Source organism: Alkalihalobacillus bogoriensis ATCC BAA-922, from assembly GCF_000621445.1.
Classification (GTDB): Bacteria; Bacillota; Bacilli; order Bacillales; family Bacillaceae_F; genus Bacillus_AO; species Bacillus_AO bogoriense.
This window is the reverse complement of sequence record NZ_KK211278.1, coordinates 421,603-475,972: the sequence shown is the minus strand read 5'-3', so window position 1 is coordinate 475,972 and position 54,370 is coordinate 421,603. Positions and strand designations below refer to the sequence as shown.

Genomic DNA, 54,370 nt, shown 5'->3' with positions numbered 1-54,370 from the left:
ACTAGCTAATGCGCCGCGGGCCCATCCTGTAGTGATAGCCGGAGCCATCTTTTAAAATGGAATTATGCAATTCCATCTATTATCCGGTATTAGCACCGATTTCTCGATGTTATCCCAGTCTACAGGGCAGGTTGCCCACGTGTTACTCACCCGTCCGCCGCTAACATCAAAAGAGAACAAGTTCTCTCATGAAGTCCGCTCGACTTGCATGTATTAGGCACGCCGCCAGCGTTCGTCCTGAGCCAGGATCAAACTCTCCATAAAAGTGTTTGATATAGCTCAAAAATAATTCATTTCATTTCATTCGCTTGGCTTTTTTCTGTTCAGTTTTCAAAGAGCTATTTGCGGTGTCAGACACCGGCTGTCAAAAAGCGACAGAATAATATCATACCATCTTTTTAACACTCATGACAACAACTAATTTTTGGTAAATACCATCAACTCATCGTTTGAATTGTGTTAAAAGTGAGGTTCGCTTGTAGCGACAAAAACTATCTTACCATCATTTCTGTTCTTATTTCAATATCAAATTACTGGAAATAAACGAGAACGTTTGTAAAATGTTTTCCTTCATTATCGTGTGCCGTTTTTAGCGACAAGAAATAATATAACATGTTAAAATTACGATTACAACCTCTTTTACAAGTCCACTTTTTGGTATTTTTACAGTTATCAATGGTATGATATTTTTTCTCTTACGTTGTAATGATTCCCTCACACCTTTTTGTCCTAAACTTATTTTAGAAAAATAAAAAAATGCTCCAAATCAAACTTGGAGCATTCCACTTTATTACTTAAGAAAAGATATTATAGATTAATTTATTTTTTTGGACTGTGTCTTTTATAATTGTAAATGAACCTTGCACCATTTCGATAACTCGGTCGACATTCTCAGAATTCGCATGCAACACCGCCACCGTTTCACCAACAGTTACTGCATCTCCAATTTTCTTTTTAAGTGTAATCCCAACGGCCAAATCAATCGTTGACTCTTTTGTTGCTCGACCAGCCCCTAAAACCATAGCAGCTTTCCCAATTTTATCTGCCACAATTTCAGAAACATATCCTGATTCATCTGCATCAACTTCGATTTCAAATGGTGCAATTGGAAGCTTTTCAGGATCATCTACTACAGTTCCATCTCCACCTTGAGCGACAATGAATTGTTTTAATTTCTTTATTGCTTCTCCAGATATAATCGCTTCCTGTAATAACTGCCTTGCTTTTTCAACGGTTTCTGCTTTTTTTGCTAGAACGACCATTTGACTCCCTAATGTTAAACACAATTCTTTCAGATCTTCAGGGCCTTGTCCACGAAGGATTTCAATTGCTTCTTTTACTTCAAGGGCATTTCCGATTGTATAACCTAGAGGCTGGTTCATATCGGAAATAATCGCTGTTGTTTGCCTTCCGAGTTGATTTCCTATCTCGACCATGGCTTGAGCTAGCTCTATAGATTGATCTAACTCCTTCATAAATGCTCCTGTTCCAGTTTTAACATCAAGAACAATTGCATCAGCACCTGAAGCAATTTTTTTACTCATAATTGAACTTGCAATTAATGGGATTGAATTCACAGTTGCCGTAACATCACGAAGACTATAAAGCTTTTTATCCGCTGGTGCGAGGTTTCCAGTTTGACCAACAACCGCTATTTTATTTTTATTTACTAATTGGATAAACTGTTCATTTGTAATTTCAACATGAAAACCAGGGATCGATTCTAATTTATCAATTGTTCCACCTGTATGCCCTAATCCTCTTCCTGACATTTTAGCAACTGGTACCCCTACTGCAGCGACTAAAGGAGCTAATGCAATTGTTGTTTTATCACCAACGCCACCAGTGGAATGTTTATCAACTTTTATTCCTTCAATTTCACTAAGGTTTATCTTATCTCCCGATTCAGCCATGGCCAAAGTAAGATAAGATCTTTCTTCATTTGTCATGTTTTTGAAAAAAACAGCCATGGCAAAAGCAGCCATTTGATAATCTGGAATTTCACCGTTCGAATACTTTTGAATGACAAATTCAATTTCACTTTTATCTAACGGAAAACCATCCCGCTTCTTCTCGATAAGATCTACCATTCGCATCTGACACACACCCTCTACAATTCCACTGTTGCTACAATTTCTTTTACGAGTTTAATAAACGTTGGTTTTGTTTTATTCGCTACCGCTACAACCTCTTCATGAGTAATCCCTTCTAACTCTTCTCCTATTGCCATATCCGTTATACAAGACAATCCAATAACTTTCATATTACTATGACTAGCAACAATTACTTCAGGAACGGTTGACATCCCAACAACATCTCCGCCAATATTCCGGAGCATAATTAACTCGGCTGCTGTCATATAAGTAGGTCCCGTGATACCTGCATAAACACCTTTTTGCAGTTTAATACTTAATTTCTTAGCTGTTTCTTCTACAAACGCCCTCATTGATACTGTATACGCTTGACTCATATCAGGAAACCGCGGTCCTAAATTTTCATTATTCGGTCCAATTAAAGGATTTGCACCTGTCATATTAATATGATCTTCAATTAACATAAGGTCTCCTGGTGCGAACGATTTATTCATTCCACCACAAGCATTTGTAACAACAAGTAATTCGACCCCTAACTGTTTCATCACTCGAACAGGAAATGTCACTTCTTGCATCGTGTAGCCTTCATAATAATGAAAGCGACCTTGCATTGCGACAACTTGTTTCCCATGGAGTTGGCCTAAGACAAGTTGACCAGCATGACCTTCAACTGTTGAGACCGGAAAATTTGGAATTTCTTCATACGGTATTTTTACCGCATTTTCAATTTCATCAGCTAATTCTCCAAGACCCGATCCTAAGATTAAGCCGATTTTTGGTATACCTGTAATCTTATTTTTTATAAACCCTGCAGATTCATTAATTTTCGTCATTAATTCTTTCATATGTTATGTCCCCCTTACATCTCTTTGACAATCGCTTGAATTAGCGCAAGGAAATCTTCTTTCACTTGCTCTGTAGTTTCCATTACTTCATCATGACTTAATGGTTGATCTAAAATACCCGCAGCCATATTGGAAATACAAGATATACCTAACACTTCTATTCCAGCATGCCTAGCAACAATCACTTCTGGTACTGTCGACATCCCAACCGCATCCGCACCTAGTTTACGGAGCATTCGAATTTCAGCAGGTGTTTCATATGAGGGACCAGTATTTCCGACATACACACCTTCTTGTAATGAAATATGTAATTTGTCCGCTACTTGTTTTGCAAGAGTCCGCAATCGTGGGGAGTACGCATTCGACATATCAGGGAAACGAACACCAAATGATTCATCATTTCGTCCAATCAATGGATTTGTGCTCATATTATTAATATGGTCCTTAATTAGCATTAAATCTCCAGCAGAATACTTTTCGTTCACTCCTCCAGCAGCATTCGTTACAACGATCGTTTCAACCCCTAAAGATTTCATCACTCTGACTGGGAACGTTACCTTATCTAAGCTATATCCTTCATAAAAATGAAATCTTCCTTGCATCGCGACTACATGTTTGCCTTCTAATTGACCAAACACTAATTGTCCAGCATGGCCTTCAACAGTCGAAACAGGGAATTGTGGAATTGTTTCATATGGCACTGTAATCGGATTTTCAATTTTGTCCGCTAATACACCTAACCCAGACCCTAAAATAAAGCCAATATGAGGTGTAACTTCAATCTTTTTTTGTAAAAAAGATACTGCCTCTGAGATTGCTTTTTCGTTCATTACACTCACTCCTTATTATAATTCTTGTAAAAAACTTATACCGTATCTTGGCATTTTTACATTAAAGTTAGCTGATATCGTAGCTCCTATGTCTGCAAACGTAGAACGAACACCTAAACTTTTCCCCGGTTTACTCTCGGAGTGATACACCAGTAACGGTACATATTCTCTTGTATGGTCTGTTCCATGATGGACAGGATCATTGCCGTGATCGGCTGTTATGATAAGCAAATCGGATTCCTTCATATTATTTAGTACATCAGGAAGTTGAGTGTCAAATGTCTCTAACGCATCACCATACCCTTTCGGATCACGTCGATGACCAAATTTCGCATCGAAGTCAACTAAATTTAAAAAGCTGATACCGGTAAAATCTCGTTTCATCGTTTGAATCAATTTCTCCATCCCATCATCATTTGATGTCGTTCGAATGGACTCAGAAATTCCTTCCCCATCAAAAATATCGCTAATTTTTCCGATCGCTAGTGAGTCATACCCTGCATCCACCAAATCATTCATTACTGTTCTTTCAAATGGTTTTAGCGCATAATCATGACGGTTTGGTGTTCTTACCCATTTTCCTTGTTCACCTACAAATGGACGGGCAATAATCCTGCCAACCATACAAGGCGCTTCTCTTGTTAGTTCACGAGCCTTTTTGCATATGTCATATAACTCATCGAGTGGAATCACTTTTTCATGCGCGGCAATTTGCAACACTGAATCCGCTGATGTATAAACAATCAAACTACCCGAATCCACATGTTGATGTCCTAACTCATCGAGTATTTCCGTACCACTCGCCACTTTATTTCCGATAATACTCCGTCCAGAATACTCTTCCAGCTGTTTGATTAAATCTGGCGGAAATCCATTCGGAAATGTTTGAAAAGGTTCTTTTATGTACAAGCCCATAATTTCCCAATGACCAGTCATTGTATCTTTTCCGTGGGAAGCTTCAGCCATTTTTCCAAAATGAGCAAGAGGTGTCGCAACCTTTTCTACTCCTTGTATTTCTCGTATGTGACTTAATCCAAGTTTCGCCATTGTTGGCATATATAATCCATTTCGTTCCTCAGCAATATGACCTAACGTATTTGCCCCTTTATCGCCAAACTTATCAGCATCTGGTGCTTCTCCAATTCCTACAGAATCCATGACGATTACAAATATTCGCTTAAATTGAGTTGCCATCCAATCTTCTCCTTTATCCAATCTCCTTGCCTTTACTATACCCGAATATGAAAAGAAATAATAAGCAAGTAGCTCACAAAAAAATTACGCCCGCGGATGAAACTGGGCGTACACATCTTTTAAACGAGTTTTTGTGACATGAGTATAAATTTGAGTTGTAGAGATGTCAGCATGACCTAACATTTCTTGCACTGCTCTTAAGTCAGCTCCATTTTCAAGGAGATGCGTCGCAAAAGAATGGCGAAGTGTATGAGGCGTTAATTCTTTTTCAATTTTTGCTTTTTTCGCAAGTATTTTTAAAATTTTCCAAAACCCTTGTCGGGATAAAGGTTTCCCTGTATGATTCACAAATACTTTATGGTGAGAATTTTTCTTTAGCATCGTTGGACGGGAATGCTCCAAATAGTCATTCATACTTTTAGTCGCATGTGAACCAAGTGGGATAATGCGTTCTTTATTCCCTTTTCCAATACAACGAATAAACCCCATCGATATATGAACGTCCTTTAATTCTAGTTGACACAGCTCAGAAACGCGCATTCCGGTAGCGTATAACAACTCTAACATTGCTTTATTTCGAATAGAAAAGTCATCATTACCATTTGGAGCTTCTAAGAGCGCTTCAACTTCGCTATGCGAGAGAACCTTTGGTAGACGCTTTGTTGTTTTTGGAATTTCAATATGAACTGACGGATCTTGGTCAGCTGCTTTTTCTCTTAATAAAAATTGATGAAAAGCACGAATCGAAGCTATCGTTCTAGCAATCGTGGTATCAGCACGTCCTTTATCTTTTAAAAAATATAAGTAGTTTAAAATAATGGAACGATCAATATCATTGACGTGTGAAATTTGCTCAACCTCGTTTACGTACAAATGATATTGTGTTAAATCACGTTTATACGACTGAACCGTATTGTCTGACAATCCTCGTTCTACAATGACGTAATGGATAAAATCCGAAATCAGATCGTTCATAACCATCGCTCCTAGTATTTGAGCTATTCACCAAAATGATAGAAAAACATTAAACGCTCAACCCATTCAGGTAAAGGTTGGTGCTCGTCCATTTGAACCACTTTGACCGCTCGGCCTTTTGGTTCATCATATCGGTGATAACTCTCATATTCTTTACTTACCCATAGAATACCATAATAAAATATAAGTGTGCATCCCATAAATACGATAAACACTTTCACTGTATTACCAACTAATTGAAGCCACGACTTCATGAAGAGACCTCCTAATCAACATTTCCCGTACTATTATTTCTTTAGTACAAGATATGCCAAAAATGGTCTGAAATATACCTAGAACTATCGATTCTCTAGAATAAGCTTTCAATACTTCACTGCTATACTAGAATTTCTTATGTTTTCTTAATATGTAAATGCAAAAAGAACCTTTTCCTTATGAAAAAGTTCTTATTCTTCCTTCTCTTCTTCTTTTTGATTATCGTGGCAACGATAACAAATCCCATGAAACGTTAATCGGTGGTCTTTTATTTTAAAGTTCCAATCCCGCTCAACAATAACTTCGACATCACCAAGTAAATCTTCTTGGATTTCGTCAACAGCTCCACATTCAACACAAACAAGATGATGGTGGAAATGTTCCGCTCCTTCTTGTCGTAAATCATACCGTGCAACACCATCACCAAAATTTATTTTATCAACAACTTTTAATTCTGTTAATAATTCCAATGTTCGATAGACAGTCGCTAACCCAATTTCTGGTGCTTTTTCTTTGACAAGGAGGTATACGTCCTCGGCACTTAAATGATCTTCTTCATGCTCTAATAGAACTTGAACCGTCGCTTCTCGTTGCGGGGTAAGCTTATAGCTTTGTGAGTGCAACTGTTTTTTGATGCGCTCAATGCGGTTTTCCATTTTATATTGCCCCTCCCTCGACTTCCTCTCATTATTATAATCATTTTAAAAAAAGGTGTCAAAGGGATTATCTTATGATAATGATTATCAAAACAAAATAATTATTAAATAAGAAAAACGCGGAGCGTCTTTTCTTTCCAGCGAAGTGCGGAGCCCTGCCCGCTTTTGACAGTGAACCACAAGTGCTCTTCTTGGGGTGAAACGCGCAGGTGCGCAGCCTTCGCTCTTCTTGAATAAGCTTTCAAAGCTTCGCTGCTAGACCAAAAATTTTATGCTTTCTTATTTTTTAAATAAATTTATTAAATGAAACTTGATATTACAACTCTCATGACTACCGGAGAAACATAGGCCTCAATCGCAGATGCTACAGCTAATAGGCCCCCTACACATAAAATAAGCATCGAATATCTTAAAAATTGTGGAAAAATCGGCATATTGCTGCGTTTCACAAATTGATTACGAATCATCTTTAAACAAAAGGAGACTGATGCAACGGATACAATAATAAAAGCTGGCACAAGAATAAAGTTTTGTGGCATGACAGAAACAAAAGCTAGTAAAAATCCAGACATGCCCATTTGATTAACGAGAAACCCTACTGTAAAGCCAACAACAACACCTTTTAAAAATAATAAAATTAAAATAACCGGTAGCCCAATAATAGATAAACCTAAAATCCACATTAACCCAAAATATTTTGCATAGTGTGAAAATGTATGAGTAAACATCGTAGAAGCTTGAGCAATTTGTCCTTCTTCGACTTGTCCAAAAAATTGATTTAAGTACATATATAAATCATTTTTTTGCGTTAAGCTTAAACTATTAACAATAATGGCACCAAACACAATTCCAACAAGAAAAAGTACAATGGTAAAAAGATAAATCGAGCGATTTTCTTCGATATGATAACTTATGGCCTGTCCGATCCTATTTCTATTCATGATTGGATTACCTCCCTAACACGCTTATATTCCAATCTATGTTCTGAAACCAAAATCTATGACAGCAATTATTAGCAACTAGAGAAGAAAATAATAGAGGAAGCTAATGGTTATGCTTCCTCTCGTTTCACCTTTCCGTAACGGCCTGCGCCACCTTCTTCAACTACTAATTTTCCAAGTCTAGCTTGATCTATTAAAGTGGCAATATTATCTTTGACAACAGCTTGTAATTGGCTCTTCGATACGTGGTGTATAATATCCATATCTGTTCTAAAATGGTCACGAAGCGCTTGTAATGTTTTTGGCCCTAACTTCGGGATAAATTCTAACGGAATTTGATGGATATAAGGAGGGCGCTCTTTTCTATTTCCCTCCCCTCTTAATTCCTTTATCCTCTCAGAAACTCCTTTTATAAATTGACGATGTCCACAATGACAAACATCAGCACACTTTTGTTTATAGCATTTGGCACAGCTCGTCGTATAATATTTCCCTAGTTTTGGGTTTAACCCGTAATTTGCGATAATATGACAGCCTTTTTTTTCTTGCAAGACATTTTGAAGTTCAGCAAACGAAAAATCATTCATGGCCATCACTTGATATTCCCTTGCAATTTTTTCAAGAGAATGCGCATCAGAATTTGTTAAAAATGGAAATTCGGATAACTCATTAATTTGTTCTGCCATTGATGTATCTGAACTTAAACCTAATTCTACTGCATCTATTAAATCTAGGCGGAACACTTCTGACATTTTCTGTTTTACTCCTTTACCGTACACACTTTTAAAAGGAGTAAAAACATGCGCTGGAATAAATAATCCTTTTAGCGATTTAACTTTTTCTTGTAAAACAATTCCGTTCTCATAAATCCGTTGGGAGCTTAAATTTCGATTTTTCATTTTTGATGCAAGCCACTCACTAAATTGTTTCATTTTATGAATGGTAGGCAAATAAACAAGAACATGGATAGGTCCACTTGAATGCTCATCATATACTTCAATTTCTGACCCGAGAAGTACGACAAGATTATTGGAAAAAACAATGCCTCCATCTTCATGCTCTCTAGCAAACCCGTTTTGAATCGCCTCTTCTATTTCAGAAATGACCTCAGGTACATGACAGTCAATCACGCCAATCATATGCAAACCTTTTACTGAAGAAGCAAAGTCAACAATATTTTGTAATGTTAATGTTTTCGAACCTGTAATTTTTACAGCTTTTCCTGTTTTCGTTCGCCCGATATGAATATGTAAATCTACAAATGCTTTTTGCAACTTCCCTCACCTGTTTATATGTAAAAGTTGTAAATATTGGACAGCGTATGCTGTTTTCGCATCATAAATCTCTTTTGTTTGGATAAGCTCAAGCGCTTCATCTATCGTGATTTCTATCCGCTCGACAAATTCATCATCATCCGTTTGACATGTTCCATGGCGTAAGCTATCTGTAAAATATAGGTGGACAATTTCATCAGCAAAACCAGGTGACGTATAAAAAGAAGTTACATATTGTAATGACACAGCCTTATAACCTGTCTCCTCTTCAAGTTCACGCATCGCACATTCTAACGGGTCTTCATTAATTTCTAATTTCCCTGCTGGAATTTCAACAATCACACGATCTAATGCTTTTCGATATTGCCGAACGACGACTAATTTCCCTTCTGTTGTCACAGCAATAATCGCAACCGCACCAGGATGGCGGACTAATTCTCTTTTACTTGTCTTACCATCCGGAAGCTCAACTTCATCAATTTCTAAATCAATCACTCTTCCTTTATAAATCGGTGTTGTGCTTATTGTTTTTTCGTATAAGTGTTCATCCATCTTCACATTCCTCCAAGTTCTAAAAAGATTCTCTCCTTCATAAAGTCTATCATACGACAAGCTTGTCATTACATGAATAAGGAGGCGATAAGGTGAAAGTTTATGTCACGGCAAACGGAGTTACAATTGTTGGTAAAGCTTGGCAAGTACAAGCGATATTAAAACAATATGCCAAACAATATAAAACGATTGAACAATGGAAAACTGCGATTTCACCAAAGCAACATTAAATTATTCTTTTTTTCTCTAACAGCCAATACGCCGCAGTGGCAACACTGAGAAAAAACGCAAAATCTGTTTCAATTGTCCTTCCCATCGTACTCAATTCAAGTGGGTATGATGTTACCCCTTGTTTAAGTAGTGATTCTACTTTTGTTATTGGATGTTTTTCGAAAGTCACATGGTCAGCACAATTCGTTTGAATTTGTTCATCCAGTATAGCGTCCCATTCATTTTGAAAGTTAGGGATAGGTACAAGACTTTTTGCATACGTAAACTCAAATAACGGTGTTAGCGTATGATGACTAATTCCTTTATGTCGATTCCGTTTATCTGCAAACGAAATTCTTGGAATCCAAACAGGGGTACCTTTTAAAGCTCCAATAATATTGGCCCACTCGGCTAATGCCATTCCACTAAAACCATACTTTGTACCAGTTCCAACTACACCTGGTCCTAACGAGATAACAACGAAATCGGTTTGGAGCTGTTGTTTTGCAAATTGTAAGGCAGTTTGAATATTAACGGCTTCATAATCACCACCAAAAGCTTGCCCACAAGTAATCGTATACACTTTTGAATCTTGTTGCAATATACGAATATGTTCACTTATCCGAAGTGGGATAGCGGCCTCATCACTAATAATAATAGCCATTGAAACGGACTTATCCAACACCTTTACCATACTATAAATAATTGGAAGCATACTATGTAACTCTGCTAATAAAATATAATCGCCCTTAAGCTGAAAAGATTGTTCAAATAATGAATGGTAAGGACTTTCTTGTGCTTCTACTGATAATACCGTATGTTGAGAGGGCATATACCTTGCTTTCATAATATGTCCTTCACCCTGAATCTCGATATTTTTTTGTCCTTCTACATTTGTGACAATATCCCAACCACCAGTACCAAGACCTAGTGCAGTAGCGGTAATGTTAATTGTAATCGTATCATCGACGAACACTCTCTGTAAAAAGTCTAAATACAAAATCGCCTTCCCCGCGCCATCCCTTGTTTTTACGAGTTGAATTTTCTCATCTTCAAATATAATTTCTGTTACTTTTGTTGGCACCTCTTTATACATGTTCGCTTCCTCTCCGTTATTTTTATCCATTATATTACATTACACTGTTATTCCCTAAATTCCGGAAGTAAAACCATTTTAATTCCTAACCGAAGTAAACTAGATTGATGAGGTAGAAAACCACAAAAAAAACCTACTGATAAGAGGTTTCTAACCAATAGGCTAATAAAGAAAAAGAAATCAAAACTATTCGTTTAAAAGCGGTGTAACAACATGCTCAAGCATTTCGTAGTCAAGTTCCCCTCGAATAACCGATTCGATTAATAAATCTTCATTAAGAATATAAGTAGTTGGAAAAAATTGTGGTTGATATGCTTTAAAAATCTCACCTTCATAATCAAAAAAAGAAGGGAACGTAATGTTCATTTCCTCCAAAAACTCTTCCCCATCTACTTTTCTTCTTTCTGTTCTCGTCATATTGACTCCAACGACTTCTACTCCTGCATCTTGAAAATCATCTTGAAACGCCATTAACTCTGGCATCTCATCTCGACAAGGCTCACACCATGATGCCCAAAAATTTAACACGACGATATTCCCTTTATAGTCAGACAAGGCACCGGGACCTAATTCAGCTGGCCAACGCTCTGCCGTAAAGTCAGGGGCGACATTTCCTTTATCCGTACCAACTTTATCCGAAATCACATTTGTATACACAGAATAACCAATGAAAAGAAACGCTATGATTAAAACAATACCACTTACTAATTTACGAGTATTCAAAAGGACTCCCTCCTATTTGTAATCTCATTATAAATGGAATAAAAAAGAGGTTCAACTTAAAAAACTTCTTTATTCCATTACCATTCTTTGCTAGAATGAAAACGCAAGTGTTGAAACGCGAAAGGAGTCTATTATGTCTATTTTTGAAGCTTTTATATTTGGTCTCGTTCAAGGAATTACTGAATTTTTACCTATATCGAGTACTGCCCATATTGTTATCACACAATTAGTGTTTGGTTATGCATTTCCCGGCTTAGCATTTGAAATTTATTTACATATGGCGTCGGTGTTGGCGGTTATCTTATATTTTCGTAAAGATTTACTTGATGTCATCAAAGGATTTTTCTCCTTTTTCTCAAAAAAGACACCAGAAAACAAAGTTCACTTTTTCTTTGGGCTTTATATTCTCGTAGCTACGATTCTTACAGGAGGACTCGGTATAATCTTAAAAGATGTTTTTGATGAAACAATGAAAACTCCTTATTTCATCGCAGGAGCTTTAGCGATTACAGGTGTATCTTTAATCTTTATAGAAAGATTTTATAAATACGGTTCGAGAACTGAAAAGGAAATGACGTTTCTAGACTCGATTATCGTTGGTATCGGTCAAACACTCGCGGTCTTCCCAGGTATTTCACGTTCAGGGGCAACATTAGTAGCAGCCCTTTTAGCTGGGCTTAACCGTGATACAGCAGTTCGGTATTCATTTTTATTATCCATCCCCGTTATCCTCGGTTCAGTTGTATTAGCGATCGATGAATTAGGTTCGGGAATGTTCTCAACGATTGGTGCCCCTGCTCTTATCGTATCCTTTATTACCACATTTATTTTTTCTTGGATCGGAATTGTATGGTTAATTGGATTTTTAAAGAAGAGCAAACTCATATACTTTGCGATTTATTGTTTCGTTGTCGCGATTTTAGTTGCTTTGTTTATTAATCCAGACACTATCATGGATATTTAAAATCAAAATAAAACAAAACGCCTTTGAGATATAATATAACTCTCAAAGGCGTTTATTTTAATACTGTAATTTTGAAAATTGATGTTGAAATGACTGTTGAATATTCGTTACATGTAAAGATGGTCCAATAATAATGATACAAGTTTCTTCATCATGTACTTCATTTCCATGGAGTTGAAATTGTCCAGAGGAATATTGAAACGAGAACCGACCTTGTTTTTCAATATCGATGACACCTTTTGCCCTAATAACTTCGTTAGGTAATGATTTTAACCACTTTTCAAAAAGAGTCTTGTTCACCACTGGAATATCTTCTATTTTTAAAGCTTGAAACAACGGTGTATCATGATGATGGTGATGGTGGTGATGGTCGTGTCGCGCAGACACCGTTACACTTTCCATTCTTTTTTTTAGTAATTCCTCCAGCGGAACTTCCCCATGTGATGTTTCAATTATTTTGTTCTCTTCTACTGTTTCTGAAAGTTTTTTACGAACCTTTGTTTTTAGTTTTTCATTTATGAGATCCAGCTTATTTAAGACAAGTAACGAACAAGATGATACTTGTTGTTTTAATATTGTTCGTATTTCTTTAGAACTTGAAAATAAGCTTTGGTATTCTAAATATTTACTCGCATCTACAAGACTTATAATCGAGTATAGCTCCACTTTTTCAAATAAAACAGGATGCGTTAAAGCCTCGACTACTTCTTTCGGATTTGCAATTCCTGTTCCTTCGATAATAATCATATCTATATCAGGCTGGGTCTCAAGAAATGCGGAAAGCTCATTTTTTAAATCATCTTGAATCGTACAACAAATACATCCATTTAATAGTTCCATAACAGATTGTTGACCAAACAAACTTTTTTCAACATTCACTTCTCCAAGCTCATTTAAAATGACAGCTGGTTTTTTTCCGTTTTGTTTCATTTCCTCTAACATACGGAGCAATACTGTTGTTTTTCCACTTCCTAAGAAACCAGTTAATAAATAGACAGGAATTCGTTTACTAGACATTCTGCGCCTCCTACATTCTTTTTTTCTATCATACCTAAATTTATCTGTCTTCACAACAAATCAGAATTATTCTTATTTATATGTTCTCAGTTAAAAGAATAGACGATTTAGTTTTGGAATAGTAACATTTGTCTTTCACATCCACTATTATTTTGTGATAGAATACTAGATAGCTTACATTAAAGATAGGGAGATCACATATACATGAAAATAAAGAAAACTATCAGTTCGATCGGTAAAGATATCGTTGGAATTGCCTTACTCTTCTTTTTTCTATTTCTCTTCTTTAATATTGAAGGATTGAAACAAGAAAATGGCTGGTTTACTTTACCTGCTAGCTTAGTTAATGTTAATACGATTTTTCTAGGGATTGTTATTGAAGCCATCCCTTTTATCCTGTTAGGGGTCTTTTTTTCTGCATTGATTCAAGTTTATGTTTCCGAAGAATCACTGCAACGCTATTTACCAAAAAATGCGTACTTAGCACTTTTGCCAGCAGCTATTCTTGGGGCTATTTTCCCCATTTGCGAATGTGCGATTGTTCCGATTGTAAGACGATTAATTAAAAAAGGAATGCCACTACATGTTGGTGTTGTATTTTTAGTTGCCGCACCAATATTAAATCCAGTTGTAGCTGCATCTACGTATTTCGCCTTTCAAAACCAACTCGTTGTTTTATATTCAAGAATGGGACTAGCTTTTGTCCTTGCGATTATTATTGGCTTGTTTATGTATTTATTATTTAAAAACAGTGAGCAATTAAAATGGACAACAAATGAATTAACGGGTAGAGAATTAATTCAACAAGTAAAACCATTAGATAAAAAACCAAACCGGGTGAAACAAACGTTATATCATGCTGCTGATGAATTTTTCCTTATGGGAAAGTATTTAATCATTGGAGCGTTTCTAGCTGCTTTTATTCAAACTTTTTTAGACCGTAACATCTTAGTGGCTATTGGAAGTAATGAATGGTCTTCGACAGCTGTTATGATGGCTTTTGCCTATCTTCTTTCGCTTTGTTCAGAAGCCGATGCCTTTGTTGCATCTTCATTTGGTTCTATGTTTTCGACTGGTTCTTTAATTGCGTTTTTAGTATATGGACCGATGATTGATTTAAAAAATACGATTATGCTGTTTGCCTTTTTTAAAGCAAAATTCGTATTAGGCTTCATCGCCGTTGTCACTGGTACTGTTTTTGCTGCCGTTATGATTTTACAACTGTTTATTTTATAAGGAGGGAATAGGATGAACGAGGAAAACCAGGACCGAAGTTTTCACACGTACATTCGTGGCATCATTCTCATAGGATTTGCACTGCTTATGTTAGCCATGATCATTACGGGTAATATTCGTTTTTATATTGCTCCTAAAATGATGCCATTTATTTATTTTGCAACAGTCGTGTTTTTATTTTTAGGCGCGTTGCAAATTATACGTAGCTCTAAAAAAGAAGAAGAAGAGTATTGTGATTGTGGTGAAGACCATTCCATCACTGGAAGACCAATAACAAAAATTTTAATATACTCTATCTTTGTTATCCCTATCGTTGCTGGCTTTGTCGTACCAGACCGGGCATTAGATAGCTCAGTTGCAGCCAATCGTGGCATCCAATATGGAAGTGGAATTTTAACAAAACCAACTGATTATGACCCTGCTCAAACAGAACAAAACTCATTATCGAGAGCGGAGGCATTTTTAGAAGATAGTGACCAATATATGCGAGATTTAGAAGAAAAGATTTTAGGTGAAGACCACGAACCTGAATATTATGAAGCAGAAGATTATTTTACTGAAGAAGAATACAACCAGTTTTATGAAGAATTACGCTCTGACTTATTACAGGAAGAAAAGATAATCATTACAGACGAAAACTATCTCGATATTATGACTGTACTTGATTTGTATTTACCAGACTTTTTAGGGAAGCAAGTGGAAATACTTGGTTTTGTCTACCGTGAAGAAGAATTTGAAGATAATCAACTTGTAGTTGCCCGTTTTGCGATGACATGTTGTGTCGCAGATGCAGCTGTGTTTGGGACAATGGTTGAAGCGGACTATGCGAATGAATATGAAAATGACACATGGGTCCGGGTGAATGGAACATTAGGTGAATCGACATATGGCGAGTTTCGCATCCCTCTCATTCATCTACAAGGAATTGAAGTCGTAGACGAACCAGACAATCCTTATGTGTTCCCATCGTTTAGATAAAGAAAAACGCTGAGCGTCTTTTCTTTCAAGCGAAGTGCGCAGCCCTGCCCGCTTTTGAAAGTGAACCCCAAGTGCTCTTTTTGGGGTGAACGCGCAGGTGCGGAGCCTTCGCTCTTCTAGAATAAGCTTTCAAAGCTTCACTGCTACACCAAAATTTTTATACTTCTTATCTTATAAGAAAAACTGAGTGAGAAAAACCACCTCACTCAGTCCTTTTTTGTTTCCTGCAAATCTGAAAGTCTGTACTCTACTCCATGTACCCGTTTATCATACTCAGGATACATTTCTCCTCCACAGGCTTCACAGGAAAACATTGGTGGTGTCATCGGATCGCCACCGTCCATTAAATCAAAATCTCTTACTACATCACCTTTTCATGACACACTAAACAAACACAGCTGATAGAACCCTATAACACTCAATTCAAACACCCTCCGTTAAGAAAAACCAACGCTATAGAACTAGCGTTGGTTTTTTAACGAAATATTTAGACAATTTTAATGATTTTGCACTCCAATTGTCCTCGACAATTCTTTCTCTTGAATAACGATGTCGTTATCGTTTTGTAGCTTTTGTAAATAATAACGAACACTATCAATTAATGCAAACCAACTTGCTTCAATCACATTTCCTGACACACCAATCGTACTCCATTTCTCTTGGCCATCAGAAGATTCTATCAACACCCTAACTTTCGAAGCTGTAGCATTCGTCTCATCAAGAACACGCACTTTATAATCCGATAAATACATCTTTTGAATGTTAGGAAAAAATTGCATAATCCCTTTCCGCAAAGCATGATCAAGAGCATTCACAGGACCATTACCTTCTGCAACCGTTAATACTTCTTCTCCATTAATACAAACCTTTACGACAGCTTCTGTTTTAAAATGTTCTCCTCCGTTATTTTCAATAAATAACTTAAAATGATTCACTTTAAAAAATTCATCCCACTGTCCTAACCCTTTTTTTACCAATAATTCAAACGATGCTTCTGCTGCTTCATATTGATATCCTTGATGCTCTTTTTCTTTTATTTCTTCAATGATATGTTTTGTGGCTGGATTGTTTTTATTTAAATCAATGTTCCACTCTTTCGCCTTGAAAAGTACATTACTTTGTCCAGATAATTCCGAAACAAGCACTCGTCGTTGATTCCCTAATTCTACTGGGTTTAAGTGTTCATATGTTTCTGGATGTTTTAAAACCGCACTAACATGCATGCCCCCTTTGTGAGCAAATGCACTTTTACCGACAAATGGTTGATTGCTTTGCGGAGTTTGATTAGCAATCTCATGAAAATATTTCGAGACGGATGTCAGTTGTTTCATTTGGTCTAGCTGAATACAGTCATACCCTAGTTTTAATTGTAAATTTGGGATAACTGAGATTAAATTAGCATTTCCACATCGTTCACCATAACCATTCATTGTCCCTTGTACATGACAGGCTCCTGCTTGAACAGCAGCAATTGAATTGGCAACAGCCACTTCACCATCATTATGACAATGAATCCCAACTTGAATCGTGACTTCTTTGACAACTCGTTTTACAATTTCATACACTTCATGAGGAAGAGATCCCCCATTTGTATCACAAAGGGTAACACAATCAGCCCCAGCTTCTTCTGCTATTTTTATCGCGCTTAACGCATAGTCAGGATTACTTTTATAGCCATCAAAAAAATGCTCTGCGTCAAAGATAACTTCTAATCCTTCATTTTTTAAAAAGCGAACAGAATCATAAATCATGCGTAAATTTTCTTCTAATGTCGTTTGTAATGCATGTGTGACTTGAAATTCCCATGTTTTTCCGAATATCGCAACGGCTTCGACTCCACTTTCAATGATTCGTTGTAAATTCTGATCCTCACTTGCTTTAACCCCAATTCGTCTAGTACTTCCAAACGCCGTTACTTTTGCATGTTTTAATTGTAATTCTTTTGCGAGCGTAAAGAAATTCATGTCTTTCGGATTACTACCTGGCCAGCCACCCTCAATATAATGAACTCCAAGCTCATCAAGCTTTTTAGCAAGCTTTAGTTTATCTTCGACTGAGAGACTAACACCTTCCCCCTGTGTTCCATCTCTCAACGTTGTATCATATAAAAAAACTTGCCCCATTTCTCTCGTTCCTCCCACTTTCGACAACTCCTATTTGAATTGTGTGAACCTTTAAACTTTTCTTTAATATTGCATAAAAGTATAGCATAGCTTTGCCATATTGGCTATGCACTTGAGGAAATATTCAGATATTTTTTACCGCAGTAACGGTTTAAAGAAGAACAACAAGGACATTTGTTATTAAAACACAAACAAATAAAGTAACAATGACAATTTCTTGACCGTCTAATTTCTTCATTTGTAACCCTCCTTGCGAAATGGACAACCTATCTTACCCTATTCATCCACGTTTGCAAGTAGAACAAAAAATCCGATAAGGATGTTTCAAACCTTATCGGATACTTGTTTATACCATTATTCTTTTTCCACGATGGTAGCAATTCCTTGGCCCCCACCAATACAAAGCGTAGCAAGCCCATATTTTACATTCCTTCGATTCATTTCATGAACAAGTGTAACAAAAATTCTCGTACCACTCGCACCGATTGGATGACCTAATGCAATCGCACCACCATTTACATTTAATTTATCATTTTCAATCTTTAGTTCAGCACCTACTGCTAAAGCTTGAGCTGCAAATGCTTCATTGGCTTCCACTAAATCAATATCATCGATTGTTAAATTAGCTTTTTCTAATGCTTTTTTTGTTGCTGGGACTGGACCTGTTCCCATTATACTTGGGTCTACTCCTGCACTTGCATTCGCTTTAATAACGGCAAGTGGAGTCATGTTCAATTGTTCTGCTTTTTTTCTGCTCATGAGTAACACAGCGGCAGCGCCATCGTTTAAGCCAGATGCATTTCCAGCTGTCACGGTACCTTCTTTTTTAAAGGCTGGTCGTAGTTTCGCTAATTTATCTTCACTCGTTCCTGATTTTACATATTCATCTTGATCAAAGATGATTGGTTCCCCTTTTCGTTGTGGAATCGAAACAGGAACAATTTCTGAAGCAAACCGATTTTCTTCTATTGCCTTTGCGGCTTTTTCTTGACTCCAACTCGCAAATGCATCTTGCTTTTGCCGCGAAATTGCAAATTTCTCACTAATATTTTCAGCCGTTATTCCCATATGGTAATCATTAAACGCACACCATAGCCCATCGGTTATCATACTGTCAATAATCGTTTGATTTCCCATGCGAAAGCCTTCTCTTGCATTCATTTGCAAATATGGGGCTTGACTCATGTTTTCCATTCCACCTGCAATTACGACATCCGCTTCACCTAATTGAATCGATTGTGCCGCTAAATGAATAGACTTCAACCCTGACCCACATACTTTGTTTATCGTCATCGCTGGTATCTCATTCGGTAATTCAGCTAGAATCGCTGCTTGACGTGCTGGATTTTGTCCTAATCCTGCTTGCAATACATTACCAAAAATAACTTCATCTACTTCTTCTTTTTTTATTTTTGCTCTTTCTATAACTTCTTTAATTACTATAGCCCCAAGCTCTGTCGCTTTAATATTTTTTAAACTTCCAGCAAAATTTCCTATCGCTGTTCTGACAGCGCTTACAACTACTACATCATTATGACTCAACATTCTCTCCCCCTCAACCTAAACTGAATGACTATTCATTCCTTGCTAGTATAAGTATACACAACCTTGTCTTTAACTGTATAGTATTTTTTCATATCATCTTCTAACACATCTAAATTTTACCGCTGCTATCTTTATTCTTCTCATGTTATAATCTCTCTTGTACTTATTTTTAAATTAATTGAAACCTTTTTGTCCGATGAACGACTAAAAGAATAAAAGGAGGGTTTCACTTGAAAAAATTAAACATATTTATTCTAACTCTTATTATTGTCTCGGTATCCATTACAGGTTGTGGGACTGCAGGTCAAAGCACTGGCGACATACAAGAAAAAGAACATACAAATAAAACGTTAGAACCTGTTCCTGATGTTGAACTTGAAGGAAATGAGGACCTTTCTACAAACGTTACAATTCATGAGGAAAATAATCATTTTATCGTCGACTATAAAGTGAAAAATGAAAGTGGAAATGAGCTTGAACTTACATTTCCGAGTGGATTAACAGCTGATTACATTATTTATAATGAAAAAGGAGAAAAAGTCGTTCAATACTCCGATGATATTATGGCGACGATGGCAATTGAAACGGTAACATTGTCTGTAGGAGAAGAATTGGAATATCAATATACGATTGCTGGTTTAGATAGTGGTTCCTATACCATCCATTTATTTTTAACGGATTCAAATCACGAAGCTAGTGCAAAAGAAACAATTATTGTAGAATAGACTTAGTTGACAAACAAAAGAACCGCCCTCATTATATGAGGGCGGTTCTTTTGTTTGTACCGGTATAACGGACATACAGTCCGCTATTTCATGAAAAATGTGCTATTTTAAAATTCTATCGGACTGATGTTCCGTTATTTACCTATTCAAGTATTAAAAGCCATTCCATTTGTAACGATAACGGAACCAGTGTCCATTCGCCTTAGTAAAACGTTACTTTTCATTAAAATAGCGGAACGTATGTCCGTTAGAAAAAGCCATCATTCGTCCAGTTTTTATATTGTTTCAAGACGCTTCGTCGTTTTGAGTAAAGCTGTTGCAGCATCTTTTTCAAGAGGATAACTGATATAAAATCCTTGTACGCAATCACACTCTCCTGATTTTAAAAATTCAAGCTGTGCTTTATTTTCTACTCCTTCTGCCACAACATTCAAGTTTAAACTGTGTGCAAGCGTAATGACGGCAATGGCAATCGCAGCATTTGCTTCATCCGAGTCAGAATATGTAATAAATGTCCTGTCTATTTTCAACGTATCAATTGGAAAGTGTTTCAGATAACTTAAAGAAGAGAATCCAGTTCCGAAATCATCAATCGAAATAGAGATCCCTAATTTTTTTAAATTACGTAATGTATTGGCTGCTTCAATTGGCTGTTTCATTACCGTACTTTCTGTTAACTCCAGCTGAATCGCTTCAGGTGAGAGTCCAGTTTCTTCTAACACTTCAGAAATTAACGATTCTAAATCTTGCTTTTGAAACTGAACGGCCGATATATTGATGGATACAGATAAATGGGTTAACCCTTCATCATGCCAACTTTTACATTGACGACAAGCTTCTCGAAGAACCCATTCTCCGATATCTACAATAATGCCCGTTTCTTCAGCGACTTCAATAAAGGCTCCAGGATACACTAATCCCTTTTCTTTATGTTGCCAGCGAATAAGAGCTTCCATTCCATAAAATTCACCTGTTTTTAAATTTACTTTCGGTTGATAATAAAGAATAAATTCATCATTCAATAAGGCTTGCCGTAACTCAACTTCTAAGTTCATTCGTTCAGTTGCATACTTTTTTAATTGTGGATTAAAAATTTGGTAGCCGTTTCGACCTTGCGCCTTTGATTCATACATAGCGATGTCTGCATTTCGGATTAAAGATGTAAAGTCTTCTCCATGTTCAGGTGAAATGCTAATCCCTATACTCGGTGTAATCGTGAAAGATTTTCCACCGATAAAAAATGGTTTTTCCATTTCTTCGATAATTTTTTCACTTAATGCAATGGCTTCTTCCTCACCTGAAGGAATCAACAATAAAAACTCATCTCCACCAAACCGGGCCAATGTATAATCTTTTTGAATAAACTTCATTAACCGTTCTGATACTTGTTGCAATAATATATCACCTTTATGGTGACCTAAACTATCATTAATGACTTTAAAATGATCCAAGTCTAATAAAAGAAGCGCAACCGATTCCACATCTTGCCGACCGGTCACAATTTCTTCAATTTTATCATGAATGAACCAACGATTGGGCAGACTTGTTAAAGCATCATGGTAAGCCATATGTTCAATTTGTTGCTCCGCCGCTTTTCGCTCTGTAATATCCCGACAAAGAGCAAAGAAATGCTTTGTTTCATCTAATTGCACAATTCCAAAGTTTGTATCGACCGGAAATATTTTTTTGTTTTTTCTTTTCATTGTATGTTCAAGCCGATAACTCGTTTCTTGCTCAATAAAGTGAGTAAGACGTTCAGGTAAATTAGGAAAAATATCATAAATCGTTAACTGTAATAATTCATCTTCTGAATAGCCAAGTTTTGTAAAACTCGCTTTATTTACTTCTTTGATTTGACCACGCTCATCAAATAAAAGAAAACAATCTAAACCGTGGTTAACAATATGGCGAAATTTTTTCTCCTTTTGTTGAAGCAAGCGCTCTGCTTCGACTCGTTTCGAGATATTTAAAGCAAATCCTAATAACAGCTCTTGTTGGCCTTCTTCATCAAACTCTATGATGGTCTTTCCTGTAAATACAGGTGTAGGAACTCCTTTATAACCCGCTATTTCTTGCTTTGTGACAAGCTCTTTCGTTTCCCATATTTTCAAATCTTCTTCCCGGATCTTTTGAGCGACATGTTCAGGAAAATATTCAAACACTGTTTTTCCGATGATTTCTTCCCTTGATAAACCATTATCAATACAAGCTTGCTTATTTGTAAAAAGAGCCCGTCCTTCTTTATCTTCAAAAAAAATACTAATTGGCAATTCATCAAGTATTTTTGTCATTACATTTTTTTCAATTTTAAGTTGTTTCTCCAATTGATTTATACGATGACGTAATTTTTTCATTTCTAATTCGTGTCCCATATCGTTGTTCCCGTCCATAAATTCACGTCTCCGTTTACTGTCATTTCTTTCATTATATATTTTTTTATTTATTTTTAAAGACATTTTCTTAATTTTCTACTATAATTCTACAAAAAAAGACAGCATCCACCACTGCCTTTTCATTATTTATAGTACGTTTTTACTAGTTGATCCATTACCCAGTTTGTTCTAGCTGCCGATTTTCCATGACTTGGGCACTTTCCATGACCTAGCAATTCATCAACAATAGATTGAATATGTGGTTGTTGAATATGCTCAGGGCGCTCAAAAGTCCATTCTTCCTCATAGCGGTCTGTCACTAGTTTAATCGGTTCATGTCCAAACGTGGAGAAAACAAGTTTCCCTTTCGTCCCGACAATCTCATTATTATCCATATGCCCGAAAGTAGAAAAACACCATGTGCCAATGCCATGGGCTCCAGAAGTGAAATTATACGTTCCAGATACAATATCTTCAGCTTCATAAAGCCTTTTTTGGTTTGAGGCAAAGCCTGTTGCTTGTTCAATTGGTCCGAGTAGAAAATCAAGAACATCTAATGTATGACTAGCTAAATCAAAAAAAAGTCCTCCCCCAGCTATATCTGGGATGACACGCCATGGTGGGTTATCCTTGTTTTTTTCCTCTTCAGTTGCTGGGCGGTACTGAATAGAAGAAACAAAATTGATATCACCAATAACCCCACTATCAATGATGTCCTTTATTTTTCGGAATCGAGGTAAACTTCGCCGATAATATGCGACAAATAACGGGATATTCGCCTCTTCACAAACTTCAATCATCATTTCACATTCTTTAAACGAACGAGCCATTGGTTTTTCCACATAAACTGGTTTGCCTACTTTCGCTGCTTCCTCCACATACTCTAAGTGATGAGCTGGTGGAGTCGCAATATAAATCGCATCCACTTCCTCATCAGCTATAAGTTGTTTGGCGTCATCATACCATTTTGGTACATGATGACGCTTCGCATAATCTTCTGCTAATTTTCCATTTCTCCTCATGACGGCAACAAGTGATGAATGGTTTGCTTTTTGAAAGCCTGGTCCACTTTTCTTTTCCGTGACAGCACCACAACCGATTATCCCCCAACGAACTTGTTTCAATTCAGTCATCCCCAATATTTTTATTCTACTTATTTCATCGGCATAAAGACGGGAATTTCCAGTATGATTCTCAAACTCTATTGTTAAATTATTTCCAATGGATTTATATCGCCTCTTGTTTTTCTTCGCGGGTCATTCCAATATTAGATTTGTTTGTTCTTATCAACACAAGTAACAATGGAGAAAGGGTAAGCAAAATGGCAACAATTGCTACATCAACTTTAAAATACAGTAAACCTACAGATGTAAGTAAGCTATTATAAAAATAATGACAATAAATTGCAGTTAAGAAACCATACCGTTTGTAAATCCAATATAAAACTGGACCAATGATTAGCGTTAATTCGATAATCCGTAAGTACCAAGGAAATACATCATAGCCAAGATGCAATACGGCCCATAAAAAGGAAGAAACAAGAACGGCAAAAATCGGATGGATTTTGTCCATGACTGATGCTAAATAGCGGCGAAATACCGTTTCTTCCATAATCGCAGCCGTAATCCCAATCGATAAAGCAAAGAAAGGCAAAAGCCATATATTTTCTACTAAGTAAATTTCATAAAATGTAACCGGTGAAAACCAAGTATCTGCAAACATCGAACCAACCCAGAAAAACAAATCAGCAATTGGCTTCATGATGACCGCAAAACATAACCCAATGACAATTGGCATTTTCATTTTATCTAAAATTAAAGAAGCTTTTTGTTTCAGTGGACGTTTCTGTAAATCTGCCGTGTCTTTTGGAATAGTAATCATTAATATAAACAAGACAAGAACAGAAGTAATAAGGGAATCGATTAAAGACAGCCATCCTAAATTCCCCATGTACACATACGAGAACACCATACTAAATGCCATTAAATAGAAAGTAATCCCTAATGGCAACCAAAAAGCAACCTTTTTCTGGCATGCTCGAACGATAAAATGAACGAACACGGCAATGCCAATCCCTCCAATAATTAAAACAACAATCGCTAATTGCAATAAAATGTCAATCAAAGAGTCTCCAGGTTTATCAATAGCCATATACTGTGGCGATACTTCTGCCGATTGCATCACACCTAATATGTTCATCGTTCCGTTTACATCGGTACCGACTTCAACCGTCACAATATCTTGTAATTCTCCAAGTTGAAATAGACCTTCAAAAGTATAGCGCGTATGATCAGTAAAGAGACTTAAAAATCCTGCGTCAAGTTTTAATTGGTCAGGTACAAAACGTTCAGATTCAAGTAACGTATATTCAGCATTAAAAAAATCTTGAACAAAAGCCTCCACATCTCCATCCAAAATTGGAAAAGCGAAACTGTTTGTTCCTACTATCTGTTTTGCAACGGGATCAATGTGGACAGAACGTCCTTCCCCGATATGAACAGCCATCGTATATAAAGGAATGTTATCCTTAATTGTTTCAAACTCTTCTTTCGATACTTCGTTTTCTAAATATTTACTTAAGCGAATGTCTGCATTCGATGATTCCACCATAAAAGTAGTACTACCGGTTACATTCATTTCATCTAAGAAATGATCTACCATATCTTTTACCTCAGCCCTGTCCATTTCTGGATAAGAGTAATGTTTTCCGTCCCCTGGAATGAAGAACAATCCAATGTTTACGAAAAGGGCGATTATTGCAATGATAACTACGTATTTGTGTGTTTTTACAATATGTAACATGTAATTTCTCCTTTTTATTATATCTACTTCCGTTTACCTTATGATGGAACGAAGTGAAAGTTTATTAAACTATACCATAAAGTGATTCCCTCTTTACACCCATATTTTCCTAAATTACAATATATTAGTAGAATGTTAGCTGCCATATTGTAAAAATTGTAGGAGGTCTATGTGAAAAACAATAAACTGATTAAGTTCGCCGCCATTGTTGCTGTTATTTCTATCGTTGTTATTGGTTATTTTTCCTATCAATTTCTTCATTCCCTCAAAAGCTCACCTGTGAATGACGATTTGGAAATAGGAGAAGAGGAAGTTGATGAATCTGAACTAGACGCTGACATTCCAGTTGTAGTCCATGTTGTTCCATCCGATGATGTAGAGGAGCTTTTCCCGTTTTCCATGACTGAAGATGACGTTCAAAAGAAAATCCACTATATGTCACATCAAAAAGTAAGAGCAGAACACAAATGGAATAACCTACAAATAACACAAGAAAGAATTGAAAGATTGCTAGAAGTTGTTGAACATAATAAAGATAAATACACCCATTATGAATTATATAACGATATTTTAGTAAGATGGAAAAATGGTGATTTTTCCAAAGCAGATAAAGACCATAATAGTGTGTGGGAACTTCAAGGTGGTACGATTGGAAAAGCAGTCGGTCTTTTAACAGCCGAAGAAGAACAAGAATTTATAGATAAAAACTTTAATAAAGAGGAGAAGGAGGACAATTAATGTCCTTCCTCTTTATTCCTCATATATCATCTTTCTTGTCATCCCTCCATCAATAACGATATTTTCTCCATTAACAAACCGATTTTCTGGATGTGTTAAAAATAAACATGCATTAGCTATATCTTTTGGCAGTCCGACTCGATTTGAAAAGTGCTGCATGTGGTCAACTTCCCGTACTTGTTCATATGCTCCTGTTTCGATCCATCCTGGGCTTATCGCATTCACTTGGATCCCATCCTCTTGAAAAGACGCACTTAATGCATGCGTTAAAGCTAGCAATCCCCCTTTTGAAGCTGCATATGCTTCAGAATGAGGTTCTGACATAAGTGCTCGTGTTGAGGCAATATTAACAATTGAACCTTTCTTTCTTTTCTTCATTAGTTTTGCCGCTTCTCTAGAACAAAGAAATGGGCCGGTTATATTTGTTTTTAACACATTATCCCACTCATCTATATCTAATTCATACGGAGATTTCCACTTATTTATAGCAGCATTATTAATAAGAATATCCAATTGACCAAAGTCATCTTCAATTGTTTTCATGACCGTAACAATCTCAGAAGGCTCTCGAACATCGAGCGGATAAAATGTGCACGTCCCTTTATTTACTAAAAGCTCAGTCGCAGTACTCTCCCCTTTTTCTTTATTCATATCTGTAATCACAACACGAGCTCCTTGTTGACAATAATGCTCTGCAATACTTTTTCCGATTCCTTGTGCTCCCCCTGTGACCATTACAACCATTTTTTCAAACATATCCGTTTCATCCTTTCTATTTTTATTGTACAATCATTATACAAAAGTTATTTAACGGTGGTGAGCTATGTTTAGTCAATTGATTTTTCGCTTTTTTATCTTTTGGTATAGTTGTGGACTTATTTTACTAACGTTTGACCTTCTGCCGCCATGGTTAGAATGGGCCAACACTGTCTTTTTATTGTTAACAGGATTGTTAGGTGCCATTTTCTTTGTTACATCATACGGCTATTTCATTGGATTGCTTATAAGCTTTGTTGTAGTAACAGGAACGATATTTGCCGAATGGGTTGGAGTTACATATGGCATTTTGTTTGGACATTATTTTTACAATGCTGATTTCGGTCCGAAAATCATCGATGTTCCTATAACTATTGGCTTTGCGTGGTTGATGGTAATTGCAACAACGCATGTGATTGGTAAAACCATTAGCCAACACCTGTTTACTCAAAAATGGAAACAAATAGCACTATATCTCATCATATCACCTGTTGCTGCTGTCGTAATGGATTTAATCTTAGACCCCGTTGCTTACAAGGTAAAACAATATTGGGAATGGGATGGGACAGGTCTATACTACGGCATCCCTATAACGAATTTCGTTGACTGGTTTATCATCTCTCTATTCTTACATATCATCCTTGTATTTCTCGTTTTTCATCGTCCGATTTGTTCTCATGCATGGGCTTCTAGGATGGTTCTTTTATATGCTCTTATGGTCATCATGTTTATGACGATTGCTGCAGTTGCAACGCTTTGGTTCGCCGTCGGCTTGTCTTTTGTTTGTACTTCATTATTACTAGTTTTATATTTCTATAGTGTAAGGAAGAAAAGCGTATGTTAAAAGCGAAAAAGTCTCGGATGTTTTCCACATTGTTTCATGTTTATAATTTGCATTTATTAAGAAAATCTTTTCATAAAATTTATCTTTATCAACATGAACCAATTTCACTTACAAACGCTTCGTTAATCCTTGTTAACCACAGTAGTTGGTGGGATGGTTTACTCTCCTTTCATTTAACAAAAACCGTGTTGAATGGTGACCATTATGTCATGATGAGTGAAGCTGGCTTACAGCGATATTCTTTTTTTAGAAAGCTAGGGGCCTTTTCTATTTCACTCGAGTCATTACACCATTTAAAAGAATCATTAACTTATGCTACAACATTGCTACAAAACAGAAAAACGTTATGGATGTTCCCACAAGGGGAAGAACAACACTTAGAGAAAAGACCACTGTTGTTTAAAAAAGGAGCAGCCCATCTTGCTTTTAAACAAGACGTGCAAATGATTCCGATTACATTTTATTATTCTTTTGGCCGTAACCGTAAACCAAATGTTTATATTTATATCGGGTCCCCTCTTCATTCTCGTCATTTAAAAAACATGTCAGTAAAAGAGATGACCTCATGGTTTGAAAAAGTTATCACATGTCAATTAAATAATCAAAGGCTATCCATTATTCATGAAGCAACTTCTCATTATGATATGTTGCTTGGAGGCTATCCTTCTCTAAAAGAATGTTTATTTAAGGAGAAAAAAGTATGATTGATGTTTTTATTATCGTTTTATGTTTCTTTTTCGTCTGGGTTATTTTCAACTCGCTTTTTCTCCCTACCCTTAAAGAAGAAAACATCGCACAACCTCACCCTCGAGTTTCTCTCCTTATTCCATTGCGGAATGAGGAAAGAAATATCAAAGGGCTACTCGACTCAATTGATAAGCTTACATATTCAAATGTAGAAATCATTTTACTTGATGACCATTCAACAGACAAAACCGTTGCGCTTATTGAAGAAAAGCGAAAAACCATAAAACAGATACAACTAATAAAAGGGGAGCCATTACCTCCAGGTTGGATCGGGAAATCTTATGCTTGCCATCAACTAAGCAAAAAGGCGACTGGGGAGTACTATTTTTTTATTGATGCTGATGTTCGGCTTCATCAACGAGCAATCGAAAGATGTGTTTCAACAATGGAACAACGAAAATGTCGGTTAATTACAGGATTTCCTCATTTTCCGACATCATCATTTCTCAGCCAACTTCTCGTCCCTATGCAGCATTTTATTGTGTTTTTTCATTTGCCATTAATGATAGCCAATCAAACAAAAGTTCCACTTTTCTCTGCTGCACATGGTGCATTTATGTTTTTTCATAGTAAGTCATATGAAGATATTGGAGGGCATGTACAAGTAAAACAACAGATTGTGGAAGATGTCCAATTAACAAGAAACATGAAAGAAAATCAGTTTTCAGTTTTACTCGCAAATGTGACAACAACAGCATCTTGTTATATGTATGAAACAAATAGAGAAGTATGGGAAGGATTTTTGAAAAATATCTTCAACGGGATCGGTCGATCGTTTCTCCTTGGAGCTTTCATCATTGTTGTGTATTTTCTATTTTTTGTTAGTCCTCTCTTTTTAGCTAGTTTCGGCGTGTTAACTTCTTCTTATATATTCTTAGTTCCGTTATGTATCGTCGTGTTGATTCGTGCTTATGTTGATTTGAAAACAAAACAAACGTTTTGGCTCAGTTTTCTCATGCCATTTTCATCGCTTTTTCTCATTATCTTACTTTTACATGCAATGATAGCTTATGTTACTCATAAAGGATTTACTTGGAAAGGAAGACATTACTCATGAAAACAGTCCTCATCATTGGCGGTGGCTTAGGAGGTCTTTCTGCTGCCATATCATTAGCTTTTAAAGGGTATGATGTTACATTATTTGAAAAGAATAACCATTTCGGTGGAAAGTTAAAACCTTTTTCTTTTGAGACTTATCGGTTTGATTTTGGACCGAATACGATTACGATGCCTCATGTTTTCCAAGATGTCCTTTTGCAAACACATGCAAATCCGGACGATTATTTTCAATTCCATAAACTCTCTTCCCATACGAAAAATCATTTTTTTGATAGGTCAACCTTTACAATGTCCACTAGTCAAAAAAACATGATCGAGCAAATGGAACATTATTGTCATGATAGCGCAGAACAATACCCGAAATATTTACAGAAGGTGCGCCAATTTTACCAAACATCTAATACCCATTTTCTTAGGCAAGCATCGACATCCTGGAAAAGCTTTTCACGTCCGTCTTTACTGAAAGCTTTTTTAAAAGTGAAACCATTTCAATCGCTAGACAAGTTTCACCAAACTTATTTTCATCATCCTTTTTTACAACAATCTTTTAATCGGTATGCCACCTATATTGGCTCATCACCCTATTTGGCTCCGGCAACGTTTGCGATGATTGCTCATCTTGAATTAAACGAAGGCGTTTATTTCACCAAAGGGGGGAACGTACAAATTGCTAATGGTTTTGTGAAGCGTGCTCAAGAACTAGGAGTAACATTAAAATCAAATTGCAGTATAAAAGAAATTGTAATCAAAAATAAAAAAGCTGTTGGCGTCATGACAAAATTTGATGAATTTATTCCAGGTGATATCATGATTTTAAATGGTGATATCTTGAAATCATACCCTGCATTAGTAAAAGAAGAAAATCGCCGTTTCTTTTCGAATAAAAAAATTGCGTCGATTTCCCCTTCCATTTCAGCATTCGTTCTATTAGTTGGATTACGGAAACGACTTAAGGGCCTTATTCATCACCAAGTTTTTTTTAGTTCGAATTACAAAAAAGAATTCGACCAATTATTTAACCAAGCACAATTGCCAAAGGATCCTACTATTTATATTAGTAATTCTTCTTATACGGAAAAAGCTCAATCACCAAATGGAGATAATTTATTTATTTTAGTCAATGCTCCCGCTTTATCTAGTGAAGAAGCATCTTTTTCAGAAGATGAGTATAAAGAAACGATTTATAAAAAGCTTGCTAGATTTGGATTTGACTTAAAACCTCATATTGTATACGAGAAAACAATAACACAAACTCAAATTGCAAATGATTTTCTATCATATAAAGGGGCTCTTTATGGTCCATCTTCCAACTCATTTAAAGGAGCATTTTTTCGTCCGCAAAATAAATCAACGGAAATTGCAAATTTATATTTTACAGGAGGCACAACACATCCTGGTGGGGGCTCACCACTGGTTGTGTTAAGTGGACAAAATGTGGCAGCACTTATTTAAGAAAAACGCGGAGCGTCTTTTCGTTTCAAGCGAAGTGCGGAGCCCTTCCCGTTTTTGACAGTGAACCCCAGTGCTCTTCTTGGGGTGAAACGCGCAGGTGCGCAGCCTTCGCTCTTCTAGAATAAGCTTTCAAGGCTTCGCTGCTAGACCAAAATTTTTATAGTTTCTTATCTTAAAAAAAAAAGAAGAAGAGAGATAAAATCTCCTTCTTCTTTTTTTTATACTACTACATGTAATGACTCATGCAATTGAAGTAACAAACGCTCCCGCTCTGTTTTAGTTAATACCGCTCGTGTTTCAAATACGTTATAACCATTTCTTCTTACCGCCATCAAAATTTCACGGTAGAATGTTAACGAGGCATATACAGGTATTCTTGCATCAGGAGGATAATAGGATATTGTTGAAGATGCTTTTTCATACCATTTTTCCGCACGCAATGCTACTGACTCCCAAACTGCAATAAAATGAGGATTAATGTTCTGCTTCATTAAATCCGTATACGAATAATGATGTTCATCAAGTATTTCTTTTGGAAGATACACCCTTCCTTTTTGAAGGTCTTCACCAACATCTCGTAATATATTCGTCAACTGCATTGCTAAACCTAATGCAATGGCTCCTTCTTTCAACTTTTCTTCTTCATGTGGGGCTAATATTGGTAATAGCATTAACCCTACTGTACTAGCGACATGATAGGAATAATGTTCAAGCTCAGCTAGTGTTTCATACCGATGCTTCATATAGTCCATTTTTTGACCTTTAATCATATCTAAAAAAGGTTGTTTATCTAAAAGAAAGTGTCTTCGCACATCATCCAAAGCAATCCATATTGGGTGTTCTAGTAACTCCCCTTTGAAAAAACGCTGACACTCGTTTTCGAATTGCTCTAACTCTTGCCTTGTTCCATTTTCTTCATCGACAATATCATCGACGGTTCTACAAAAGGCATAAACCGCCCATACTGCTTTTCTTTTATGTGTTGGCAAAATGGAAAAAGCGGTTGCAAAAGTTTTCGAATGAGTTTCTATTATTTGCTTACAGTATTCATACGCTTGCTCGATGCTCATCAAATGAATCACTTCCTTTCCTGTATTCGTTTAGCAATTTGGCTCCTTGCATGACAATCGGAATTCCACCACCTGGATGAACACTAGCTCCAACAGCATATACATTCTCATAGCGAAAAGGCTTTAATTGTGGACGGAACACACCTGACTGCAAAAGAGTCGGAGCAATGCCGAAACTTCCACCTTCATACAACCCTTCCTTCTTTGCCTGTTCTGGTGTACGAATGACTTTCCATTCAATGGCCTCACGTAACTGCGGAAAGCCTCGACTTTCCACATCTTCTAACAAAAGGTCAACATAGGAGTCAATATTGCTCCAATCCACTGCACTTGATGAAGGAACAGGAACAAGCATATACATTACTCCTTTTCCTTTTGGAGCTAGGCTTGAATCTAAAACAGACGGATGAAAAGTATAAATGCAAGGGTGCTTTGGTAATCGTTTATAAACAAAAATATCTTCCATACTTTCACTAAATGAATCACTCATAAAATATTGGTGTACATTTGTATCTTGAAAAACTTTGTTAAGGCCTAAATAAATTAATAAACAACCTGACGAGGGGATATAAGACTTCTTGCTTTTCTGTTCTACAAGTTGTTCCATAAGGGGAAAATCACCATTTACGATAACATGATCAACGGAAATATCCTCATTTTCCTTTGTTTGAATTGCTGTGCAACGATTTTTTTCCACGATGATTTTTTTGATTTCCGTGTTCGTTCGGATCGAAATCGTTGGATGCTCCTTTATCTTTTCGATCAGAACTTCAATTAAACTTGCATAACCACCTTTCACATACCAAACCCCATGAACATGCTCACTATAAGGCACTAAAGAGTACATCGCAGGAGAGCGGAAAGGTGCCCCTCCAATATATAATGTCTGAAATGAAAAGGCTTCTTGAAGCTTAGGAGATAGGAAGTAACGTTTCATTTGTTGTTGTACGGTTTCATATGCCCGTAACTGCCACAATGTCTGAATGTTTTTCACTGTCCAAAATTGTGACTTACGTTCAAATGACTTATCAAGAAATGCTTGCTTTCCTTTTGAAAATCGTTCTTTCATCTCGTTTAAATAACGCGGAAAACCTTCTTCTTCTCCAGGAAACATTCGTTGAATTTCTTTCATTTGTTCATTGATGTTACTCCATTTAAAGAAATAGGACCCGTCAGAATAATTGATTTTATACAATGGGTCAATTTGAATAAACTCCACTTGATTCTCGGTTATACCAACTTCTTCAAGAATATCTTTTATCATTTGTGGTAACAGGACAATCGTTGGACCTTTATCCACTCGGTAACCATCCTTTTCTATAAACGATAATCGACCACCCACTTTTGACTCTTTTTCAAAAATCGTCACTTCTTCTCCTCGTAAACTCGAATATAAAGCGCTAAGTAATCCTCCGATCCCCCCACCAATTATCGCTGTTTTCATCGGATCCCTCTCCTTGCTTTATATTTATTTATAATCATAGAGGACGTAATTTTCGCCGATTCAAATATCGTCGGCAATCCGCTTCCTGGGTGAGTTCCACCACCAACTAACCAACAATGGTCAAGTTCTTGAAATTTATTATGTGGCCGGAAATACATCATTTGTCGAAGATGATGCGATAAATTAAACGTGGCTCCTTTGTACACATGTAATGACGATTCCCAGTCTATTGGAGTGAAGACCAACTCTTCTTCGATATAAGTTCGTAATGAAAGATTTAATTTAGATTCTACAATGGATAAGACTAAGTTACGAAACTCTTCTTTTTTCGTCTCCCAATCTAGCAAGCTATAATTATTTGGAACTGGGGCTAATATATATAAAGTAGACTTTCCCGCTGGAGCCAATGTATTATCTGATGCTTGTGCATATTGAACATATATCGAAGGATCTAAGGACAACACTTTTTTATCAATAATCTCTTCTACATTTCTTTTATAATCATTTGCAAATAAAACTGTATGATGAGGTAGCTCAAAGGTTGAATTCATTCCAAGGTAAATCATAAATGTGGAACAAGAATACTCTTTTCTTTCTAGTTTTTCTTTTTTAAACCGTTTAACATCATCATTAGAAAGTAACTGTTCCATTGCATAGGCAAAATCAGCATTAATGATGACTTCATCTGCAAAAGCTTGTTCCCCATTTTCTAACAGTACACCGACCACTTTTTTATTTTTAACTAGTAATTTATCAACACCACAATTTAAATGAACATGACCACCATACTCTTTTGTTACCTTCTCAAGCGCTTTTGGAATTTGATTTAATCCCCCTCTTGGATGAAAAATCCCGTACTTATGTTCCATATAGGATAAAATACTAAACGCACCTGGACATTCCCATGGTGACATTCCTAAATATTTGGATTGAAACGTAAACGAGAGCTTTAATCGTTCGTCATCAAAATACTCACCGAGGACGTCATATAATGTTTTTCCTAATGATAAATACGGCAACGCTCGAAATGTTCGTAAACGGGCATAATCAAAAATGGAATCAAAGCGATTTTGTAAAAGTGGTAAAAGTTTTTCCATTTTCCTTTCAGTATCTTCCATAAACCTGACATACCCTTCACTACTTTCAGGAAATAATTCATCTATTTGTCTTTTGGTTTGTTCTCGATCGCTTGATGGTGTAAAACGAACATCATCAAATAGGAGATCATACATCGGATCAACTTGAATTAAGTCAAGATAGTCATTCATGTTTCGGTTAGCCGCTGTAAATAATTCTTCTAAAATATGAGGCATGCTTAGAAACGTTGGACCTCGGTCAAATTGAAACTCTCCCAATTGTATTAAACTCGTTCTTCCCCCAACTTGTGACCGTTTTTCATAAACATTTACATCAAAACCTTGACTCGCAAGCAACATTGCTGTAGATAAACCTCCTGGCCCAGAACCAATAATAATGACTGACTTTTTTTCCATGTTGAACTCCCCTAAATTCGTTATACTTTAGTTATACAATAGTTATACAAATTATTTAACATCATGTTTAACAAAAATGCAACGATAAAGATTTACAAAACATTTTTAAAGCTTGTACTGGAGCTTTAATAAGCGAAAAAGGCGATCAAAAAAGGGCTTTTCCCTGTTTTTGATCGCCTTTACACCAGAATCAACACCGTAGTCGCGAACATAAAAAAGCACCGATAAAGTTTGAGTGCTTTTTCAGTGTTTTTATTTTATCCTATTCATTTTTCAAACGTAGTAACGGTTTCGCATCTCCATTATAGTGGATTTCAAGATTAAGTTTAAGTATCTGATTGTGTCGGTGCTCTTCTCCTTGTTCTGGACTTTCATTCTTCTGATGTTGATTCACCATATGCGAAGTAATAGCTTTCATTATATCTTCCTGTTGCCCCATACGGATCTCTCACTTTCTTGAATTAATAACATCTATTCCATCTTATTTTATCAGAATTTAATGAATGTTAAAACACTTTCTTACATTACAGGATGAACGCACACGTAATTCTTGCATAAATTCCCCTTCATTTGTAAACAATACATATATGTATTGAGATATAGGAGGAATGACTATGCTTGGACTCGTTGTAAAATTGTTTGTGTTTCCTACATTTGTTATTTTGAGCTCTTTCATCTTTCCACAAGTGTATTATGCTAACTTATTTCAGCCGATAGTTGTTGGGCTTCTTCTTGCCGTTAGTGCCCATATTATTGAACTTTTTATTTTGAAAAAAGGAACGCTTTGGATAAGTACAGTGGCGGACTTTGTCGCCATCACGATTCTTACTTTTTTCTTATCCCTTATTCTTTTCCCTACCTCATACGTCATGTTAAGTGGTGCGATGTTAACAGCGTTAGTGTTATCCATTACTGAGGTGTTACAACATTTATGGTTAATTCAATCAGGTCGAGCAATAAAACCTCGTCCGATAAAATAACAGGTATGAAAGAGTATGGATATTCATGCTCTTTTTTTCGTTGCAGACATCTGTCTCGCTATTTCGTAAAAACTGGACAGGAAAACACTGTCATCTTGATTTTAGCGGAACAGATGTCAGTTAGTATGGGGGGGAAGCTCCTTTTTTTACTTATTGAATTATGTGTCCTTAAGAAATCGCCGCTGCTTTCATTCGAACAACAACTTTAATCCTAAAACTATATTCCTATTTAATTCAATTTGTAGTATAATGATAGTAGAAACGGCAAACTTTCTGAAAAGAAAGGACGCAAAACTAAAGGGGCTAAAGGGAAACCTATGCCAGCCAGCTGCCTATGAAAAACTCCTTTTATTTTCATACGGCCATTTGAAGAAGGAGGGCTAAAGATGAGAAAAAAAGAAACCGAACTCGTCCAAGTGTTAAAAAAGTTAGAAAAAATGCTAAAAGAAACACCTGACAAAAAAGAAGCGGTCTTGTTATACAAAACTTTTTTGAAAAACTTTTTACGAACGAAAACAAGCTCAATTCCGTTACCTTCTGTAGAAGTAATGACTGTTATTAAACATAAAAAGCCAACAGTATTCTCACTGTTACGAAAAGAAGCTTCGTATAGCGATGTATTATATTATTTAACGAATATTGAAGCCAAGTACCAAGATGCTGAAAGAAAACTAGCCCATATTATTAATGAGAACTCATAATACAAGTACTAATTCAGGACCTTTCTAAGGTCCTTTTTCTGTTTAGAAATAATATATTAATCCAGCAGCAATCCCTAAACATACTAATCCAACCAAACCAGAAATCAGTGCTATTTTCATTTCGAAATTACTATTGTCCTCTGTTTTCGAATAAAAATTAGCTCTTTGTTGTTGCCCATCCGTCCAAGCTCCAATAAAAATATCAGAATTAATAATCCCAACTACACCAACTATAAGAAGCAACTTCACCATTTACGCTCCACCTCTCAGTTTATTTCTCTATTTACGTTTCTAAGCTGAAATTGTTTCATAATAGAATGATGTAAATAGCGCAACGAGTACAAGTCCATTGCGCTTTTTTAAAAAGATAAGTATAAAAATTTTGGTATAGTAGTGAAGCTTTGAACGCTTATTCTAGAAGAGCGAAGGCTACGCACTTCACTTAAAATGGAAAGATGCTCCCGCTTTTTTTTTATTTTTTATTCTTGAATGTTTTGGCACGTTCTCTTTTTACACTAACATGTCCTTCATTTGGAGCTGAATCTGAATTCGTGTATTTGGAATTTTCAGTGGAACCCGTTTTTCCTGATTTATTTGCTGTATTGTCCATTTTGCCGTCTCCTTTCTTTCCGATTCTTCATTAGCATTCACTAACTTTCCACTTTTATGAATTTTCTCTTTACAAATTTTTCATTTAAATATATGATAATCATATCAAATAGATATATATCATTTAGATATATAAAGGAGATCAGAATGGCTCAAGAAAATTACACAAAATATGCAATATTAGGATTATTAACAACAGAATGTAAGACTGGTTATGACATTAAACAGATGATCGACCGAAGTCTTACATATTTTTGGAAAATAAGCTATGGACAAATCTATCCTACATTAAAGAAATTAGTTGAAGAAGAACTCGCCACTGTCACAACTACAGCACAAGAAGGTAAACCCGATAAAAAAGAATATGAAATCACAGAAAAAGGCAAGCAATTTTTGCAACAATGGTTACATGAATCGTCCGCTCAGCTTCCAATCGAAAAAAATGAACTATTACTCAAACTTTTTTTTAGCCGTCATCAAAAAACAGACACAGTCATTTTTCAAGTTGAACAATATAAGGTACTGCAAAAAGAGAAATGGGAAGCCCTGCTTGCCATTGAAGAATCGATTCTTGGCTGCAACTCACCTGATTTAAATTATTGGTTGATGACGATTGACTACGGGAAACACGTAACGTCTGCTTGTATTGAATGGTGTGAACGAACCCTTGCTCAATTACATGAAAAAAAGGAGGAGTAGTAAATGGGAAAAGACATTCGAGTTGGCCGTTTCATGGCTAATCCAAACGAAGAGGTTGTTGTATTCATTATCGGAATGAGAATTAACAAATGGTGGGCCATCCATAAATGGTTGCCGGTTGCCAAAGCTATGCCAGGAATGATTCGTGAGTTATACGCGAATAAAAAATATGGCTTTTTATCCTTAGAATCTACAATGAACTTACGTACGATAGTATCAGTCCAATATTGGTCCTCAGTAGAACAACTTCAAGCATATGCGAAAGAGCCGTTGCACGCTAAAGCCTGGAAGAATTTTAACAAAAGATGCAGAAATAATTCAGCTGTTGGAGTATTTCACGAAACTTATATAGTGTCTCCTCGTAAATACGAAAGCGTCTATGTTAATATGCCTATTTTCGGCTTAGGGAATGCAATTGGTTCTAACTCGGTAACGAAACGGCACCACAGTGCTGCACAGCGTCTTAAACACGAAGAAACAACTTGAGTTTTCATTTCAAAATTTTCCGCCTTCTTTTCACCATGTATAACAACACCACCTCTCTGACATGCTAAATGTTCTAAGACAAAAGAATGAGGTGTGAGTTTATGAGTTCATTTCTTCTAGCAATGACTTCGATAGCACTCTTCATCACTCCAGTCCTTATCGGAGGACTTGTCTGGTATGTTTTACAATCTTTTTTTGGCCATGATACGTATGAATTAGTAACAGGTTTTTATAGCCTTTTCGTTGTGATTTCATTTTTCGTTTTATTATTTATGTTACATCCATTCATCCGTCGGTTATTAATAAGCCACCCTTTATCGTGATGAAAGCCCAAAAGGAATCTATCCTTTTGGGCTTTCCATTCTCCTTTATTCCAATTTTGGTTATCACCAACTTGTTTTCTTCCACATATTTTACAGTAGAAAATAAGTAAGGAGGTTAGTCTAAATGTTCCCATATTACCGCTACCCACCACCGTTTCGACCACGTGTGTATCCACCGCCATTTTGGTTTTACCCACCTTATTGGGGATTGCCACCTGCCCCGCCGTTTTGGCCACCACCATTTCCAATTATTTTGTAGTTCCCCGTAAGCTCTGACGTTACGGACATCTGTTCTGCTATTTCTGCTTTTTTTTAGCCTTATTTTCGGTTCGTTTCGGACATAGAATCCGTTATTGTCACGTTTTACAACGTTTTTATCGATTTTTTCAGCATATAACGGAACGTGTGTCCGAACCAATCCATTTAAACCAACAAAATTTTAAAATAGCGGCTCCTATGTCCGAACATCTACACTCTTGCCATTACAAACTAAAAAAGACCCTTTTTTAAGGGTCTTAGCATTTTTTCATCCTATCTTTTTTGTTCTAATGAGGGAATCCATAGGCTCACTTTAGTTAAGGCTGAATATCTTTACTTATTCTCTTCGGCAGAGTTCGTTGCATCTAAAATAAATACAGTTTCGGTTTCGCCGTCACATTCAGTAAGAGAAAAAATATTGTCTTCCACTATAAAGGATTGGCATTCAACACGCTCTTTTCCATTGGGACCATATTTATCATTAGCATAATCAAATGTCGTGTGAAATCTTTCATTTGTATACTTGATGTCAATCTTCACCGCTCCACCTTCTTCATTCATAGAATATACACGTACATTTGCCTCTTCTGAATTAGAAATAGCTTCTACAAAATCATTGAACTGTTCGAGATTATGAACTTGACTTATATCGGCGACAACGGCTCCGTCTTTTATCGCTTTTTCTTTATCAAAAGTACAACCCGTTGTTAAAACAAGTAAAAATAACAGCGGATATATGTTTCGTAGTTTCATAATTTACTCAGCCACTTTCTATTTTGAATTATGAGAAAATTATATCGTTTATTCCCAAGAAAAACATAGGATAAATTACTTATTTGTTACAAATTTTACAATTGTGTAACAAATAAGTAATTTTGATTTTTATACTTAAAAATTTCATTATCCAATGACTGGCTTTACTGTTCAGAAAAAATGGTTATCGCACATCCATTCCGCTATTTCTTTTCGAACGACTCCATTAAAACCTAAAAAATAAAAAATAGCAGTTCTTATATTCGTACGACGACACTCTTGCCCTTACACGATAAAAAGACCCTTTTCAAGGGTCTTTTCCATACGTTACGCTTTAATTTCTACATTGTATTTTTTCAACCAATGGTCCATTTGGATAAAGTGTGCGATAAGTTGTGGTCCTGTCATTAATTGCCCAAACCACGGCGTTTTAAATGAATCTCCGCCAGTATCGGCAATTTCCTTCATCTTTTTCTTATCAATAATCTCAAATAACGGCGAATCCTTTTGTTGGAGGATGCGATTCATCTCTTCTTTTACAAGTGCCGTATAATGAGGATTGTGTGTTTTTGGATACGGGCTTTTCTTCCGATACAAAATCTCGTCTGGCAAGATTCCTTCTAACGCCTTTCGTAATATTCCTTTTTCACGTCCTTCAAGTTGTTTCATTTCCCATGGGATGTTCCATACATATTCAACTAAACGATGGTCCGCAAAAGGTACTCTCACTTCTAGACTTGCAGCCATACTCATTCGATCTTTTCTATCGAGTAATGTCGTCATAAACCATATGATATTTAAATATGAGATTTCACGACGGCGTGCTTCTTCATTGTTATCTCCTTCAAATCGTGGTGTCTCTGCAATTGTTTCACGATAACGCTCATACACATATGAAGAGAGCTTTAGCTTTGATTTCCATTTATCTTGCAGTAAAGATTCTCGTTCTTTTGTTGATCGCATCCATGGAAATCCATCGGTATACATGACTTCCGGCTTATGAAACCATGGATAGCCACCAAAAATTTCATCCGCACATTCTCCAGATAAACCTACAGTCACATCGTCTTTTATTTTTTCACAAAACCATAGTAAGCTGGAATCAATGTCTGCCATGCCTGGCAAATCACGAGCTTCCACCGCTTTTTTCAAATATCCAGCTAGGTCATCCATCGTAATGACATGGTTGTTATGAATGGTGCCAAATTCATCGACCATTTTTTTAATCCATGGACCGTCCGAATTAGGTTGGAAGTCATTCGCTTTAAAATATTTATCGTTGTCTGCATAATCAACGGAATAGGTTCGTAATGTGCCACGGCCTTTTTTCTTAAACACATCTGCTGCTAATGCGGTTAAGGCACTTGAATCGACCCCACCTGATAAAAACGTTCCGACGGGGACATCCGCTACTAATTGTCTTTCCACTGTATCCGTTAGTAAGTAACGGACGTGTTCTGCTGTTTCCTCAACATTCTCTGTATGTTTTTCACTTTTTAATGACCAATATCGGCTAATTTTTGCTCCGTTTCTATCATATAGCATCATATGTGCCGGTCTTAGTTCTTCAATATCTGAAAACACACCATTTCCTGGTGAGCGTGATGGACCTAATCCTAACACTTCTGCTAAACCTGTTTCATCCACTACCGGACGGACGGATTCATGAGCGAGTAAAGCTTTCATTTCAGAAGCAAATAAAAGTTGCCCGTGTTGTACAGTATAAAACAACGGCTTTACTCCTAGACGATCTCTTGCTAATAATAAGCTTTCGTCTTCTTCATTCCAAATTGCAAAGGCAAAAATCCCATTTAGCTTTTCTAGACAATGAAATCCCCACTCAATATACGCCGTAAGTAACACTTCCGTATCCGAATGCCCTTTAAATGTATATCCTCTCACAGCTAATTCTTTTCGTAAATCTTCTGTATTGTACAACTCACCATTATAGGCGATGGTATACTGCCGCTGATTCACTTCTTTTGTCATTGGCTGTACTCCGCCTTTAGGGTCTACAACGACTAATCGTGTATGACCGAAAGCCGCATGACGCGAGGTCCATACATTACTATCATCTGGGCCACGTAGTGATAACGTCTTTGCCATATTCTGTACTGTTGTTTTATGTTGGCGTAAATCTTTTTTCCAATCGATCCAGCCGGTAAATCCACACATGCATATCAACCCCTCTGGAATTTAAATCAGTTATGGCCCTAACCATAACCCATTGTATTCATTCAAAAGCGGGCATGTGACTATTTTTTTTATAAACCTTTCTCCCCCTCCTTTTCGTCATAAAAATCAAAGGACTTAGGTGCATGTTTCCATGGAAACATGCTCATAATGAAGGTGTAAAAGTCAAAACGAAAAAGGAGATCAGACAAATGAATACACAACGCGCTCAAGAAATTCTTGAATCGGCTCAAGAAATTGATGTGAATTATAACGGCACACCGGTCTGGATTCAGCACGTCGATAAAGAAGCAGGCACTGCACGTGTTTTTAAATCAGATAATCCAGAAGATGAAATGACCGTACCCGTTGATCAACTTAACGAACAATAATTTTATCCTGGCTCAAAAGAAAAGTGGCTTTTCAACAAATGTTGATGAGCCACTTTTCTATAATTGATGCTTTTCTTTAATATAAGCTAATAAATGGGTACAACTCTTCTCAACAAGGTCGTACACTTCTGAAAAATTGCCAGTAAAATAAGGATCAGGTACATCAGCCACATCACTATCAGGTAAATAATCTAATAATCTTGACATGTCGCCAGTGCGCTCATGACCCGCTACCGAACGCAACACTCCGATATTCTCAGCATCCATGGCAACAATATAGTCAAAGGCTTGCAAATCACTTTCTTCTACTTGTCTTGCCGTTATCCCTGAATGATTAATTTTATTTTTCTCTAAAATTGTTATCGTTCCTTCATGTGGTCGTTTACCTGTATGCCAATTTCCCGTTCCTGCTGAGTCTACTTGAATTTTATTTTGTAATCCAGCTTCTTTCACTTTTTTTCGAAACACCGCTTCTGCCATCGGTGACCGACATATATTTCCAAGACAAACAAATAAAACTTGAATCATTTATTCCACCTCTTCTTTTTGCTTAGTTGATTTCTTCTTACATTTCAATCTTTCTACTTTTTCACGCGAGCACAACTCCATAAACTAAATAACGCAGCAGCAACTACACTTAAGACCGTTGCGCTAAATAAAAGATCTTCTGTAAACCACGCCATTGGAACAGAAAAGACAGTAGAAGATAAAAGTCGTTCTTCTACTTTTTCCCCTTCTCCAAGTTCCATTATATCCTCTTGTGCCTTAGATAATAAAGCGGTACGACGACATAGTGTTGTTGTCACTTGATCTTGATTTTCATTTCCATACACGAGGTATTCATTTCCCTTAGTAAAAGAAACTCCGCAATCCGCAGAATCCTTTGCTGTATAAATATCTTTCTTTGATTCTGCTATCCCTTTCCACACTTCGTCAACCTGAAAAACAACAGATACTGGTAATGTGGCGCTGTCCTCTATTTGAATGGTTTTAACTTTTCCCGAAAAGATTACATCACTATTGGCTACTTCTTCTTGCACTGTTTTTGACATCAGACAATTACATGCAAAACTTTTCGTTGGAGCTAGCCAAGTGGTTACTACTAACATCAACATCACGAACAAAAAACCAAATCGCATCATTCTCCTCACCTCTACTACATAAGACGTTATTGTCGATCTTTCGTTTCTCTTCTATTATGGCAAAACAACTGACAATATATCCCAATAACTGAATAGAAGTTGTACGTCACTATGATAGGAAAAGACGGGAACCATTAGATTCCCGTCTTTTCCTATTTTGGTGTACCTGAGTGAATGACCATCGCTCGTTTACTTTCTTCTTCATCTAAGCCTAACAATTCCGATACCGTTACAAATTCATAACCATCTTCAGATAAAGTTTGAACAATCGTGGCTGTCGCACTGACAGTATGTTCGTATGTATCATGAAGTAATATGATTGAGCCATCTTCTACATGATTCAACACATTGTCTATTACAGCCTGACTTGATGATACTTTCCAATCCTTTGGATCAACTGACCATAATACAACCGGCATATTAATCGCATTTAAAATTGAATCACTCATTGATCCATATGGTGTTCTAACAAATGTTGGATACTCTCCTGTAATAGAATGAACCACATCTTGTGTTTTTTCAATTTGATTTACAATTTGTTTTTTTGATAACCCCGAAAATTTCGGGTGGCTCCAAGAATGGTTCCCAATTTCATGACCAGCTTCCATTGTGTTTAACACAATATCGGGATGAAACTCGGCCCGATTTCCTAATACAAAAAAAGTAGCATGAGCTCCGTATTTTTCCAATTCCTCTAGAATTTGCATCGTATACAAATGATGTGGGCCATCATCATATGTTAACGCGATTCGTTTTTGCTTAGCTTTTTGTTTTTCTTCTTTTCCTGTTTCCATCTTTTCTTCCTTTTTTCCTTTGTTTTCTTTAGTCTTTTTCTCTTTTTTTTCGAAGCCAAAAAGAAACTCTGGCTGAAGTTGTCCAACTAATTCTGCTTTAGGCAGATCGATAATTTCTCCGTTTTTTTCATAAAACCTTATCACAGGCTCTTTTACTAAAAAGTCAACGATTTCATGTTCATTATTTGTTTCCACTATATTTATTTCTTCTTCCCCTACAAACAATTCTTGTAACTCTATTTTTCTATTTTCCACTCGATTAAAATTAAGTGGCATCACGTTTGTCATTGCTTCATCAATAAAAAGAGTTTCAGAGAATTCAACTGAGAAATAATCAGTAGTAAAATACGTAATTTCAAAATCAATATGTAAACCAACTACAGGTTTTCCTAGCTTGTCCTCTACAATGTCGACCATAAACTTCGTTACTCGGGTATCAATATATGCTTTGATTTCATCATTGATGTCTTGACTATCTGTTAGCGGATAATGGACTGCATAATGATAGTCTTTATCCCTCTTAATTTCACTTTTAATTTTCACTCCAGGATATAGTTCATTTCCCTCATCTATACTTTCAGTTACTGTACTTCCTTCTGTCACAATCGAACAAGCAGCTAATAGAAACACCGTCAATAGAATATAGTAGTGCTGCATCTTTTTCAACATTCTCTTCCGCCTTCTCATTATGTATTCATTGGATTATTTTTACACTACTTACATCTTACACAAAATTATAGCAGATTTATAGATTAAAAATATTGGTTCAAAAAAAACGATATAAAAAAGGTAACGGGATGACTCCGTTACCTTTAACTCTTCTTATATAAATATTTCTTTGTGTGTTTGTTTTACTGCAAATAAAATATCTTGGATGGAAGCATATTCTTTTCCAACCGTATAACTATCTACTTGACGAAGAGAAAATTCATCATCTCCATGTAAAATTTTCACAATCTCTTCTGTACCGATGTCTTCGGTTTTGCAATCTTTTCCTTGAAACATCGCAAAACGATTTTCATACTTGTCATAAATTACATAAAAATTTGGCTTTGTTTCTTCCACAAAATATTGTTTTGTTTCGACCAAATCATGAACGATCACGCTCATTCACTTCCTATTCATTTTATCGTTTTTCTTCTCTCCTATTATACAAGGTGATTGTCTAATTTAATGTGTAATTTCCGTTACAATTCTAATATTACTTCTTTACGATGTCACATTTCCTTCATACTTTTTTATTTTCTTGTTCACACTACCTTAACATTTACGATTTGCTTTAGTTGTACCCTCTTTTTCTGTTCGGATTCATCTAATAATGTTAGCATGCGCTCTTCCATGTTAATGCGAACAATCGTACCGAAGATTGTTTGTGAACCACATTCGTTAAAATAACAGATTTCCAGCATGCTATTGTTTTGAAGTGCCTCACTTATCAATATGTTCATTTCTCCAAAGCTTTGTTCATCTAACTCTGGCTTCACTTCATGTTCTTGCTCTTCCTGTAATTGTCTAAGCAAATGAACATGCTCTGGAAGCATCATCGCCGACCATTTTATATTTCCTCTATCTTTGTTCATTTTTCTCCCCTCACACTTAAGCTTTATGACCACCTAGAAGTGTGGAACGATAGCGAGCTGTACCTGCTTTTGTATAAGAAACAGCGCGAAGAAGTGCTGTCGATCCATGCTTGTCCCGAATCGCATCCATTACATAACTTAAATCCTTTTGACGTGGTTTGTTTTGATCAAACAAACTAAGCTGCTGAGCGGTATCATCAAAGACATTCGATAATGTAATTGTAATCTGACGAACCACTTCACCACGATAATGCTTTTTCATCAACTGTAAACAAGTTCGATAAAGATCCATCGTTAAATTTGTTGGTTCATCAATGGACATGGAACGATGAAACCCGCCGTCATCCTGTTGCTTGCTATATCCCATTCCTAAACTAATCGTCCGCCCTGCTTTTCTCGCTTTTCTTGCGCGTCTCCCAACTTCTTCACACATTTCTAACAACACGCACTTTATATCTTCTTCTTTTTCATAATCACGTAATAAAATTTGACCTTTTGCAAAACTAACTTGGCCTTGCATAATTGGTGCTCCTAATTCAGACAAATCAATTCCCCAGGCATGATAATACAATTGATTTCCCATCACACCAAATTCTTTCTCAAGCTTTTTCAAACTAAAATGAGCTAAATGTCCGACTGTCCGAATTCCTAAACGGTTCAACCTTTTTTCCATCCTCGATCCTATGCCCCACATCGCTTGTAATGGCAATGGCCATAATTTAGCTTGCAAATCATCAAAATCCCACTTAGCCACACCTGCTTTTTTCGCATCTAAATCAAGGCATAGCTTCGACATGAGCATATTTGGTCCGACTCCAATTGAACAAGTTAAACCAAATTCACGTAACATATCTTCTCTTATTTTTTCCGCTAATTCTACTCCATTCCCCCACAGTCGCTCTGTTCCATCAGCTTGAAGAAAACTTTCATCTACGCTATACACATGAATAGACTCAAATGGGACATAGGTTGTAAAAAAACGGGTTAACTGTGTTGAAATATCTAAATATAATCCCATTTGCGCATTCACAAGATGAATTCTTGGGTCTTTTGGAATTTCAAATAAGCGATTTCCTGTTTTAATATTAAAATCTTTTTTTAATTTAGGGGTGGCTGCTAACACAACACTCCCTGAGCGAGTTGTATCTGCAACAACAGCTAAATAGCATTCCATCGGGTCAAGCCCTAACGCTAAAGCCGAACAGCTTGCATAAAAACTTTTCATATCCACACAAAGAATCGTTCGCTGTTTCATCGTCTGATACATCATCATTGGATCCAAAATAATGCCCCCTAAAGAGAACTTATGTTCTTATTATAGTTTTCATTATAAGGGAATATACGTTCGGTTTCAATTTATAAAAAATACCAAAAAACGTGTAGTATACTTTTTTTCCCGTAGTACTATTAATTCAACATCTCTCATTTTTGCGGTCAGAGCAGCCGTTATTTGTGAGCACTTATTCACGCAAAAGCCACTCTATTCCTTGCGATATATTATGATTAACTGCTCATGTGGCCACCAACGTTCCAAAACGCTAGCCATGTTCACAGATAACGGCTTTCATGGCCGCTTCATTACCATAAACACTAGAGCAATGTTACCCACAGGTCGACTATTTTATAGTTACCTAACAATAAAAAAGCTGCCGATACATTCTCGACAGCGTACTAATAGTCATTGTTAAACTAAATTCGGCGGGTGATGCGGTGGTGCTGGAAGTAATGTATTGTGCATATACGGTGGTGCTGGACGAAGTCGCGGAATTTTTCCATATGGTTGTGGTGTGGCAACATAATTAAACTGTCCTAACCCATCCATACTCGGTCCATGAGCCCAACGGCCTTTACTACTTTCATCCCCTTTTGATAAATTATAAAAATCATAAGCAACCTCTGACTTTTCTAACTCACGAGGGAATGTGCTCGGAACTACAATATTTTCTTTTTCCTCAAGCTCACAAATCGCCGCATACCATTGGTTTTGATGCATTGTATCACGGGCAATTAAAAAAGAAAGCATATCTTTCACACCAGGGTCTGTCGTCATTTCATAAAGACGAACCGCTTGCAAGCGCCCTTTTGACTCCGCTGTTAAGTTCGCACGGAAATCCGCTAATAAATTTCCACTAGCATCGATGTATTTGGCTGTCCATGGATTCCCAACACTATCTGCAGGCATTGCTCCTAAACCAGAAACAATCGCATGTTGCGGATTCATTCCACCTAACACAGCCCCGATCACAGGATCTTGAGCAGCTAGTTCTTGATCTCCAACAGGCGCACCATCTAATAATCGCGCGATCATCGTGGCTAACATTTCAACATGTGCAAATTCTTCTGCTCCTGTATCAAATAATAAATCGCGATATTTTCCATCTCCACGAGTGTTCCATCCTTGGAAAAAGTATTGGAGCGCAACTGAAATCTCGCCAAACTGACCACCTAAAATTTCTTGAAGTTTTTTTGCATAGACAGGGTCTGGACGTTCAGGTTTTGCATGATATTGAAGTTGCTTCACATGATAAAACAAAGTAGTTGGCCTCCTCTTTAAGATAAACTCATTACTTTTTACCTTATTCGAAAATAAGGTTGGCCTATTCCACATATTTTCCGTTCATAGACTGACCTTGTTTAACACATGCTAACAACGGAGGTGATAAAGATGGAGCACTACCATGTCGCTCAATTAAAGCCTAATGAACTCGAAAAAATTAAAGGCTTAGAGGAAGAACTAAATGTTGTCTTAATTGCTTATGATGAAGATCATCATCATAACCAAACTGAAAAACACCCTTCCACTTCCTAGCTTGGTCATTTATAATAGACCAAGTTACTACATATAGAAAAAGAGGGATTGTTTATGAAGTATTTTAAACCGGACTTCGCGCTACATCACTTCTCAGATATTACACCTAAGTGGTTGGAACGCTATAACATAAAAACGATTTTTTCAGATTTAGACTCTACGCTTGCAATCCATAATAAACTTGGGGATAAAGAAGTAGAACAATGGATTGAAATGCTTCGTGAAGAAAAAGTAACGCTTGTGATTGTTTCAAACAATAACCAAAGCCGAGTGGATAAATTTTGTAACCCGTATCAAATCCACGGTTATGGTCATTGCAATAAACCGACTGTTACAGAAATTCAAAAGCATATGCGTACAGTAGGAGCAACAAAAGAAACAAGCTTATTTTTAGGTGACCAAGTGTTTACCGATGTATGGTGTGGAAAGCGTTTAGGAATGAAAACGGGTCTCGTAGCACCAATTGGAGCAGAGCATGAGCCGATACAAATAAAAGTAAAAAGAAAAGTGGAAAATATCATTAGAAAGTTCTGGTAAAAACATCGGACGTCGGTTCTCTTATTGATGAGAACCGATGTCCGTAATTAATCGCCTCACAGAAAGAAGGAAAAAATGGATAAAGAGTTTCTTTATAAAAAAATCAAACAAATTACAGAAAGTTATATTCAAGATGAGTTTATCTCAATATCAGAAATTGAATTACAACAACTACTAAATACCATTTACAAAAAAGTAGAACAAGGTGAATCTGAGGATTTATATGAAATTATTCATGATGTCATTTATGAATGGTTAACGACATAATTATTTTTGATAAAACTTTTTCCCACCGATTTTTTCCACCACTTTTGGCATCACTTGATAAAGAACTGAACCAACATTCATCCACCAAGGTAAATTTAACTCTCGTTTTGGTTTATCAATCAGGTTTACAATCCGATTCGCAACTTTTGTTGGAGATAACATAAGCTTTTCTACGTTTTTTACATATGTTCCGCTTCGATCAGCTTGGTCAAAAAAAGGCGTTTGAATCGGTCCCGGATTAACGGCACTTACCTCAATCCCACTATCGTGAAGTTCCATTCGTAATGAGTTTGTAAATCCAAGTACGGCATGTTTTGTTGCCGCATATACACTCGATTTTGGAGTCGCGATTTTTCCTGCTTGGGAAGCAATCATAATGATATGACCTTGATTTTGTTCAAGCATATGAGGTAAAACCGCTTTTGTACAAGCAAGCACCCCCATCACATTTACTTCCACCATATTGGTCATATCTTCATATGTAGCGTCAATGAAATCATCAAACACCGCCATTCCAGCATTGTTTATTAATACATCGACTCGTTCCATATCAACGAAAATCGTCGCAAATGTCGAGCGGACACTATCAATCGAACAAACATCAAGCTCATACACAGGAGCTGTCACATGAAACTCTGTTGAAATAAAATGCTGCAACTCCATTAATTTATCGATCCGTCTTGCAACAAGGACGGGAATCCCATTGTTTCTTGCGACTTCAATTGCAATTTCTTTTCCTAATCCACTTGATGCACCAGTAATCACAATAATCTTATTGTTTAACATGAATTATCCTTCTTTCTTCTAGGTAATTTAAAAATCAATCTTGACGATAAATAAAACAAAACATATAATAAACACCAAAGTATATATGAGCGTTGACAGGGATTAGTACATCATTCATGTGTCCAGAGAGCGAAACTCACCGGCTGAAAGGTTTCGTCACCACTGAACGGTCGAACCTGCCCTTGAGCTGTTAGGGAAAACCTAACCGTCTCCTTACGATACAAGGATTAGAGCGGGCAAGAAAACTCTTGCCAACGAAGGTGGTACCGCGGAATCAAACTCTTCCGTCCTTTTATAAGGACAGAGGAGTTTTTTTATTTTCCATTTTATCAAGAAAAATGAGGGATAGCGATGACGAAGCAACGAATAGTCGTAAAAATTGGGAGTAGTTCTTTAACAACAGGGACTGGCAAACTTAGCAAAGAAAAAGTAACCGAGCATGTTGCGGCCATTGCTGCATTAAAACGAGCAGGTCATGACGTTATTTTAATTTCTTCTGGCGCTGTAGCTGCTGGATTTTCTGACCTTGGTTATCCGAATCGTCCTGTGACGATTGCCGGAAAACAGGCAGCAGCGGCGGTCGGTCAAAGCTTACTAATGCAAGGATATGCTGAAGAATGTAAAAAGCATAATCTGGTGACTGCCCAACTTTTATTAACGCGCCATAACTTTGCGAACAATGAGCAATATCATAATGCCTACTCTACTTTAACTGAATTACTAAAACGGAACGTGTTGCCGATTATAAACGAAAATGATTCCGTTTCTATTGAAGAACTAACTTTTGGTGACAATGATATGTTATCCGCTCTCGTTAGCGGACTCGTTCACGCAAACTTCCTCGTTATTTTAACAGATATTAATGGTTTGTACGACGCAAATCCTCACAAAAATCCAAAGGCAAAAAAATTCACCTTTTTGCCTGCTGTGTCTGAAGAATTAATGAAAGTCGCAGGTGGATCTGGTTCAAAAGTCGGTACAGGAGGAATGCGCTCGAAAATCGAAGCTGCAAAAACCGCTCTCTCCCTTGGTGTTAAAGTGTTTATCGGTACAGGAGAAGGTTCGCAAAAACTACTTGATATTGTTAATGGAAAAGGGGATGGAACGTATATTGGTTATTCCGCCCATACATCCATTACAAATAAAAAACAATGGCTTGCTTTTCATTCAGATGTGTCAGGACAAATCATGATTGATGATGGTGCTGTAAAAGCCGTCATTAAAAATGGAAAAAGTCTTCTCCCAGCAGGTGTGAAATCTGTAAAAGGAACATTTGCTGCGGGTCAAGTTGTAGAAGTCACCAATGAAAAAGGTGAACTAATCGGCAAAGGACAAATTGACATCTCATCATTAGATCTCTCTTTAATTAAAGGATTATCAAGTGAGCAAGCCAATAAACAAATAAATAGAGACAAATCTGAGGTCATTCATAGAGATAATTGGGTAACATTAACGAAGGAGAAGATGATTAAATGAGTGAATTAATCGAAAAAGGAAAAAAAGCGAAAAGTCTTGCCACTACACTTGCTGTAAAAACAACAGGACAAAAAAATGCAGCACTCCATTTCATGGCTGAACAACTTCTAGCTGAAAAAGACTTTATTATCGAACAAAATAAAAAAGATTTAGAAGCTGGGAAAGCTAAGGGCTTTACCAATGCCTTGCTTGACCGCCTCACATTAACAGAACAACGGATAACAGATATGGCGACAGGTGTGAAACAAGTTATCGAATTACCTGATCCAATTGGAGAAGAACTTGAGGCTTTCACCCGTCCAAATGGAATAGCGATTCAAAAAATAAGAGTTCCTTTAGGGGTAATCGGGATGATTTACGAAGCCCGTCCGAATGTAACTGTAGATGCTTCAAGCCTTTGTTTAAAAACAGGGAATGCTGTCTTGTTACGAGGAAGTTCATCAGCGATTCATTCAAACAAAGCCATTGTAGCTGTTCTTCACCGTGCATTAGAGAAAAGTGAATTACCAAAAGAAACCATTCAGCTTCTAGAAGATACAAGCCGAGAAACAGCTTCAAAAATGTTAAAGTTGAATGAATATTTAGATGTTCTTATCCCGCGCGGTGGAGCAAATCTTATTCAAACCGTTGTCCAAAACGCCTCTGTCCCTGTTCTTGAAACAGGTGAAGGCAATTGCCATATTTATATTGACAAAACAGCGGATAAAGAAATGGCGATTTCCATCGCTGTGAATGCAAAAACGCAACGCCCTTCTGTTTGTAATGCGGCCGAAACGATTATCGTTCACGAAGAGTGGGCCAAACAGTATGGCAAAGAATTGTTTCATGCACTCCTCGAAAAAAATGTGCAAATTTTCGGTGATGACGCAGCTTCCTGCATTACAAATGAAGTAATGCAAGCAACAGAAGAAGATTGGCAAACCGAATATTTAGATTTAAAAGTGGCTTGTAAAATTGTTTCCTCCGTTCACGAGGCGATCGATCATATTCACCTCTATGGAACTAAACATTCTGAAGCGATTATTTCAGAAGAGCAACAAAGTGTAGACACCTTCTTTTCTCTTGTTGACGCTGCTGCGGTTTATCATAATGCATCAACACGTTTTACAGACGGGTTTGAATTTGGATTCGGAGCGGAAATTGGAATTAGCACGCAAAAGCTTCATGCAAGAGGACCAATGGGATTACAAGCGTTAACATCAACAAAATATATCATTCGAGGAAATGGACAAATAAAAGGGTAGGTGTCAACGATGGATAAACATAAAAACATTGCTTTTATCGGAGCCGGTTCAATGGCCGAGTCCATCATTGCCGGATTACTTGTTAACAACGTGATGAAGCCTGAACAAATCACTGTCATGAACAAATCAGATAAAGAGCGCCTTGCTTATTTATCTGAGCAATACGGTATAACTCCTACCGAAAATAAGACCACTGCCGTGAAAGAAGCCGATATCCTTTTATTAGCGATGAAACCGAAACATGTAACAGATGCAATCGAAGAAATAAAAGCTTTCACTACAGAAAAGCAATTAATTATTTCGGTTGCTGCAGGGATTTCAACAACTTATATTAGTGAACTACTCGGTCACAAAGCAGGTGTCATTCGCACAATGCCAAACACGTCGGCGAAAGTGGGCGAATCCGCTACTGCGATGTCACCAGGCTTTTATGCGACTGAAAAAGAAATGACAGATGCAATTCTTCTTTTTGAAGCGATTGGAACGGTGACAGTCGTACCTGAACATAAATTAGATGCGGTTACCGGACTTGCTGGCAGTGGCCCTGCTTATTTATATTATGTCATTGAAGCGATGGAACAAGCAGCAACCGAGATCGGACTTGAAAAAGAAGAAGCCCATCTTTTGATTACACAGACGTTATTTGGTACAGCAAAGCGGTATAAACAAACATCAAAAACAGCAAAGCAGCTTTATAAAGAAGTTATGAGTCCAGGCGGAACAACCGAGGCAGGACTTGAAATATTAGAAAATCACCAATTTCAAGAAACATTAGTGAAATGTATTGTAAGAGCAACAGAACGGTCTAAAGAATTAGGAACGATCATGTCCAATGTAAAATAAGAAAAACGCGGAGCGTCTTTTCTTTCAAGCGAAGTGCGTAGCCCTGCCCGCTTTTGACAGTGAACCCCAAGTGTTCTTCTTGGGGTGAAACGCGCAGGTGCGGAGCCTTCGCTCTTCTTGAAATAGCTTTCAAAGCTTCACTGCTACACCAAAATTTTTATACTCCCTCTTTTAAGAAAAACTGAGTGAGGAAATCCACCTCACTCAGTCCTTTTTTGTTTCCTGCAAATCTGAAAGCCTGTACTCTACTCCATGTACGCCTTTATAATACTCGGGATACATTTCTCCTCCACAAGTTTCACAGGAAAACATTGGTGGTGTCATCGGATCGCCACCATCCATTAAATCAAAAGGTATCTTTTCCTTTTCATGACACACTAAACAAACATAGCTGATAGATGCCTTCTATTGGACACTTCTCTCCAGGGAAGCCATCTCATTTGTATGAAGGACACTTTCGCTTCGTTTTCTCCTTGTTTTGTCCTTCATCGCCTTTATGAAGGACACTTT

Annotated in this window: 59 protein-coding genes, 1 rRNA gene, 1 riboswitch and 1 other annotated feature; of the genes, 23 read left to right on the top strand and 37 right to left on the bottom strand. The window is 36.8% G+C overall.

Annotated elements, in window-relative coordinates; genetic code table 11:
• From T323_RS0121120 to T323_RS0121070, 11 genes are all read right to left on the bottom strand, one after another.
• Nucleotides 1-264: ribosomal RNA gene (locus tag T323_RS0121120) — 16S ribosomal RNA — on the bottom strand; the annotation flags it as partial.
• Between the two features lie 530 nt (nucleotides 265-794).
• Complete coding sequence (locus tag T323_RS0121115) at nucleotides 795-2,096, bottom strand: pyrimidine-nucleoside phosphorylase (protein ID WP_026675055.1); 1,302 nt, start codon at nucleotides 2,094-2,096, stop codon at nucleotides 795-797.
• Between the two features lie 14 nt (nucleotides 2,097-2,110).
• On the bottom strand, nucleotides 2,111-2,938 hold the full coding sequence (locus T323_RS0121110; RefSeq protein WP_026675054.1) for a purine-nucleoside phosphorylase: 828 nt from the start codon (nucleotides 2,936-2,938) through the stop codon (nucleotides 2,111-2,113).
• A 14-nt stretch (nucleotides 2,939-2,952) separates the two neighbouring features.
• The gene (locus T323_RS0121105) at nucleotides 2,953-3,768 is read right to left on the bottom strand and encodes a purine-nucleoside phosphorylase (RefSeq protein ID WP_026675053.1); all 816 of its coding nucleotides are present in this window, start codon (nucleotides 3,766-3,768) and stop codon (nucleotides 2,953-2,955) included.
• A gap of 15 nt (nucleotides 3,769-3,783) precedes the next feature.
• Nucleotides 3,784-4,962, bottom strand: coding sequence for a phosphopentomutase (gene deoB / locus T323_RS0121100; RefSeq protein ID WP_026675052.1), 1,179 nt, complete (start codon nucleotides 4,960-4,962; stop codon nucleotides 3,784-3,786).
• A gap of 84 nt (nucleotides 4,963-5,046) precedes the next feature.
• Nucleotides 5,047-5,937 carry a site-specific tyrosine recombinase XerD gene (gene xerD, locus T323_RS0121095; RefSeq protein ID WP_026675051.1) on the bottom strand — a complete coding sequence of 297 codons (891 nt, stop codon included), beginning with the start codon at nucleotides 5,935-5,937 and terminating at the stop codon, nucleotides 5,047-5,049.
• Nucleotides 5,938-5,960: 23 nt separating this feature from the next.
• On the bottom strand, nucleotides 5,961-6,191 hold the full coding sequence (locus T323_RS0121090) for a YqzK family protein (protein ID WP_026675050.1): 231 nt from the start codon (nucleotides 6,189-6,191) through the stop codon (nucleotides 5,961-5,963).
• A gap of 192 nt (nucleotides 6,192-6,383) precedes the next feature.
• Nucleotides 6,384-6,848, bottom strand: a complete 465-nt coding sequence (gene fur / locus T323_RS0121085) for a ferric iron uptake transcriptional regulator (protein WP_026675049.1) — start codon at nucleotides 6,846-6,848, stop codon at nucleotides 6,384-6,386.
• A gap of 299 nt (nucleotides 6,849-7,147) precedes the next feature.
• A complete protein-coding gene (gene spoIIM, locus T323_RS0121080) occupies nucleotides 7,148-7,789 on the bottom strand; it encodes a stage II sporulation protein M (RefSeq protein WP_180320856.1) in 642 nt (213 codons plus the stop codon).
• 110 nt (nucleotides 7,790-7,899) lie between these two features.
• Entirely contained in the window at nucleotides 7,900-9,063 is a 1,164-nt protein-coding gene (locus tag T323_RS0121075; protein WP_026675047.1) for an endonuclease Q family protein, read from the bottom strand.
• A 6-nt stretch (nucleotides 9,064-9,069) separates the two neighbouring features.
• Nucleotides 9,070-9,615, bottom strand: a complete 546-nt coding sequence (locus T323_RS0121070) for an NUDIX domain-containing protein (RefSeq protein ID WP_026675046.1) — start codon at nucleotides 9,613-9,615, stop codon at nucleotides 9,070-9,072.
• Between the two features lie 92 nt (nucleotides 9,616-9,707).
• Here T323_RS0121070 and mciZ point away from each other — a divergent pair, with 92 nt between their 5' ends.
• Nucleotides 9,708-9,845: a Z-ring formation inhibitor MciZ gene (gene mciZ, locus T323_RS0121065; RefSeq protein WP_026675045.1), complete on the top strand. Its 138-nt coding sequence runs from the start codon at nucleotides 9,708-9,710 to the stop codon at nucleotides 9,843-9,845.
• Here mciZ and T323_RS0121060 read toward each other — a convergent pair.
• On the bottom strand, nucleotides 9,842-10,921 hold the full coding sequence (locus T323_RS0121060) for a DUF3866 family protein (RefSeq protein ID WP_026675044.1): 1,080 nt from the start codon (nucleotides 10,919-10,921) through the stop codon (nucleotides 9,842-9,844). The genes mciZ and T323_RS0121060 overlap by 4 nt on opposite strands.
• 186 nt (nucleotides 10,922-11,107) lie before the next feature.
• Entirely contained in the window at nucleotides 11,108-11,644 is a 537-nt protein-coding gene (locus tag T323_RS0121055; RefSeq protein WP_026675043.1) for a TlpA disulfide reductase family protein, read from the bottom strand.
• A 133-nt stretch (nucleotides 11,645-11,777) separates the two neighbouring features.
• On the opposite strand from T323_RS0121055, the gene T323_RS0121050 reads away from it, so the two are divergent.
• Complete coding sequence (locus T323_RS0121050; protein ID WP_026675042.1) at nucleotides 11,778-12,608, top strand: undecaprenyl-diphosphate phosphatase; 831 nt, start codon at nucleotides 11,778-11,780, stop codon at nucleotides 12,606-12,608.
• A 57-nt stretch (nucleotides 12,609-12,665) separates the two neighbouring features.
• Here T323_RS0121050 and T323_RS0121045 read toward each other — a convergent pair whose 3' ends face one another.
• On the bottom strand, nucleotides 12,666-13,625 hold the full coding sequence (locus T323_RS0121045) for a CobW family GTP-binding protein (protein ID WP_026675041.1): 960 nt from the start codon (nucleotides 13,623-13,625) through the stop codon (nucleotides 12,666-12,668).
• 204 nt (nucleotides 13,626-13,829) lie between these two features.
• Between T323_RS0121045 and T323_RS0121040 the strand changes: the two genes are divergently transcribed.
• Together T323_RS0121040 and T323_RS0121035 are read left to right on the top strand one after the other, a co-directional pair.
• A complete protein-coding gene (locus T323_RS0121040; protein WP_026675040.1) occupies nucleotides 13,830-14,861 on the top strand; it encodes a permease in 1,032 nt (343 codons plus the stop codon).
• A 12-nt stretch (nucleotides 14,862-14,873) separates the two neighbouring features.
• Nucleotides 14,874-15,839, top strand: coding sequence for a TIGR03943 family putative permease subunit (locus T323_RS0121035; protein ID WP_026675039.1), 966 nt, complete (start codon nucleotides 14,874-14,876; stop codon nucleotides 15,837-15,839).
• Nucleotides 15,840-16,045: 206 nt separating this feature from the next.
• On the opposite strand, the gene T323_RS29245 is transcribed toward T323_RS0121035, so the two are convergent.
• The 3 genes from T323_RS29245 to T323_RS0121015 all read right to left on the bottom strand — a co-directional run bounded on the left by T323_RS29245 (nucleotide 16,046) and on the right by T323_RS0121015 (nucleotide 19,504).
• Nucleotides 16,046-16,183, bottom strand: coding sequence for a hypothetical protein (locus T323_RS29245; protein WP_169737917.1), 138 nt, complete (start codon nucleotides 16,181-16,183; stop codon nucleotides 16,046-16,048).
• A 153-nt stretch (nucleotides 16,184-16,336) separates the two neighbouring features.
• A complete protein-coding gene (gene cimA / locus T323_RS27320; RefSeq protein ID WP_035179527.1) occupies nucleotides 16,337-17,962 on the bottom strand; it encodes a citramalate synthase in 1,626 nt (541 codons plus the stop codon).
• Nucleotides 17,963-18,316: 354 nt separating this feature from the next.
• Nucleotides 18,317-19,504, bottom strand: coding sequence for an acetyl-CoA C-acetyltransferase (locus tag T323_RS0121015; RefSeq protein ID WP_026675038.1), 1,188 nt, complete (start codon nucleotides 19,502-19,504; stop codon nucleotides 18,317-18,319).
• 233 nt (nucleotides 19,505-19,737) lie between these two features.
• Between T323_RS0121015 and T323_RS0121010 the strand changes: the two genes are divergently transcribed.
• Nucleotides 19,738-20,232, top strand: a complete 495-nt coding sequence (locus T323_RS0121010) for a BsuPI-related putative proteinase inhibitor (protein ID WP_026675037.1) — start codon at nucleotides 19,738-19,740, stop codon at nucleotides 20,230-20,232.
• 275 nt (nucleotides 20,233-20,507) lie between these two features.
• Here T323_RS0121010 and T323_RS27315 read toward each other — a convergent pair whose 3' ends face one another.
• From T323_RS27315 to T323_RS0120995, 3 genes are all read right to left on the bottom strand, one after another.
• Nucleotides 20,508-22,622 (bottom strand): sensor domain-containing protein, encoded by a 2,115-nt coding sequence (locus tag T323_RS27315; protein ID WP_051556649.1) that lies wholly within the window; start codon nucleotides 22,620-22,622, stop codon nucleotides 20,508-20,510.
• 125 nt (nucleotides 22,623-22,747) lie between these two features.
• A complete protein-coding gene (locus T323_RS0121000) occupies nucleotides 22,748-23,737 on the bottom strand; it encodes a Gfo/Idh/MocA family protein (protein ID WP_035179524.1) in 990 nt (329 codons plus the stop codon).
• A 94-nt stretch (nucleotides 23,738-23,831) separates the two neighbouring features.
• On the bottom strand, nucleotides 23,832-25,406 hold the full coding sequence (locus tag T323_RS0120995) for a CPBP family intramembrane glutamic endopeptidase (RefSeq protein WP_026675035.1): 1,575 nt from the start codon (nucleotides 25,404-25,406) through the stop codon (nucleotides 23,832-23,834).
• Between the two features lie 171 nt (nucleotides 25,407-25,577).
• Between T323_RS0120995 and T323_RS28160 the strand changes: the two genes are divergently transcribed.
• Nucleotides 25,578-26,144, top strand: coding sequence for a DUF6241 domain-containing protein (locus tag T323_RS28160; RefSeq protein ID WP_051556648.1), 567 nt, complete (start codon nucleotides 25,578-25,580; stop codon nucleotides 26,142-26,144).
• Nucleotides 26,145-26,156: 12 nt separating this feature from the next.
• Here the strand turns inward: T323_RS28160 and T323_RS0120985 are convergent, their stop codons facing one another.
• Nucleotides 26,157-26,900, bottom strand: a complete 744-nt coding sequence (locus T323_RS0120985; RefSeq protein WP_026675034.1) for an SDR family NAD(P)-dependent oxidoreductase — start codon at nucleotides 26,898-26,900, stop codon at nucleotides 26,157-26,159.
• A gap of 67 nt (nucleotides 26,901-26,967) precedes the next feature.
• On the opposite strand from T323_RS0120985, the gene T323_RS0120980 reads away from it, so the two are divergent.
• Genes T323_RS0120980 through T323_RS0120965 form a run of 4 tightly spaced genes read left to right on the top strand, consistent with a single transcriptional unit; the run spans nucleotide 26,968 to nucleotide 31,002 of the window.
• Complete coding sequence (locus T323_RS0120980; RefSeq protein ID WP_026675033.1) at nucleotides 26,968-27,744, top strand: carotenoid biosynthesis protein; 777 nt, start codon at nucleotides 26,968-26,970, stop codon at nucleotides 27,742-27,744.
• Nucleotides 27,738-28,448 carry a lysophospholipid acyltransferase family protein gene (locus T323_RS0120975; RefSeq protein WP_026675032.1) on the top strand — a complete coding sequence of 237 codons (711 nt, stop codon included), beginning with the start codon at nucleotides 27,738-27,740 and terminating at the stop codon, nucleotides 28,446-28,448. Before T323_RS0120980 ends, T323_RS0120975 begins: the two co-directional genes overlap by 7 nt.
• Nucleotides 28,445-29,548 (top strand): glycosyltransferase family 2 protein, encoded by a 1,104-nt coding sequence (locus T323_RS0120970; RefSeq protein ID WP_026675031.1) that lies wholly within the window; start codon nucleotides 28,445-28,447, stop codon nucleotides 29,546-29,548. Before T323_RS0120975 ends, T323_RS0120970 begins: the two co-directional genes overlap by 4 nt.
• Entirely contained in the window at nucleotides 29,545-31,002 is a 1,458-nt protein-coding gene (locus T323_RS0120965; RefSeq protein WP_026675030.1) for a phytoene desaturase family protein, read from the top strand. Before T323_RS0120970 ends, T323_RS0120965 begins: the two co-directional genes overlap by 4 nt.
• Nucleotides 31,003-31,220: 218 nt before the next feature.
• Here the strand turns inward: T323_RS0120965 and T323_RS0120960 are convergent, their stop codons facing one another.
• From T323_RS0120960 to T323_RS29010, 4 genes are all read right to left on the bottom strand, one after another.
• Entirely contained in the window at nucleotides 31,221-32,072 is an 852-nt protein-coding gene (locus tag T323_RS0120960) for a phytoene/squalene synthase family protein (RefSeq protein WP_035179431.1), read from the bottom strand.
• Nucleotides 32,050-33,516 carry a phytoene desaturase family protein gene (locus tag T323_RS0120955; RefSeq protein WP_026675028.1) on the bottom strand — a complete coding sequence of 489 codons (1,467 nt, stop codon included), beginning with the start codon at nucleotides 33,514-33,516 and terminating at the stop codon, nucleotides 32,050-32,052. Before T323_RS0120955 ends, T323_RS0120960 begins: the two co-directional genes overlap by 23 nt.
• Nucleotides 33,513-35,009, bottom strand: coding sequence for a phytoene desaturase family protein (locus tag T323_RS0120950; protein WP_026675027.1), 1,497 nt, complete (start codon nucleotides 35,007-35,009; stop codon nucleotides 33,513-33,515). Before T323_RS0120950 ends, T323_RS0120955 begins: the two co-directional genes overlap by 4 nt.
• Nucleotides 35,010-35,271: 262 nt before the next feature.
• A complete protein-coding gene (locus T323_RS29010) occupies nucleotides 35,272-35,448 on the bottom strand; it encodes a hypothetical protein (protein ID WP_156942498.1) in 177 nt (58 codons plus the stop codon).
• 175 nt (nucleotides 35,449-35,623) lie between these two features.
• On the opposite strand from T323_RS29010, the gene T323_RS0120940 reads away from it, so the two are divergent.
• Both T323_RS0120940 and T323_RS0120935 read left to right on the top strand, forming a co-directional pair.
• The gene (locus T323_RS0120940; protein ID WP_026675026.1) at nucleotides 35,624-35,989 is read left to right on the top strand and encodes a DUF2512 family protein; all 366 of its coding nucleotides are present in this window, start codon (nucleotides 35,624-35,626) and stop codon (nucleotides 35,987-35,989) included.
• Between the two features lie 253 nt (nucleotides 35,990-36,242).
• A riboswitch (cyclic di-GMP riboswitch) is annotated at nucleotides 36,243-36,325 on the top strand.
• A gap of 50 nt (nucleotides 36,326-36,375) precedes the next feature.
• Entirely contained in the window at nucleotides 36,376-36,690 is a 315-nt protein-coding gene (locus T323_RS0120935; protein WP_026675025.1) for a hypothetical protein, read from the top strand.
• A gap of 42 nt (nucleotides 36,691-36,732) precedes the next feature.
• Here the strand turns inward: T323_RS0120935 and T323_RS0120930 are convergent, their stop codons facing one another.
• The gene (locus tag T323_RS0120930) at nucleotides 36,733-36,942 is read right to left on the bottom strand and encodes a DUF5316 family protein (protein ID WP_026675024.1); all 210 of its coding nucleotides are present in this window, start codon (nucleotides 36,940-36,942) and stop codon (nucleotides 36,733-36,735) included.
• Between the two features lie 220 nt (nucleotides 36,943-37,162).
• On the bottom strand, nucleotides 37,163-37,300 hold the full coding sequence (locus T323_RS29005; RefSeq protein ID WP_156942497.1) for a hypothetical protein: 138 nt from the start codon (nucleotides 37,298-37,300) through the stop codon (nucleotides 37,163-37,165).
• A gap of 146 nt (nucleotides 37,301-37,446) precedes the next feature.
• Here T323_RS29005 and T323_RS0120920 point away from each other — a divergent pair, with 146 nt between their 5' ends.
• The 4 genes from T323_RS0120920 to T323_RS29610 all read left to right on the top strand — a co-directional run bounded on the left by T323_RS0120920 (nucleotide 37,447) and on the right by T323_RS29610 (nucleotide 39,066).
• Nucleotides 37,447-37,998: a PadR family transcriptional regulator gene (locus T323_RS0120920; RefSeq protein WP_026675023.1), complete on the top strand. Its 552-nt coding sequence runs from the start codon at nucleotides 37,447-37,449 to the stop codon at nucleotides 37,996-37,998.
• Nucleotides 37,999-38,001: 3 nt separating this feature from the next.
• Entirely contained in the window at nucleotides 38,002-38,484 is a 483-nt protein-coding gene (locus tag T323_RS0120915) for a DUF4188 domain-containing protein (protein WP_026675022.1), read from the top strand.
• Between the two features lie 101 nt (nucleotides 38,485-38,585).
• Nucleotides 38,586-38,807, top strand: coding sequence for a hypothetical protein (locus tag T323_RS29000; protein WP_156942496.1), 222 nt, complete (start codon nucleotides 38,586-38,588; stop codon nucleotides 38,805-38,807).
• Between the two features lie 124 nt (nucleotides 38,808-38,931).
• Entirely contained in the window at nucleotides 38,932-39,066 is a 135-nt protein-coding gene (locus T323_RS29610) for a hypothetical protein (RefSeq protein WP_281175755.1), read from the top strand.
• Between the two features lie 332 nt (nucleotides 39,067-39,398).
• On the opposite strand, the gene T323_RS0120905 is transcribed toward T323_RS29610, so the two are convergent.
• Together T323_RS0120905 and asnB are read right to left on the bottom strand one after the other, a co-directional pair.
• On the bottom strand, nucleotides 39,399-39,818 hold the full coding sequence (locus tag T323_RS0120905) for a DUF4362 domain-containing protein (protein ID WP_026675020.1): 420 nt from the start codon (nucleotides 39,816-39,818) through the stop codon (nucleotides 39,399-39,401).
• A 327-nt stretch (nucleotides 39,819-40,145) separates the two neighbouring features.
• Nucleotides 40,146-41,993 carry an asparagine synthase (glutamine-hydrolyzing) gene (gene asnB / locus T323_RS0120900; protein ID WP_026675019.1) on the bottom strand — a complete coding sequence of 616 codons (1,848 nt, stop codon included), beginning with the start codon at nucleotides 41,991-41,993 and terminating at the stop codon, nucleotides 40,146-40,148.
• A gap of 209 nt (nucleotides 41,994-42,202) precedes the next feature.
• Between asnB and T323_RS0120895 the strand changes: the two genes are divergently transcribed.
• Nucleotides 42,203-42,382, top strand: a complete 180-nt coding sequence (locus tag T323_RS0120895; protein WP_026675018.1) for an H-type small acid-soluble spore protein — start codon at nucleotides 42,203-42,205, stop codon at nucleotides 42,380-42,382.
• Nucleotides 42,383-42,439: 57 nt separating this feature from the next.
• Here T323_RS0120895 and T323_RS0120890 read toward each other — a convergent pair whose 3' ends face one another.
• The 7 genes from T323_RS0120890 to T323_RS27295 form a co-directional block, all read right to left on the bottom strand.
• Nucleotides 42,440-42,910 carry a low molecular weight protein-tyrosine-phosphatase gene (locus T323_RS0120890; protein ID WP_026675017.1) on the bottom strand — a complete coding sequence of 157 codons (471 nt, stop codon included), beginning with the start codon at nucleotides 42,908-42,910 and terminating at the stop codon, nucleotides 42,440-42,442.
• A gap of 53 nt (nucleotides 42,911-42,963) precedes the next feature.
• Nucleotides 42,964-43,524 (bottom strand): hypothetical protein, encoded by a 561-nt coding sequence (locus T323_RS27305; protein WP_084309349.1) that lies wholly within the window; start codon nucleotides 43,522-43,524, stop codon nucleotides 42,964-42,966.
• 152 nt (nucleotides 43,525-43,676) lie between these two features.
• The gene (locus T323_RS28155) at nucleotides 43,677-44,987 is read right to left on the bottom strand and encodes a polysaccharide deacetylase family protein (RefSeq protein WP_051556646.1); all 1,311 of its coding nucleotides are present in this window, start codon (nucleotides 44,985-44,987) and stop codon (nucleotides 43,677-43,679) included.
• A gap of 153 nt (nucleotides 44,988-45,140) precedes the next feature.
• On the bottom strand, nucleotides 45,141-45,422 hold the full coding sequence (locus tag T323_RS0120875; RefSeq protein WP_026675016.1) for a hypothetical protein: 282 nt from the start codon (nucleotides 45,420-45,422) through the stop codon (nucleotides 45,141-45,143).
• A gap of 146 nt (nucleotides 45,423-45,568) precedes the next feature.
• On the bottom strand, nucleotides 45,569-45,898 hold the full coding sequence (locus T323_RS0120870) for a YolD-like family protein (protein WP_026675015.1): 330 nt from the start codon (nucleotides 45,896-45,898) through the stop codon (nucleotides 45,569-45,571).
• Nucleotides 45,899-45,914: 16 nt separating this feature from the next.
• Entirely contained in the window at nucleotides 45,915-47,171 is a 1,257-nt protein-coding gene (locus tag T323_RS0120865; protein ID WP_026675014.1) for a Y-family DNA polymerase, read from the bottom strand.
• 411 nt (nucleotides 47,172-47,582) lie between these two features.
• Nucleotides 47,583-48,431, bottom strand: a complete 849-nt coding sequence (locus T323_RS27295; protein ID WP_035179428.1) for a manganese catalase — start codon at nucleotides 48,429-48,431, stop codon at nucleotides 47,583-47,585.
• A 132-nt stretch (nucleotides 48,432-48,563) separates the two neighbouring features.
• On the opposite strand from T323_RS27295, the gene T323_RS28995 reads away from it, so the two are divergent.
• The 3 genes from T323_RS28995 to T323_RS0120845 all read left to right on the top strand — a co-directional run bounded on the left by T323_RS28995 (nucleotide 48,564) and on the right by T323_RS0120845 (nucleotide 49,511).
• Nucleotides 48,564-48,707, top strand: coding sequence for a uroporphyrinogen-III decarboxylase (locus T323_RS28995; protein ID WP_156942495.1), 144 nt, complete (start codon nucleotides 48,564-48,566; stop codon nucleotides 48,705-48,707).
• A 54-nt stretch (nucleotides 48,708-48,761) separates the two neighbouring features.
• Nucleotides 48,762-49,244: a YqeG family HAD IIIA-type phosphatase gene (locus tag T323_RS0120850; protein WP_026675013.1), complete on the top strand. Its 483-nt coding sequence runs from the start codon at nucleotides 48,762-48,764 to the stop codon at nucleotides 49,242-49,244.
• Between the two features lie 75 nt (nucleotides 49,245-49,319).
• Nucleotides 49,320-49,511 (top strand): YqzH family protein, encoded by a 192-nt coding sequence (locus T323_RS0120845; RefSeq protein WP_026675012.1) that lies wholly within the window; start codon nucleotides 49,320-49,322, stop codon nucleotides 49,509-49,511.
• Here T323_RS0120845 and T323_RS0120840 read toward each other — a convergent pair whose 3' ends face one another.
• Nucleotides 49,512-50,297, bottom strand: coding sequence for an SDR family NAD(P)-dependent oxidoreductase (locus T323_RS0120840; RefSeq protein ID WP_026675011.1), 786 nt, complete (start codon nucleotides 50,295-50,297; stop codon nucleotides 49,512-49,514).
• Nucleotides 50,298-50,380: 83 nt separating this feature from the next.
• Nucleotides 50,381-50,592 (top strand) — a binding site (T-box leader).
• 56 nt (nucleotides 50,593-50,648) lie between these two features.
• Here T323_RS0120840 and proB point away from each other — a divergent pair.
• Genes proB through proC form a run of 3 tightly spaced genes read left to right on the top strand, consistent with a single transcriptional unit; the run spans nucleotide 50,649 to nucleotide 53,860 of the window.
• Nucleotides 50,649-51,773, top strand: coding sequence for a glutamate 5-kinase (gene proB, locus T323_RS0120835; protein WP_026675010.1), 1,125 nt, complete (start codon nucleotides 50,649-50,651; stop codon nucleotides 51,771-51,773).
• Entirely contained in the window at nucleotides 51,770-53,017 is a 1,248-nt protein-coding gene (locus T323_RS0120830; RefSeq protein WP_026675009.1) for a glutamate-5-semialdehyde dehydrogenase, read from the top strand. The genes proB and T323_RS0120830 overlap by 4 nt, the downstream gene beginning before the upstream one ends.
• Before the next feature lie 9 nt (nucleotides 53,018-53,026).
• On the top strand, nucleotides 53,027-53,860 hold the full coding sequence (gene proC / locus T323_RS0120825) for a pyrroline-5-carboxylate reductase (RefSeq protein WP_026675008.1): 834 nt from the start codon (nucleotides 53,027-53,029) through the stop codon (nucleotides 53,858-53,860).
• The last annotated feature ends 510 nt before the right edge of the window (nucleotides 53,861-54,370 follow it).

Bases quoted from the DNA above. Each gene is read 5' to 3' on its own strand.
- T323_RS29005 (WP_156942497.1), bottom strand. From the start codon at position 37,300: ATGGACAATACAGCAAATAAATCAGGAAAAACGGGTTCCACTGAAAAT.
- T323_RS28155 (WP_051556646.1), bottom strand. From the start codon at position 44,987: ATGTTGAAAAAGATGCAGCACTACTATATTCTATTGACGGTGTTTCTA.
- T323_RS0120930 (WP_026675024.1), bottom strand. From the start codon at position 36,942: ATGGTGAAGTTGCTTCTTATAGTTGGTGTAGTTGGGATTATTAATTCT.
- T323_RS0120895 (WP_026675018.1), top strand. From the start codon at position 42,203: ATGAATACACAACGCGCTCAAGAAATTCTTGAATCGGCTCAAGAAATT.
- T323_RS29245 (WP_169737917.1), bottom strand. From the start codon at position 16,183: ATGGACGGTGGCGATCCGATGACACCACCAATGTTTTCCTGTGAAGCC.
- T323_RS0120915 (WP_026675022.1), top strand. From the start codon at position 38,002: ATGGGAAAAGACATTCGAGTTGGCCGTTTCATGGCTAATCCAAACGAA.
- T323_RS29010 (WP_156942498.1), bottom strand. From the start codon at position 35,448: ATGGGGCAACAGGAAGATATAATGAAAGCTATTACTTCGCATATGGTG.
- T323_RS0121115 (WP_026675055.1), bottom strand. From the start codon at position 2,096: ATGCGAATGGTAGATCTTATCGAGAAGAAGCGGGATGGTTTTCCGTTA.
- T323_RS0121105 (WP_026675053.1), bottom strand. From the start codon at position 3,768: ATGAACGAAAAAGCAATCTCAGAGGCAGTATCTTTTTTACAAAAAAAG.
- T323_RS0120985 (WP_026675034.1), bottom strand. From the start codon at position 26,900: ATGTTTGAAAAAATGGTTGTAATGGTCACAGGGGGAGCACAAGGAATC.
- T323_RS0120975 (WP_026675032.1), top strand. From the start codon at position 27,738: ATGTTAAAAGCGAAAAAGTCTCGGATGTTTTCCACATTGTTTCATGTT.
- proC (WP_026675008.1), top strand. From the start codon at position 53,027: ATGGATAAACATAAAAACATTGCTTTTATCGGAGCCGGTTCAATGGCC.
- T323_RS0120905 (WP_026675020.1), bottom strand. From the start codon at position 39,818: ATGAAACTACGAAACATATATCCGCTGTTATTTTTACTTGTTTTAACA.
- T323_RS0120845 (WP_026675012.1), top strand. From the start codon at position 49,320: ATGGATAAAGAGTTTCTTTATAAAAAAATCAAACAAATTACAGAAAGT.
- T323_RS0120830 (WP_026675009.1), top strand. From the start codon at position 51,770: ATGAGTGAATTAATCGAAAAAGGAAAAAAAGCGAAAAGTCTTGCCACT.
- T323_RS29610 (WP_281175755.1), top strand. From the start codon at position 38,932: ATGTTCCCATATTACCGCTACCCACCACCGTTTCGACCACGTGTGTAT.
- T323_RS0121050 (WP_026675042.1), top strand. From the start codon at position 11,778: ATGTCTATTTTTGAAGCTTTTATATTTGGTCTCGTTCAAGGAATTACT.
- T323_RS0121070 (WP_026675046.1), bottom strand. From the start codon at position 9,615: ATGGATGAACACTTATACGAAAAAACAATAAGCACAACACCGATTTAT.
- T323_RS0120890 (WP_026675017.1), bottom strand. From the start codon at position 42,910: ATGATTCAAGTTTTATTTGTTTGTCTTGGAAATATATGTCGGTCACCG.
- T323_RS0120940 (WP_026675026.1), top strand. From the start codon at position 35,624: ATGCTTGGACTCGTTGTAAAATTGTTTGTGTTTCCTACATTTGTTATT.
- T323_RS0121110 (WP_026675054.1), bottom strand. From the start codon at position 2,938: ATGAAAGAATTAATGACGAAAATTAATGAATCTGCAGGGTTTATAAAA.
- T323_RS0121035 (WP_026675039.1), top strand. From the start codon at position 14,874: ATGAACGAGGAAAACCAGGACCGAAGTTTTCACACGTACATTCGTGGC.
- T323_RS0121060 (WP_026675044.1), bottom strand. From the start codon at position 10,921: ATGTATAAAGAGGTGCCAACAAAAGTAACAGAAATTATATTTGAAGAT.
- cimA (WP_035179527.1), bottom strand. From the start codon at position 17,962: ATGGGGCAAGTTTTTTTATATGATACAACGTTGAGAGATGGAACACAG.
- T323_RS0121045 (WP_026675041.1), bottom strand. From the start codon at position 13,625: ATGTCTAGTAAACGAATTCCTGTCTATTTATTAACTGGTTTCTTAGGA.
- deoB (WP_026675052.1), bottom strand. From the start codon at position 4,962: ATGGCAACTCAATTTAAGCGAATATTTGTAATCGTCATGGATTCTGTA.
- T323_RS0120955 (WP_026675028.1), bottom strand. From the start codon at position 33,516: ATGAAAACAGCGATAATTGGTGGGGGGATCGGAGGATTACTTAGCGCT.
- T323_RS0120950 (WP_026675027.1), bottom strand. From the start codon at position 35,009: ATGGAAAAAAAGTCAGTCATTATTATTGGTTCTGGGCCAGGAGGTTTA.
- T323_RS0120865 (WP_026675014.1), bottom strand. From the start codon at position 47,171: ATGATGATGTATCAGACGATGAAACAGCGAACGATTCTTTGTGTGGAT.
- T323_RS0120935 (WP_026675025.1), top strand. From the start codon at position 36,376: ATGAGAAAAAAAGAAACCGAACTCGTCCAAGTGTTAAAAAAGTTAGAA.
- T323_RS0120920 (WP_026675023.1), top strand. From the start codon at position 37,447: ATGGCTCAAGAAAATTACACAAAATATGCAATATTAGGATTATTAACA.
- T323_RS28995 (WP_156942495.1), top strand. From the start codon at position 48,564: ATGGAGCACTACCATGTCGCTCAATTAAAGCCTAATGAACTCGAAAAA.
- T323_RS27315 (WP_051556649.1), bottom strand. From the start codon at position 22,622: ATGGACGGGAACAACGATATGGGACACGAATTAGAAATGAAAAAATTA.
- T323_RS0120870 (WP_026675015.1), bottom strand. From the start codon at position 45,898: ATGAACAAAGATAGAGGAAATATAAAATGGTCGGCGATGATGCTTCCA.
- T323_RS0121040 (WP_026675040.1), top strand. From the start codon at position 13,830: ATGAAAATAAAGAAAACTATCAGTTCGATCGGTAAAGATATCGTTGGA.
- T323_RS0120960 (WP_035179431.1), bottom strand. From the start codon at position 32,072: ATGAGCATCGAGCAAGCGTATGAATACTGTAAGCAAATAATAGAAACT.
- T323_RS0121090 (WP_026675050.1), bottom strand. From the start codon at position 6,191: ATGAAGTCGTGGCTTCAATTAGTTGGTAATACAGTGAAAGTGTTTATC.
- T323_RS29000 (WP_156942496.1), top strand. From the start codon at position 38,586: ATGAGTTCATTTCTTCTAGCAATGACTTCGATAGCACTCTTCATCACT.
- xerD (WP_026675051.1), bottom strand. From the start codon at position 5,937: ATGAACGATCTGATTTCGGATTTTATCCATTACGTCATTGTAGAACGA.
- spoIIM (WP_180320856.1), bottom strand. From the start codon at position 7,789: ATGAATAGAAATAGGATCGGACAGGCCATAAGTTATCATATCGAAGAA.
- T323_RS0120980 (WP_026675033.1), top strand. From the start codon at position 26,968: ATGTTTAGTCAATTGATTTTTCGCTTTTTTATCTTTTGGTATAGTTGT.
- proB (WP_026675010.1), top strand. From the start codon at position 50,649: ATGACGAAGCAACGAATAGTCGTAAAAATTGGGAGTAGTTCTTTAACA.
- asnB (WP_026675019.1), bottom strand. From the start codon at position 41,993: ATGTGTGGATTTACCGGCTGGATCGATTGGAAAAAAGATTTACGCCAA.
- fur (WP_026675049.1), bottom strand. From the start codon at position 6,848: ATGGAAAACCGCATTGAGCGCATCAAAAAACAGTTGCACTCACAAAGC.
- T323_RS0120970 (WP_026675031.1), top strand. From the start codon at position 28,445: ATGATTGATGTTTTTATTATCGTTTTATGTTTCTTTTTCGTCTGGGTT.
- T323_RS0120840 (WP_026675011.1), bottom strand. From the start codon at position 50,297: ATGTTAAACAATAAGATTATTGTGATTACTGGTGCATCAAGTGGATTA.
- T323_RS27305 (WP_084309349.1), bottom strand. From the start codon at position 43,524: ATGATGCGATTTGGTTTTTTGTTCGTGATGTTGATGTTAGTAGTAACC.
- T323_RS0121000 (WP_035179524.1), bottom strand. From the start codon at position 23,737: ATGACTGAATTGAAACAAGTTCGTTGGGGGATAATCGGTTGTGGTGCT.
- T323_RS0120995 (WP_026675035.1), bottom strand. From the start codon at position 25,406: ATGTTACATATTGTAAAAACACACAAATACGTAGTTATCATTGCAATA.
- T323_RS0120965 (WP_026675030.1), top strand. From the start codon at position 29,545: ATGAAAACAGTCCTCATCATTGGCGGTGGCTTAGGAGGTCTTTCTGCT.
- T323_RS0120850 (WP_026675013.1), top strand. From the start codon at position 48,762: ATGAAGTATTTTAAACCGGACTTCGCGCTACATCACTTCTCAGATATT.